This window comes from Stutzerimonas stutzeri (assembly GCF_000952685.1).
GTDB lineage: Bacteria > Pseudomonadota > Gammaproteobacteria > Pseudomonadales > Pseudomonadaceae > Stutzerimonas > Stutzerimonas stutzeri_E.
The window spans coordinates 57,672-115,342 of the sequence record NZ_JYHV01000016.1 but is presented as its reverse complement, the minus strand read 5'-3'; the positions used below and the strand labels follow the sequence as shown (position 1 = coordinate 115,342).

49 protein-coding genes (2 of these 49 cut by a window edge) are annotated in these 57,671 nt (G+C 62.5%); 13 read left to right on the top strand and 36 right to left on the bottom strand.

Translation table 11 applies throughout. The features are described 5' to 3' along the window. The 4 genes from UF78_RS10655 to UF78_RS10640 form a co-directional block, all read right to left on the bottom strand. Positions 1-7,672: part of a non-ribosomal peptide synthetase coding region (locus tag UF78_RS10655; protein WP_045162184.1), annotated on the bottom strand (this coding region is incomplete at its 3' end). Its footprint begins 3,413 nt before the window's first position; the window shows 7,672 of its 11,085 annotated nt. 62 nt (positions 7,673-7,734) lie between these two features. Next, entirely contained in the window at positions 7,735-8,712 is a 978-nt protein-coding gene (locus tag UF78_RS10650) for a TauD/TfdA family dioxygenase (protein WP_045162183.1), read from the bottom strand. Between the two features lie 12 nt (positions 8,713-8,724). Further along, positions 8,725-9,456, bottom strand: coding sequence for a thioesterase II family protein (locus UF78_RS10645; RefSeq protein WP_045162182.1), 732 nt, complete (start codon positions 9,454-9,456; stop codon positions 8,725-8,727). Positions 9,457-9,459: 3 nt separating this feature from the next. Then, positions 9,460-9,678: an MbtH family protein gene (locus tag UF78_RS10640; RefSeq protein ID WP_045162181.1), complete on the bottom strand. Its 219-nt coding sequence runs from the start codon at positions 9,676-9,678 to the stop codon at positions 9,460-9,462. 348 nt (positions 9,679-10,026) lie between these two features. Between UF78_RS10640 and UF78_RS10635 the strand changes: the two genes are divergently transcribed. Further along, positions 10,027-10,563, top strand: a complete 537-nt coding sequence (locus UF78_RS10635; protein WP_045162180.1) for an RNA polymerase factor sigma-70 — start codon at positions 10,027-10,029, stop codon at positions 10,561-10,563. A 138-nt stretch (positions 10,564-10,701) separates the two neighbouring features. Beyond that, entirely contained in the window at positions 10,702-11,469 is a 768-nt protein-coding gene (locus UF78_RS10630) for an ATP-binding cassette domain-containing protein (RefSeq protein WP_045162179.1), read from the top strand. Between the two features lie 48 nt (positions 11,470-11,517). Here UF78_RS10630 and fhuF read toward each other — a convergent pair whose 3' ends face one another. From fhuF to UF78_RS10610, 4 genes are all read right to left on the bottom strand, one after another. After that, positions 11,518-12,270 carry a siderophore-iron reductase FhuF gene (gene fhuF, locus UF78_RS10625; protein ID WP_045162178.1) on the bottom strand — a complete coding sequence of 251 codons (753 nt, stop codon included), beginning with the start codon at positions 12,268-12,270 and terminating at the stop codon, positions 11,518-11,520. A gap of 31 nt (positions 12,271-12,301) precedes the next feature. Continuing rightward, positions 12,302-13,282: a GNAT family N-acetyltransferase gene (locus tag UF78_RS10620; protein ID WP_045162177.1), complete on the bottom strand. Its 981-nt coding sequence runs from the start codon at positions 13,280-13,282 to the stop codon at positions 12,302-12,304. A 105-nt stretch (positions 13,283-13,387) separates the two neighbouring features. Further along, the gene (locus UF78_RS10615; protein WP_045162176.1) at positions 13,388-14,713 is read right to left on the bottom strand and encodes a lysine N(6)-hydroxylase/L-ornithine N(5)-oxygenase family protein; all 1,326 of its coding nucleotides are present in this window, start codon (positions 14,711-14,713) and stop codon (positions 13,388-13,390) included. Positions 14,714-14,892: 179 nt separating this feature from the next. Continuing rightward, positions 14,893-15,444: a sigma-70 family RNA polymerase sigma factor gene (locus tag UF78_RS10610; protein ID WP_080890592.1), complete on the bottom strand. Its 552-nt coding sequence runs from the start codon at positions 15,442-15,444 to the stop codon at positions 14,893-14,895. Positions 15,445-15,528: 84 nt separating this feature from the next. On the opposite strand from UF78_RS10610, the gene UF78_RS10605 reads away from it, so the two are divergent. From UF78_RS10605 to UF78_RS10580, 6 genes are all read left to right on the top strand, one after another. Further along, positions 15,529-16,536: a FecR family protein gene (locus UF78_RS10605; protein WP_045162174.1), complete on the top strand. Its 1,008-nt coding sequence runs from the start codon at positions 15,529-15,531 to the stop codon at positions 16,534-16,536. A 142-nt stretch (positions 16,537-16,678) separates the two neighbouring features. Further along, positions 16,679-18,361 (top strand): cyclic peptide export ABC transporter, encoded by a 1,683-nt coding sequence (locus UF78_RS10600; RefSeq protein WP_045162173.1) that lies wholly within the window; start codon positions 16,679-16,681, stop codon positions 18,359-18,361. Between the two features lie 88 nt (positions 18,362-18,449). Then, positions 18,450-20,840: a TonB-dependent siderophore receptor gene (locus UF78_RS10595; RefSeq protein WP_045162171.1), complete on the top strand. Its 2,391-nt coding sequence runs from the start codon at positions 18,450-18,452 to the stop codon at positions 20,838-20,840. 100 nt (positions 20,841-20,940) lie between these two features. Then, a complete protein-coding gene (locus UF78_RS10590; RefSeq protein WP_045162169.1) occupies positions 20,941-21,843 on the top strand; it encodes an ABC transporter substrate-binding protein in 903 nt (300 codons plus the stop codon). Next, positions 21,836-23,845, top strand: coding sequence for a Fe(3+)-hydroxamate ABC transporter permease FhuB (gene fhuB / locus UF78_RS10585; RefSeq protein WP_045162168.1), 2,010 nt, complete (start codon positions 21,836-21,838; stop codon positions 23,843-23,845). The genes UF78_RS10590 and fhuB overlap by 8 nt, the downstream gene beginning before the upstream one ends. An 81-nt stretch (positions 23,846-23,926) precedes the next feature. Continuing rightward, positions 23,927-24,361 (top strand): DUF6196 family protein, encoded by a 435-nt coding sequence (locus UF78_RS10580; protein WP_045162166.1) that lies wholly within the window; start codon positions 23,927-23,929, stop codon positions 24,359-24,361. On the opposite strand, the gene UF78_RS10575 is transcribed toward UF78_RS10580, so the two are convergent. Next, complete coding sequence (locus tag UF78_RS10575) at positions 24,327-25,592, bottom strand: MFS transporter (RefSeq protein WP_045162164.1); 1,266 nt, start codon at positions 25,590-25,592, stop codon at positions 24,327-24,329. The two genes, UF78_RS10580 and UF78_RS10575, sit on opposite strands and share 35 nt — an antisense overlap. A gap of 11 nt (positions 25,593-25,603) precedes the next feature. Beyond that, a complete protein-coding gene (locus UF78_RS10570; RefSeq protein ID WP_045162162.1) occupies positions 25,604-27,019 on the bottom strand; it encodes an amidase in 1,416 nt (471 codons plus the stop codon). 135 nt (positions 27,020-27,154) lie between these two features. Here UF78_RS10570 and gcvA point away from each other — a divergent pair, with 135 nt between their 5' ends. Continuing rightward, the gene (gene gcvA, locus UF78_RS10565) at positions 27,155-28,057 is read left to right on the top strand and encodes a transcriptional regulator GcvA (protein ID WP_045162161.1); all 903 of its coding nucleotides are present in this window, start codon (positions 27,155-27,157) and stop codon (positions 28,055-28,057) included. Between the two features lie 228 nt (positions 28,058-28,285). Continuing rightward, positions 28,286-29,269, top strand: a complete 984-nt coding sequence (locus UF78_RS10560) for a WecB/TagA/CpsF family glycosyltransferase (protein ID WP_080890591.1) — start codon at positions 28,286-28,288, stop codon at positions 29,267-29,269. A gap of 232 nt (positions 29,270-29,501) precedes the next feature. On the opposite strand, the gene UF78_RS10555 is transcribed toward UF78_RS10560, so the two are convergent. Continuing rightward, positions 29,502-30,554, bottom strand: coding sequence for an asparaginase (locus UF78_RS10555; protein ID WP_045162160.1), 1,053 nt, complete (start codon positions 30,552-30,554; stop codon positions 29,502-29,504). Between the two features lie 238 nt (positions 30,555-30,792). Between UF78_RS10555 and UF78_RS10550 the strand changes: the two genes are divergently transcribed. After that, complete coding sequence (locus UF78_RS10550) at positions 30,793-31,230, top strand: DUF6152 family protein (protein ID WP_230623616.1); 438 nt, start codon at positions 30,793-30,795, stop codon at positions 31,228-31,230. Positions 31,231-31,240: 10 nt separating this feature from the next. Then, on the top strand, positions 31,241-31,714 hold the full coding sequence (locus tag UF78_RS10545; protein WP_045162157.1) for a hypothetical protein: 474 nt from the start codon (positions 31,241-31,243) through the stop codon (positions 31,712-31,714). Positions 31,715-31,887: 173 nt separating this feature from the next. Here the strand turns inward: UF78_RS10545 and UF78_RS10540 are convergent, their stop codons facing one another. The 17 genes from UF78_RS10540 to UF78_RS10460 form a co-directional block, all read right to left on the bottom strand. Next, a complete protein-coding gene (locus UF78_RS10540) occupies positions 31,888-33,267 on the bottom strand; it encodes an efflux transporter outer membrane subunit (RefSeq protein ID WP_045162155.1) in 1,380 nt (459 codons plus the stop codon). Then, positions 33,264-36,362: an efflux RND transporter permease subunit gene (locus UF78_RS10535; RefSeq protein ID WP_045162153.1), complete on the bottom strand. Its 3,099-nt coding sequence runs from the start codon at positions 36,360-36,362 to the stop codon at positions 33,264-33,266. The genes UF78_RS10540 and UF78_RS10535 overlap by 4 nt, the downstream gene beginning before the upstream one ends. Further along, positions 36,362-37,525 carry an efflux RND transporter periplasmic adaptor subunit gene (locus UF78_RS10530; RefSeq protein ID WP_045162199.1) on the bottom strand — a complete coding sequence of 388 codons (1,164 nt, stop codon included), beginning with the start codon at positions 37,523-37,525 and terminating at the stop codon, positions 36,362-36,364. Before UF78_RS10530 ends, UF78_RS10535 begins: the two co-directional genes overlap by 1 nt. Positions 37,526-37,831: 306 nt before the next feature. Further along, positions 37,832-40,717 (bottom strand): LysM peptidoglycan-binding domain-containing protein, encoded by a 2,886-nt coding sequence (locus tag UF78_RS10525; RefSeq protein ID WP_045162152.1) that lies wholly within the window; start codon positions 40,715-40,717, stop codon positions 37,832-37,834. 73 nt (positions 40,718-40,790) lie between these two features. Continuing rightward, complete coding sequence (locus UF78_RS10520; protein ID WP_045162151.1) at positions 40,791-41,837, bottom strand: EscU/YscU/HrcU family type III secretion system export apparatus switch protein; 1,047 nt, start codon at positions 41,835-41,837, stop codon at positions 40,791-40,793. 240 nt (positions 41,838-42,077) lie between these two features. Beyond that, complete coding sequence (gene sctT, locus UF78_RS10515) at positions 42,078-42,896, bottom strand: type III secretion system export apparatus subunit SctT (RefSeq protein ID WP_230623614.1); 819 nt, start codon at positions 42,894-42,896, stop codon at positions 42,078-42,080. A 21-nt stretch (positions 42,897-42,917) separates the two neighbouring features. Next, entirely contained in the window at positions 42,918-43,160 is a 243-nt protein-coding gene (gene sctS / locus UF78_RS10510) for a type III secretion system export apparatus subunit SctS (protein WP_272892037.1), read from the bottom strand. 28 nt (positions 43,161-43,188) lie between these two features. Beyond that, a complete protein-coding gene (gene sctR, locus UF78_RS10505; protein ID WP_045162147.1) occupies positions 43,189-43,845 on the bottom strand; it encodes a type III secretion system export apparatus subunit SctR in 657 nt (218 codons plus the stop codon). After that, complete coding sequence (gene sctQ, locus UF78_RS10500; protein WP_052679310.1) at positions 43,838-44,860, bottom strand: type III secretion system cytoplasmic ring protein SctQ; 1,023 nt, start codon at positions 44,858-44,860, stop codon at positions 43,838-43,840. Before sctQ ends, sctR begins: the two co-directional genes overlap by 8 nt. 10 nt (positions 44,861-44,870) lie before the next feature. Next, positions 44,871-45,317 carry a hypothetical protein gene (locus UF78_RS22990; protein WP_196298656.1) on the bottom strand — a complete coding sequence of 149 codons (447 nt, stop codon included), beginning with the start codon at positions 45,315-45,317 and terminating at the stop codon, positions 44,871-44,873. 23 nt (positions 45,318-45,340) lie between these two features. Beyond that, positions 45,341-46,669, bottom strand: coding sequence for a FliI/YscN family ATPase (locus UF78_RS10490; RefSeq protein ID WP_045162197.1), 1,329 nt, complete (start codon positions 46,667-46,669; stop codon positions 45,341-45,343). A gap of 11 nt (positions 46,670-46,680) precedes the next feature. After that, positions 46,681-47,271 (bottom strand): type III secretion system stator protein SctL, encoded by a 591-nt coding sequence (gene sctL, locus UF78_RS10485; RefSeq protein WP_045162145.1) that lies wholly within the window; start codon positions 47,269-47,271, stop codon positions 46,681-46,683. After that, positions 47,268-47,873, bottom strand: a complete 606-nt coding sequence (locus UF78_RS22455; RefSeq protein WP_155397626.1) for a hypothetical protein — start codon at positions 47,871-47,873, stop codon at positions 47,268-47,270. Before UF78_RS22455 ends, sctL begins: the two co-directional genes overlap by 4 nt. Then, a complete protein-coding gene (gene sctJ / locus UF78_RS10475) occupies positions 47,870-48,631 on the bottom strand; it encodes a type III secretion system inner membrane ring lipoprotein SctJ (RefSeq protein ID WP_045162144.1) in 762 nt (253 codons plus the stop codon). The genes UF78_RS22455 and sctJ overlap by 4 nt, the downstream gene beginning before the upstream one ends. Before the next feature lies 1 nt (position 48,632). Then, positions 48,633-49,037 (bottom strand): hypothetical protein, encoded by a 405-nt coding sequence (locus UF78_RS10470; RefSeq protein ID WP_045162143.1) that lies wholly within the window; start codon positions 49,035-49,037, stop codon positions 48,633-48,635. A gap of 32 nt (positions 49,038-49,069) precedes the next feature. After that, positions 49,070-49,288 carry a hypothetical protein gene (locus UF78_RS10465; protein ID WP_045162142.1) on the bottom strand — a complete coding sequence of 73 codons (219 nt, stop codon included), beginning with the start codon at positions 49,286-49,288 and terminating at the stop codon, positions 49,070-49,072. A 44-nt stretch (positions 49,289-49,332) separates the two neighbouring features. Then, positions 49,333-49,950: a hypothetical protein gene (locus tag UF78_RS10460; RefSeq protein WP_052679308.1), complete on the bottom strand. Its 618-nt coding sequence runs from the start codon at positions 49,948-49,950 to the stop codon at positions 49,333-49,335. 77 nt (positions 49,951-50,027) lie between these two features. Here UF78_RS10460 and UF78_RS10455 point away from each other — a divergent pair, with 77 nt between their 5' ends. Beyond that, positions 50,028-51,011, top strand: coding sequence for a tetratricopeptide repeat protein (locus tag UF78_RS10455; RefSeq protein WP_052679307.1), 984 nt, complete (start codon positions 50,028-50,030; stop codon positions 51,009-51,011). A 4-nt stretch (positions 51,012-51,015) separates the two neighbouring features. Here UF78_RS10455 and UF78_RS10450 read toward each other — a convergent pair whose 3' ends face one another. The 8 genes from UF78_RS10450 to UF78_RS22980 form a co-directional block, all read right to left on the bottom strand. Then, positions 51,016-51,405, bottom strand: coding sequence for a hypothetical protein (locus UF78_RS10450; RefSeq protein ID WP_045162141.1), 390 nt, complete (start codon positions 51,403-51,405; stop codon positions 51,016-51,018). Continuing rightward, positions 51,395-52,690 carry a pilus assembly protein N-terminal domain-containing protein gene (locus UF78_RS10445; RefSeq protein WP_045162193.1) on the bottom strand — a complete coding sequence of 432 codons (1,296 nt, stop codon included), beginning with the start codon at positions 52,688-52,690 and terminating at the stop codon, positions 51,395-51,397. Before UF78_RS10445 ends, UF78_RS10450 begins: the two co-directional genes overlap by 11 nt. Before the next feature lie 50 nt (positions 52,691-52,740). Further along, complete coding sequence (sctV, locus tag UF78_RS10440) at positions 52,741-54,873, bottom strand: type III secretion system export apparatus subunit SctV (protein WP_045162140.1); 2,133 nt, start codon at positions 54,871-54,873, stop codon at positions 52,741-52,743. Beyond that, the gene (locus UF78_RS10435) at positions 54,870-55,199 is read right to left on the bottom strand and encodes a hypothetical protein (protein WP_045162139.1); all 330 of its coding nucleotides are present in this window, start codon (positions 55,197-55,199) and stop codon (positions 54,870-54,872) included. The genes sctV and UF78_RS10435 overlap by 4 nt, the downstream gene beginning before the upstream one ends. Beyond that, a complete protein-coding gene (locus UF78_RS10430; protein ID WP_045162138.1) occupies positions 55,196-55,579 on the bottom strand; it encodes a hypothetical protein in 384 nt (127 codons plus the stop codon). Before UF78_RS10430 ends, UF78_RS10435 begins: the two co-directional genes overlap by 4 nt. Positions 55,580-55,616: 37 nt before the next feature. Continuing rightward, the gene (locus UF78_RS22450) at positions 55,617-56,513 is read right to left on the bottom strand and encodes a SctD/MshK family protein (RefSeq protein WP_052679306.1); all 897 of its coding nucleotides are present in this window, start codon (positions 56,511-56,513) and stop codon (positions 55,617-55,619) included. A 107-nt stretch (positions 56,514-56,620) separates the two neighbouring features. After that, complete coding sequence (locus UF78_RS22985; RefSeq protein WP_177330795.1) at positions 56,621-56,782, bottom strand: hypothetical protein; 162 nt, start codon at positions 56,780-56,782, stop codon at positions 56,621-56,623. 362 nt (positions 56,783-57,144) lie between these two features. Next, a protein-coding gene (locus UF78_RS22980) for a hypothetical protein (RefSeq protein WP_052679305.1) crosses the window boundary here: on the bottom strand, positions 57,145-57,671 show its 3' portion. It continues 3,175 nt past the right edge of the window; only the last 527 of its 3,702 coding nucleotides appear in the window; the start codon falls outside the window, past its right edge; it ends in the stop codon at positions 57,145-57,147.

Sequence of the window (57,671 nt, the reverse complement as noted above, 5' to 3'; positions counted from 1 at the left end):
ATTCGATTTCGCCGTCGGCGCGCAGCCGGACGCGGTCACCGCTGCGGTAGTGGCGTTCGCCGTCCAGCTCGACGAAGCGCTCAGTCGTCAGCTCCGGCTGGCCGAGATAACCCTCGGCCAGCCCGGCACCGGCAATCAGCAGTTCACCAGGGACGCCCAGCGGGAGGCTGGCGAGCTGGGAATCGACGACTCGCACGTGGACATTCGGCAGCGGCCTACCGATGGCCAGGCTGCCGTCCGGTAGTGCATCACCTGCACGCCATTCATGCGTCAGCACACCGACCGTGGTTTCGGTCGGGCCATAGTGGTTGACCACCCGCAGCGCCGGCGTCAGCTCGCGCAGACGGGCCAACAGCGGCCCGCTGGTGGCCTCGCCACCGACCACCAGCAGGCGACGCGGCAGCACGCTGGCCGGTTGCGGCGCAGCAGCCAGCAGGCCGGCGAGATGGCTCGGGACAACCTTCAGCACATCCACGGCGCGCCCTTGCATGAAAGCCGCGAAACGCTCGGCATCCCCCACCTCATCAGCGCTCGCCAGGCACAGCCGCCCACCGCTGCACAGGGCACCGAACAGGCTGGTATGGCCGAGATCGGCCGCTACCGAAGACACCATCGCCCAGCCTTCACCGGGCTGGCCATCCAGGCGCGTCAGTACACCCTGGACGTAGTTGGCCAGGGCCGCATGGCTGACCACCACGCCCTTGGGCTGGCCGCTGGAGCCGGAAGTGAAGATGACGTAGGCCGGGCTGGCCGGGTCGATGACAAGGGACGGCGCCTGGGCCGGGAAGTTCTGTGGACCATCGGCATCCACCTGCAGCGCGGCATCACCGAAGATCGCGGCGATTTGGGCATCTCCCACCAGCACGCGCCGCGCCCCGCTCTCGACCAGCAGCCCCTGCAGGCGAGCGGCCGGCAGCGCCGGGTCCAGCGGTACGTAGGCGGCGCCGCTCTTGAGGACACCCAACAGCATCAACACCCAGCGCGCGCCTCGTGCCTCACACAACGCGACCCGCTCGCCAGGGCCGAGCCCCTCGGCTCGCAGCGCATGGGCCAGGCGGTTGGCAGCGGCGTCCAATTCGGCATAGCTGTAGCGACCATCCCAGGCCTCGACCGCGGCCTCGTCCGGGCGCGCATCGCGCTGGTGAGCAAACAGTCGTAGAACGTCGGCGGCTGGCCATGGGCGACGCTCTCCGGCCAGTTCCGAACGTGCCTCGGCCGGTGCCGGGGCCAGCCGTGCGAGCGGTTCGAACGGCCGGGCACAGAGCTGCTCGAGCTGCCAGACGAAGACGGCGGCGATGCGTGCCACGGTACTGGCGTCGAACAGATCCCGGGCAAACACGAAGCTACCGCGCAGACGGCCGTCATCACTGGCTTCGGCCATGTCCAGGGCCAGATCGAAGCGCGCGCCGTACTGCTCCTCACTAAACAGTTCCAGACGCAGCGGGCCGGCAGCAGGGAGCGCACTGACATCGAAACCGAAGTTGAACTTGACCTGCGCCAGCGGGTTCCAGGCCAGGCTGCGCTCGGGTTGCAGGGCCTCGACCAGTTGCTCGAACGGCAGGTCCTGGTGCGCCTGGGCACCGAGGGCCAGGGGTTTGAGGCTAGCCAGCAGATCGGCGAAGGATGCCTGCGGGTCGATCCGGCAGGGGAAAACCTGCGTGTTGACGAAGAAACCGATCAGCCCTTCGGTTTCCAGTTGCTGGCGATTGGCGACCGGCACGGCGACGCGCAGGTCGTCCTGCCCGCTCCAGCTGCGCAGCAGCACGCCATAGGCGCTCAGCAAGAGCATGAACAGGGTGACATCCTGGCTTCGCGCCAGGGCCTTGAGGCGCTCGCTGAGCTCGGCATCTAGTTCGAAGCCGAGACTGCCACCCCGGTAGCTCTGCTGGGCCGGACGCTGGCGATCAGTAGCCAGGGCGAGTATCGGGTTGTCGCGGCCGAGTTGCTCCACCCACCAGGCCAGTTGGCGCTCGCCTTCTCCGTCTGCGAGCAGGGTCCGCTGCCACTGTGCGTAGTCGGCGTACTGCACCGGCAGCACCGGCAACTGTGCTTCGATGCCATCGAGGGCAGCACGGTAGAGCGCCGCGAACTCGTCCATCAGCACGCGGATCGACCAGCCGTCGGAGACGATGTGGTGCAGGGTCAACAGCAGCACATGTTCCTCGTCGGCCAGGCGCAGCAACGTCAGGCGCAGCAGCGGACCGTCACGCAGGTCGAACGGGCGTGCGGCCTCCTCCTCTGCCAGACGGCGTGTCTGAACTTCTGCGTCTGGCTGGGTCGACAGGTCCAGGCGCGCCAGGGGCAGCTCCACATGGGGATGGATGATCTGGCACGGCTCGCCGTCGCGCTCGTCGAAGGTAGTGCGCAGGGTTTCATGGCGCGCCACCAGCGCAGCGAAGGTCTGCCGCAATGCAGCTTCATCCAGCGCGCCACGCAGGCGCAGTGCACCCGGCACGTTGTAGGCCGCACTTTGCGGCTCCATCTGCCAGAAGAACCACAGGCGGCTCTGCGCTGGCGACAGCGGCAAGGCGCCGTCGCGCGGCAGCGCACGCAGCGGCGGCCGACCTGCGCCGCTACCGAGCGCAGCGACACGGGTGGCGAAGGCATCCAGCCGTGACGCCTCGAAAATCACCTGCAGCGGGCAATCCAGTTTGAGGTCACGACGAATCCGCGACACCAACCGGGTGGCCAACAGCGAATGGCCGCCAAGTTCGAAGAAGTCGTCCTCGCGGCTGATCCGTGGTACCTCCAACAAACCGGCCCACAATTCGGCGAGCTGATGTTCCAGCCCGTCGCGCGGCGGGACATAGCAGTCGCGCCCTGTCTCCGCGACTTCAGGCAGCGCCTTGCGGTCGATCTTGCCGTTGGCGTTCAGCGGCAGGCGCTCCAGGCCAAGGATCTGTGCCGGCACCATGTACTCCGGCAGCTGCTCACGCAGTGCCGCCTTGAGCGCGTCCACCGGCAGCGCTGGCGCCACGTAGGCCACCAGCCGGCGGCCGCCCGCGCCTTCGCGGCAGACCACCGCCGCCTCGCGTACGCCGTCCAGCGCGCGCAGGCGCGCTTCGATCTCGCCCGGCTCGATACGAAAGCCACGAATCTTCACCTGCTGGTCTACCCGGCCGAGGTAGTCCATCACCCCGTCTTCACGCCAACGCACTCGATCGCCGGTGCGATAGAGACGGCCTCCAGCCGTGCCGAACGGATCGGCGACGAAGCGCTCGGCAGTCATCCCTGGGCGCCGGTGGTAACCGCGCGCCAGCATCTCACCGCCGATGTACAGCTCGCCGGCCACGCCGCGCGGCAGCGGCTGCATGTGTTCGTCGAGCACGTACAGCGCACGGGCACCGACTGCCTCGCCGATGGGTGCATAGGCTGCACCGCAGCGCGCGGTGGCATCGGCTTTCCACAGCAACGGCGTCACCACCGTTTCGGTCGGCCCGTAGCCGTTGATCAGGTGCTCGGCCTTAAGGCTGCGTCGTGCAAGCTCGAAAGCCGCTTCGGGCACTGCATCACCACCGAAGCAGTAGATGCGCATGCTCGGCGCATGGCCGAGGCGCGCCGCCTGCTCGGCCAGTTGCTGCAGATAGGCCGGTGGCAAGGCGGTGACCGTGACCTGATGGCGCTTGAGGCGTTCCAGGGTTTCTTCCGGCGTCCATAGCGCCTCGCCGCGCACCAGCAAGCTGGCGCCATGGGACAACGCAGTGAGCCAGCGCTCGTGAGCACCATCGAAGGCGAAGGACATGAAGGTCAGCTCGCGGTCGGCCGGGCTCATGGCATAGCGCTGACCGATGGCACGGCAGTGCGCGGCGATCTCGCCATGGGCTACCGCCACGCCCTTGGGCTGGCCGGTAGAGCCGGAGGTATAGATCAGGTACGCCAGATTGGCCGGATGGATCCGCGACGGCGGGCACTCGGCTGGCCAGCCGGCGTAGTCGAAGCGGTCGAGATCCAGGCGCTGCACGTTCTCTGTCGAGCGTAAACGCTCGGCCAGCGAGGCGTGGCTGATCAGCCAGCCGATGCCGGCGTCCTGCATCAGCCAGCTCAGGCGCTCGTGCGGGTAGTCCAGATCCAGTGGCACGTAGGCGCCGCCCGCCTTCATCACGGCCAGCAGTGCGAGCGGGATATCGAGCCCGCGCGGCAGGGCTACGCCGACTCGCGATTCCGGGCCGACACCGGCCGCCACGAGCGCCTGGGCGAGGCGGTTGGCGCGCGCGTCCAGCTCGGCGAAACTCATCTCGCATTCATCATCCAGCACCGCCACTGCCTGAGGACGCTCGGCAGCCTGGGTGGCGATGCGCGCGGCCAGGGGTTCGAAGGTGGCGTCCTGGACCGGCGCATCGGCGCGCCACAGCGCGGCATCGAGCCAGGCGCTGGCCTCCAGCGGCGACTCGGCTGGTTGGGTCGGCAAAACGCGCAGCAGCGCGAGGAACTGCTCGGCCATGCGCGCCATGCCCTCGGCGGCATACCGCTCGGCGGCGTAACAGAAGCTCAGCTCGACGCCATCACGGCTCTCACGAACGCGCAGGACCAGGTCGAAAGGGGTTTCCAGGTCGATCTGCCGCAGGCTTTCCGCGGCCAGGCCTGGCAGACTCGGATCGGTGCGCACCTGGTAGTCATAGGCCACTTGGCACAACGGATGTCGGCCATGACTACGTTCGGGTTGCAAGGCTTCGACCAGTTGCTCGAACGGCAGGCCCTGGTGCGCCTGGGCCTCCAGCAAGCCGTCACGTACCTGGCGCAGCAGCCCGGCCAGGGTCGGGTTGGCCGACAGGTCACAGCGCATCACCAGCAGGTTGACAAAGAAGCCCACCAGCCGCTCGCTGGCAAGCTGGTCGCGGCCGGCCTGGGTGAGCCCGACGCGCAAGTCGTGCTGGCCGCTGAAGCGCTGCAGCAGCAGGTTGAAGGCGGCCAGCAGGAGCATGGCCAGGGTGACGCCATGACGCTGGGCAAGGCCGCGCAGGTCGGCAGCGAGGCTGTCATCGAGGCGCTGTTCGACGAAACCGGCGCGGCGCCCCGCCTTGTGGGTACTGGCCAGGGCGTAAGGCAGCTCCAGCGGTGAATGCTCGTCGCCCAGATGCGCACGCCACCAATCCAGCAGACGTGCGCCCTCCCCGGCATCCAGGGCCTGCTGTTGAGCGGCGGCGATGTCGAGGTACTGGACCTCGAGCGCAGGCAGCGTGGCGGAACGGTCTTGCAGGCGCGCCGCATAGCAGGCGGCGAATTCCTCCAGCAGCAGATTCAGCGAGGCCCCGTCCGCGACGATGTGGTGCACGCATAGCAGCAGCGTCTGTCGGCCTTCACCCAGGCGTTGCAAACGCAGGCGCAGTAGCGGGCCGCTGGCCAGATCGAAGGGCTCGGCGGCGAAACAGGCCGCATCGGCCTCGGCGGTATCCGGCTGGGCGCTCAGGTCGATCTCGCTGAAGGGCACCGCGCCGGGCTCGGCGAGTCGCAGCTGGACCTCACCGTCGGCGCCTTCGATGAATCGGCTGCGCAGGGTTTCGTGGCGCACGAGCAGATCGGCGAATGCCTGTCGCAACGCGGGGCGATCCAGCTCGCCAAGCAGGGTCAGGCTGCCGGCGATGTGATAGAGCGCGCTGTGCGGCTCCAGCTTCCAGAGGAACCACAGACGGCGCTGGGCCGGTGACAGGGGCAACAGATCCGCCCGCGCCAGGCGCGACACGTTGCGCGGTGCTTCAGCGGATGCCGCGTGGCTGGCCAGGGCCGCGACGAACGCGCCCAGTTCGGGCGCTTCGAACAACAGCCGCATGTCCACGGCGCGACCGTGGCGTTCCCGTAGGCGAGCCAGCAGTTGGGTGGCGCGGATCGAGTCACCGCCGAGCGTGAAGAAGTGGTCGTCGCGAGCGACCTGCGGCACCTGCAGCACCTCGCACCAGAGCGCGGCCATGGCCTGCTCGGCCTCATTCAGCGATGCCAGGGTGACAGTCGCCGGATCAGCGACCGACGACTCCCCGGCACGCTGTACGGCATAGGTACCGAGGGTACCGTCAGCCAATTTGTGCCGGCAGGCGGAGCGCTGCAACTTGCCGCTTGAGGTCTTCGGCAATGCGCCCGGCTCCAGCAACGCCACCACTAGCGGCGCTTCTTGGAAGGTCTCCGCCAGGGCGGCGCTGATCGCCTTGATCAGCGTGGCGGCTGGCACCAGCTTGCGCACGCTGCGACCGACCTCGGCGGCGATGCCGATGCCTTCACGACCATTGTGCTCAACGGCGAACGCGGACACCCGACCCTTGCGCACCACGTCCACCTCCTCTTCTACGCAGCGCTCAATATCCTGCGGGTAAAGGTTCTGGCCGCGAACGATGATCATGTCCTTGAGCCGGCCGGTCACGTACAGCTCATCGTTGTGCAGGAAGCCCAGATCGCCAGTGCGCAGCCAGGTGCGGCCGTCGCGTTCGATGAACACCTGTGCACTGGCCTCGGGGTTGCGCCAGTAGCCCAGCGCCACACTCGGACCGCTGCTCCAGATTTCACCGATGCCACCCGGCGCCACCGTCTCACCGCTGACCGGGTCGACCAGTTGCACGTCGTGGCCCGGTTGCGGACGCCCGCAACTGACCAGGGTGATGCCCTGGCCGGGACGGCCTTGATTGGCGGCCAGTGCCGTCGGATCCACGGCCATCAGACCGATGCCCTTGCCGCGCTGTCCGCCGGCGACGAACAGGGTCGCTTCGGCGAGGCCGTAGGACGCGTAGAGTGCGTTCGGATCGAACCCCACCGGGGCGAAGGTGCTGGCGAAACGCTCAAGGGTATCGGGGCGGATCGGTTCGGAACCGGAGAACGCCAGCCGCCAACTGCTCAGGTCGAGGCCGTCCATCGCCGACTCACGGATGCGCTCGCAGCACAGCCGGAAGGCGAAGTCCGGGCCGCCGCTCACCGTGCCGCCATAGCGCGAGATCGCTTCCAGCCAGCGCCGCGGACGCTCGAGGAAGTAGCGTGGCGACATCAGCACGCAGGGAATACCGCTGTAGATCGGCTGCAGCAGGCCGCCGATCAGGCCCATGTCATGGAACAGCGGCAGCCAGCTGACCATCACGTCGTCGGCCCGCATGTCCAGCCCATGGCGGATCAGCCGCTCGTTGGCCAGCAGGTTGCCATGGCTGACCTGTACGCCCTTGGGCGTCGAGGTCGAGCCGGAGGTGTATTGCAGGAAGGCAATGTGCGTATCGCTCAGTTCCGGCATCCCCCATCCCGACGCAAGGCCGGTGGGCGTCTGGTCGACCGCGAGCAGCTGCGGCGAGGTACCGCCGGTCCGCTGGCAGGCCGGACGCAGGGCGTCGATAAGGCTGGAGTCGGTGAGTACCAGGCTGGGCTCGGCGTCGTCGAGGATCGCCCGCAAACGCGCCAGGTGCTGGGGGCGCACCGATTCCGGCGGATAGGCCGGCACCGCGATGATGCCGGCATAGAGGCAGGCGAAGAAGGCCGTCACGTATTCCGGGCTGCTGTGCAACAGCAACACGGCGCGGTCGCCGGGCTGGCCATGCTGTAGCAACCAGACGGCCAGATCCCGGGCGCGCTCGTCCAGCGCGCGATACGTCAGCGGTTCGTCGACCCCTTCGGCAATGAAGCGCAGGGCGATATCGTGTGGCGTTTCGGCGGCGCGCTGGCACAGCACCTCGAGCAGGTTGGCGGCAGCGTCGTAACGATCATTCATGGCATCACCTTGAAACGCGGCGAGTGTCTGGCACCCGCCGAGGAATTGGAAAATCGCAGCCCTCAGGCCTTGGGATGGTCAAGACCGTGGCCTTGCGCCATGGCGACGATGACCTTGCGCGGGCCGCTGAACGGCGCACGGGCATGGGCGGTGAGCATGTTGTCGAGCATCAGCACGTCGCCGCTGTACCAGGGAAAGCTCACCGTGGCCTCGGCCAGCACACCGCGGATGTCGTCGAGCAGGGATTCCTCGATGGGGCTGCCGTCGCCGTAGTAGACGTTGCGCGGCAGGTCTTCCTCGTCGACGATCTCCAGCAGACTCTCGCGCACCTCCTCCGGCAGGTTGGAGACATGAAACAGGTGCGCCTGGTTGAACCACACCCACTCACCGGTGCGCGGATGGCGGGCCACCGCCTGACAGCGTTGGCGGGTACGCAGCTCGCCGTCGTCCTTCCACTGGCACTCGATGCGATGGGCGCGGCAATAGGCCTCGACCACGGCGCGGTCGTCGCTGTTGAATACCTGTTCCCAGGCCACATCAAGGCCATTGCCGAAGTTGCGCACGTACATCAACCCGCGCTCGGCGAAGCGCTGGCGGATCGCCTCGCCGACCTGGCGGTAGATCACCCGGCTGTCGGCGATGGGCGTCTCGCCACCGCTCTGCGCGGCCTGCACGCAATAGAACCAAATGCGCATCGGCCATTCGCGGGTATAGGCCTGCTCGTTGTGCAGCGGAATGTGCTGGTGCGGCGGGTATTCGGTGGACGTATAGACGCCGGCGGTAACGTTGCTGCGCGGCGTCGAGCCGAATTCGTAATTGAGCAGCGGATCGCCGAAGCCAGCGGCGAATGCGCGGAAGCGCTCCGCCTCGCCAACACGAAAACCGCGCAGCAGCACCCCGCCGCAGCGTTCGAGGTGCTCATCGATCAGCCCGCGCAGTTCAGCCTGGGCCTCTAACAGGTCGACTTCGTCCTCGGCCTGCACCAGCAGCGGCAGCCCGCCACGTGCTTCAGCCAGAGGTTGAATGGAAAACAGTGCCATCGAGCTCTCCGTTCAGGCCCAGATGGCCTGGATATCACGCCCGCCCTGGCGCAGCTTGCCGAGCATCAGCTCGAGCAGGCGCGCCTCGCAGGCATTGATGAAGAAGTGATCCCCCTCGAGCATCTCCAGCGAGAAGCCTTCGGCGGTTTCGTCCTGCCAGGCAGCCAGCGCGTCCACCGAGACCCGATCGGCCTTGCCACCGAATACATGGATCGGGCAAGCAAGCAGTGCACGGCGGTAATAGCGGTAACGGCCGCATAGCAGGAAGTCGGCGCGCAGCACCGGCAGGGTCAGACGCAGCATCTCCTCGTCAGCGAACACCGCCTCGGGAGTACCTCCAAGACGGTGTAAACGCTGCAGCAGCTGAGCATCGCTCTGCTCCACCGCCAGCTCGAGATGGTTTTCGCGGCGCGATGGCGCGGGCGCAGCCGATACGAACAGCGCTCGCGGCGCAGGAAGGCCGCGTTGGCGGATTGCGTGCGCCAATTCGAAAACAAGCAGGCCACCAAGGCTATGGCCAAACAGCCCATAGGGCAGGTCCAGGCGCTCTTCCAGTTCAGCAGCAAGTTGGTCGGCCAGGCCGAGCAGGTCGGTCTGCAGCGGCTCGTTGAAACGCCGGCCACGGCCGGGCAGCTCCAGCGGAACCACCTCGATCCACTCAGGCAGAGAGCGGCGCCAACGTGCATAGACCATTGCGCTGGCCCCGGAATACGGCAGGCAGAACAGACGCAAGCGAGCGGCCATCGTTTACTGCCCCGCCGCTTGTGCATCCATGGCCTGGCGCAGGCTCAGCGGCCGCATGTCGGTCCACTCACGCTCGACGTAGGCCAAGCACTCAGCCTTGCTACCGCGTTGACCGGTCTCTTGCCAGCCGGCCGGCGCCGCCTTGTAGTCCGGCCAGAGGGAATACTGCGCTTCGTGGTTGACCAGAACCTTGAACAACGCGTCTTCGCGATCGAATGCCATCTGTACTCTCCTTCTCCCCGTACGGGGCGGTTGATCGGGCGGCACGGTGGCAGAGCACCTGTTGGCCGCTTTCCGATGAAGACGAAGGAGCGAGCGGAATAGTTAGCCTTCGCGTATGAGATTTATTCTCAACACAATGGAACATGCAGCACGAGCGAGAGTCCGACGAACGCTGCCATTCAGCAGAAAGCAACTAAGATCTGAATTGATAAGTATTATCATTTGGACTAGATTGCTCGCCTTCAAGCCAGTACAGGTGGGCCAGGCTGAGCGGGCGGTTCGCTCAACTGCCCAGGACAAGTCCAACCGATATGGACGTCCGCCTTCGCGTCGTACAGGAAATTTCACATGCCAAAAACAATTTCAGCAGAGCAGCATCCGGCCCTGAATGACATGTTCGTCACGAACAGGCAGACCTTCATCAACGCGGCGGCGCGCATTCTCGGGTGTCGCAGCCACGCCGAAGACGTGGTGCATGATGCCTATTTGAAGCTGCGCGGTGCGGCCGCGGTTCCCAGCCCCCACTCCCAGATCAGTTACCTGCTGCGCGTAGTACGCAACCTGGCCATTGACCGCTATCGACGTCAGGCCCTGGAAAAGCGCTATTGCGGCAGTGAGGAAGAAGGTCTCTATGTCTGCGCCTCAGGGGCATCGCCGGAAGGCCTTCACGAAAGCCGGCAGACACTGGAAGCACTCTCCGACGCCCTCGCACAACTACCGGAACGCACCCGGTACGCCTTCGAGATGTACCGATTGCAGGGCAAAACGCAGAGCGCGATCGCTGCTGAGCTGGGGGTCTCGCCAACGCTGGTGAACTTCATGGTGCGCGACACGCTGATCCATTGCCGGCATGCCCTCAAGAAGATGGAGCGAAAGGAATCCTGAGCATCGCCAAGCGGATGGGCCCTAGACGGTACTCACGGAGCTCGGGAAAACGATGTAGGCATCTTTCGCCAAAATTGATAACCATTAGCATTTGAATTAGGCTATCCGGCTTCCCGAAAATATCCGGTGGATGGACCCATGTTCGAACTGGAAAGCGTCAGCTTCAGTATTCCTGAACGCACCCTCTTGTACCCTCTGAGCCTAGGCATCCCCTCCGGACGCATGGTCGGTCTGATCGGCCACAACGGCTCCGGCAAGTCCACGCTGATCAAGCTGCTGGCCCGACAGCAATTGCCCAGCAGCGGACATATCCGTCTCGACGGCAAGGCCCTATCGGACTGGAGCCAGCGCGAGTTCGCCCAACAGGTCGCTTACCTGCCGCAGCAGCTGCCACAAACCGATGGGCTGACCGTTCGGGAACTGGTGGGTTTCGGTCGCTACCCCTGGCATGGCGCGCTCGGACGCTTCACCAGCGAAGATCGCGCCCAAGTGGAACGTGCGCTCGAACTGACCGACACCAGCGCCTTCGCCGAGCGCCTGGTGGATCAATTGTCCGGTGGCGAGCGTCAACGTGTCTGGCTGGCCATGTTGCTGGCCCAGAACACCCGCTATCTGCTACTGGACGAGCCCACTTCAGCGCTGGATATCGCCCACCAGGTGGAAGTCCTGTCGCGCGTTCAGGATCTCAGCCGCCAGCTCGGTCTCGGCGTGCTGGTGGTGTTGCACGATATCAATATGGCGGCGCGCTACTGCGACGACCTGCTGGCGTTGCACGGCGGTCGACTGCTGGCCCAAGGGAGCCCGACCAAGCTCATGCACGGCGAAACCCTGGAGCGCATCTACGGCATTTCCATGGGTGTGCTGGCCAATCCAGCGGACGGCTCGCCGATCTGCTACGTGCATTGAGCAGCGGCCCGCCACCAGACTGCGCCCTGCCCCGCCAGCGCTGAGTGGCTACAGATCGCTCACATAGGCTGGCGGCTGGTCCAGTAGTGGACAGTTGTCACAATGCTCGAAATGTTCCAGCCGATACCGAATGCAACAGACCCGACGTTGACGCCAGAGACCATCCGGGCGCAACGCCGGGCTGACCTCCACGTAACGAACAGGCCGGAACAGCGGATTGCGGCGGCCATCGGGGCGGCGCTCGCTCGACAGCAGCTCATGACCATGGGTCAGCACCGCCCCCGGTAGCGCCTTGGCCATCTCACCAATAAACCACTCCAGATAATTGCCCGCGCTGCTCCACAGCACCTTGGGCGACAGACGCACCTCCGATGCCAACCCCTGAATGAAGGGCTGCAGATTCGCGTCGATCAGCTCGCCGAAACGCTGGAACGGATCGTTTGGCGGCGTGCTGAAAGGGCCGCCCTCAGCGGGCAGTTTGAACGCGTGCGGCAGACCTTGTTCGTCCAGCACCACCTCGACGTCATCGAAAGCCAACGGCAGACGCCAACCGAGCACCAGGGCGGCGGCCACAACCGGCGGAATCAAGCGAACCAAGTAGTATTTGGACCACTGCGAGGCCAGCGCACGACGGTCTTGCCCGGTATGCAGCGGGTCGAAACGCTGGAAGATCGCATCGAGCCGAGCCGGTTGCAGCAACAGGGGCGCGGGTATCGACGCGCGCGCGTCGTCCCGGGTCGTCAGGACGTCGCGGTAGCTGGCGAACTCGCCGATATACAGGGGCGCGAGCGCGGCGATCATTGCCGCTCCCGGTAAACGCAGAGCGTGCGACTCAGCACAAGCGGCATCGCTCGAAGAAACGTTCACGACTCTGCACCATCAGCGCGGCGCGCTTGTGCGGAAAATCGAACTCTTTCTCCTGCCAAAAACCCAGACGCTGCATGTGCTCGATCATCCGGGCGTTGTCGGCCCGCGGCTCGGCAACGATGCGTTGGGTACGGGGATCATCCAGCAGCAGGTAATGAATCAGAGACGGCAGCCAGCTTTCAACCTTGTGCGGGCCACGGTGCGCGTCTTCCCCCACCAGCATATGAATGCCCCGGTCGTAGTCGTCGGCCGAGTAGAACGGCGCGATGCGGTCCTCCTTGGCCCAGTAGGCCTCGAAGTAGCCGAACGGCTGGCCGTCGAAGCAGCCTATAAGGGCCAGCGTATGGGGATCGGCCGCGACCTTTTCCAGGTACTGCCGATGCTGCTCGAGGCTACCTTCCTCCTGCCAGAACGCCGCGACGCGTGGCTGGTTCTGCCAGCGGCTAAAGCGTTCCAGGTCGGTGTCGATATCCAGCGCACGAAACGAAATCCAACTGCCTAGACGTACATCGAAACGCCGGTACAGTTCACCGCCAGGCTTTGGCGGACGCAGCGGATGACGCTTGCCGTCGGTTATGCGCAAGCGTTGCGGATAGCCTTCGCTGGCCGGACCGAGGCGCCAGGGTGCCGGTAACTGCCAGAACGTCGCCCGCTCCACTTGCCAGGTACCGCTCGAGTCCCGGTTGAGCAGGCCGCTGTGCAGCAGTTCCGCCGGACACTCATCCATTCTCAGCACCAGTCGTTGGCACAGCGGATCGCTGGCGAACGCCTGGTAGGCCAGCGCCCAGACCGCCGGCGGCATATTGATAGCCGATAGTCGCCAGGAATCGTTCTGACGCTCGGCTCGACCCAGCGTTTGATCGTCGACCAGCAGGCTGAGCGCGTGTTCGCCGCCATCGACGAGCAACCGTCGGCCATCAGGCAATGGAATGGAGCAACTGGTCATGTGTATTACCTCGAAAAACTCAAGACGAACGAGCGCCTGAAAAAATTAGTCGCTCGATGACAGTCGTCACCGAACGACTCGAATAGCAGACGCGCCGAGCAATCCTCAGGCGCTTTCCGCGGCTCGGGCATGCGGTACCGCCGCGACCGCCGGAAGGCTGTCGAACAGCGAAACGGCGATTTCCTCGGCGCGCATCGGTAATACCGACAGCAGGGTATCGCTGAGACCGTGGCTGTCCTGACTGAACCCTTGCAGATAGATCCCGGCCCGCAAGCGTGCGTCGGCACGCATCCGGTAGTCGCGCCCGACGCTGAAGTCGCCCAGATACTCCTGCAGCGGCGCGAGCAGTTCGCGATGTGAGGTGCGTTCGTAACCGGTGGCAAGAATCACCGCATCGTAGCGACGGTTCTCCACCATACCGGTGGCGCTGTCGCAGAGGGTCAGCTCGACGCCGTTCGCATCGGCGCGGGCCGCTTCCACCGAGCGGCGGCATAGGAAGCCATGGCGTGCGTCATTGGCGACTTTCTGGCGATAGAAGATGCCGTAGATGCGCTCGATCAAATCCAGATCGACGACCGAATAGTTGGTGTTGTGATACTCCTGAATCAGCTTCTCGCGTTCGCTTTCCGGCTCGTTGAATACCAGATCGGTGTAGTTCGGCGCGAATATCTCGTTGACGAAGGGACTGTCGTCAGCCGGTTTCAGGACCGCGGCGCGAAGAATCATATCCACCTGCACGGACGGGAAGCTGTCGTTCAGATCGATGAACGCCTCGGCCGCGCTCTGACCGCCACCGACCACCGCGATGCGCATCGGCTCATGGCGCGTGCAGCGTTGCTGCGCCATGCACTCCAGATAACGGGCGTGATGAAAGACGCGGGCATCGTTGCGCAGGTGGACAAAGGCTTCGGGGATACGCGGCGTGCCGCCGGTACTAAGGACGATGGAGCGCGCCAGACGAAAATGCTCACGCCCCTGAGTATCGGTGGACATCACCTTGAGCCGATCGATGCCCTGAGCGCCGGAGACCGGCTCGACACGTGTCACCGTCTCGCCATAGGCGCACTGGTCGGCGAACTGGCGCCCCACCCAGCGCAAGTAGTCGTTGTACTCCAGACGGCATGGATAAAAGGTGCCAAGGTTGATGAAATCGATCAGCCTGCCCTGCTCGTGCAGGTAGTTGACGAAGCTGTAGGGGCTGGTGGGATTGCGCAGGGTCACCAAGTCCTTGAGAAAGGAAATCTGCAATTCGCTTTGCGCCACCAGCGTATTGCCATGCCAGCGATAGTCCTGCTGCCTGTCAAGAAACAACATGTGGCAATCGCGCTTCTGGCGCTGGGTCTGCTCCTGCAGGGCGATGGCCAGCGCCAGGTTGGAAGGGCCGAAGCCGATGCCCAGCACGTCATACGTTGGAGCGATCAATTGAGTCATGGTGCCTGTGTCCTCTAGCCGTTTACCACGGGCCGACGCGTACGCGGCGACCACCGGAAGCGCGCCTCCGCCGTGATGTCGACGGGGTGAAAGCGGCTTTGAAGAAAAGACGAGGCAGAAGGCGAGAAATTTAAATCATTCTCATTACGAACAGGGATAGCGGTCAGAACGAGCAGAAATTATCGCGTCCAGCTGAGCAGTCGGACACGACAGTGCTTCATCGCATTGACGATGTGCTTTTCCACCATGTCGCGCGAAAGGGAAAGGCGTTCGGCGATTTCCATGTGAGAGCAACCCTCCACCTTGCGCAACAAGAAGGCCTCCCGGCAAGGGGCCGGCAGTTCCTCCAGCGCCCGCCGCAACAGCTTCAATTGCTGGGCCTGGATGGCGTTCCCCTCCGGGTCGCGCTCATCCAGCCATTCTTCGTGATCGAGGCTGTCGAGCGGTTCGTTGCGTCGCACGCGGGTGCGGCGATGCATATCAATGCTGAGATTGGTAGCGGTCTTGAAAAGGAAGGCACGAGGCTGCTCGATGTCGCTCCCGGCCTTACGATCGAGCAGACGCACAAAAGCGTCATGAGCCAGGTCAGTGGCGACCTGGCGATCGCCGAGCAGGCGACTGAGGTAATGGACGAGTTCCTGATAATGACGGATCACAACGGCTTCCCTTCGGCGTTCCCGCCCGAAACCGCCCCATGCAGGTTTCGGGCGTGACGCATCTTGCGGATGCATGCTGGCAGTCCATGTCACCCCGTACTTATAATCACTCGCATTTTTCTGAAATGAAAGCGTGTTAGCGCTTCCGGAACTTCTCGAATGATTGGCAACCCGCTCCCTTCTGACGATGACCGCCTGAGCGCCGAGGCCGCGCTCTGGTGCACACGTCTGCACGATAAGGATTGCACTGACGAAGAGCGTCGGGACTTTGCTCGCTGGGTCGCAGAAGATCCGCGTCACCGCGCCGAGTACGATGCGATGCTGGCCATCTGGCAGTTGGCAGAAGGTTTGAAACCGGCCGGCGCTTCCGCCCTTGCGCATCCAACCACGCCGCCGGTTCGTCCACGTCGACGGCGCGATCCGGGGCGTATCGCCGCGGCCGCAGCGGTACTGGTGCTAACGGTCGCCACACTGTGGTCGGCTGGCTGGTCGGCAAGCCTCCTTCCTTCTCGGGTCGGCTATTACACAGCCGAAGACGCACCGCGCCAGGTCATCCTCGCCGATAACTCGCACGTTCAGCTCAACAGCCATACTCGGCTGTTTTTCGCCAGCTACCGCGACCGCCGCAGTGTCTGGCTGAACGGTGGTGGTGAAGCGTTCTTCGAAGTCCGTCACGACCGAGCGCAACCCTTCACCGTGCATACCGACAACGGCCAGGTGCGCGTCACCGGCACCCGTTTCAACGTCTGGACCAATCCCCAGCAATTGCTCGTCACGCTGCTGGACGGCTCGGTGACGCTGCACCCACCCGAAGGCGTGAGCGGCAACAGCGCACAGCTCATGCCAGGCATGCAAGCGCGCTACACCCAGGCCAGCCGGCGAATCGAGGTGAATCAGGTGGCCCCAGCCGGCGCGATAGCCTGGATCGAAGGCAAACTGGTGCTGGACGATCTGCCTTTGAGCAGCGCGCTGCCGCTGATCAATCGCTATCTGGATAAGCCTGCCAGCCTCGGCGACGACGAAGCAGCCGGCATGCGGATCGGAGGGGTTTACCAGACCAACGACCTGCGCGCGCTGATCGACTCGCTACCCGTAGTCCTGCCGGTTGAGCTCACACGACGAGACGATGGCAGCACAGTCCTGGTAAGCCGAAACAAGCGGCCCTGAGCCGCCCTTCCCTTATTGGCGTCGGGCTGACGAACAAACCCAATCTTTTTTATTCAGTTTTTTATCGCTTCATACGTCTTAACAGGAACGATTCGGATTTACCGCCACCTGGCTGGTGACGATCCCCTGTTAGGACCCAACGATGCAGACATCCACGAACAGCACGCTCCGCGAACTCTTCAGGCTCCTTCGTCCGTTCGGACCGCAACTGCTTGGCGCCACGCTGCTCGGCATGCTCGGTGGCGCCAGCATCACCGCACTGCTGGCCACCATCAATTACAGCCTGCATTCCGATGAAGGTCTGCAGAGCGGCCTGTTGCTGGGTTTTGCCGGCCTGTGCCTGATGGCCCTACTGGGCTCGGTCGTATCTGACATCGGCACCAACTATGTCGGGCAACACGTCATCGCCCGTTTGCGTAAGGATCTGGGTAGCAAGATCATTTCGGCCCCCATCGATCAGATCGAGCGCTACCGCAGCCACCGCTTGATTCCGGTGTTAACCCATGACATCGACACCATCAGCGACTTCGCCTTTGCCTTCGCGCCGCTGGCCGTTTCCTTCACCGTCAGCATCGGCTGCTTGGGGTACCTCGCATCATTGTCGTTGCCGATGTTTCTGGCTACCGCGCTGGCCATCGTGATCGGTAGCGCTGTGCAATATGTCGCGCGTAGCAAGGGCATTCGTGGCTTCTTCGAGGCGCGTGACGAAGAGGATGAGTTGCAGAAGCACTACCGGGCCATGGCCGAAGGCGCCAAGGAGCTGCGGATCAGCCGCCCACGGCGCTTCCAGCATTACAGTGAGCGCTTGCAGGGCACTGCCGACCGCATCTGCGACATCCAGGTCAGCTCGATCAACCTGTTCGTAATTGCAAAGGGCTTCGGTTCGACGCTGTTCTTCATCGTCATCGGCGTGGCCCTGGCCTACCAGACGATCTGGCCAAGCACCGACAAGGCCACTCTGAGCGGATTCATCCTCGTGCTGCTGTATATGAAAGGCCCGTTGGAACACCTGATCGGCCAACTGCCCATCGTCAGCCGCGCGCAAGTCGCTTTCCGTCGCATCGCCGAGCTTTCGGTACGTTTCTCGTCTCCGGAGCCCAACCTGCTGCTGCGTGACGACGGTCGTCCAGCGATGCCCATGCAAGGTATAGAGCTACGCGGTTTGCACTACCACTACCCCACCGAGGACGGTAGCCAGGGCTTTGGTGTCGGCCCGTTGGACCTGACCGTGCGTCCCGGCGAGATCCTTTTCATCGCCGGCGAGAACGGCTGCGGAAAAACCACCATGATCAAGCTTCTGCTTGGCCTTTACGTGCCTCAGGCCGGCGAGCTACGGGTCAACGGTGAGGCGGTGACGGACAGCAACCGCGATGACTATCGTCAGCTGTTCACCACGATTTTTGCCGACTATTTCCTTTTCGAAGATCTGCTCAAAGAAAGCGAAGACATCCCCGTCGAAGCCAGTCGCTATCTGGAGCGTCTGGAAATCGCCCACAAGGTCACGCTGGATGGGCACAACTACTCCACCATCGATCTCTCCACAGGCCAGCGCAAGCGTCTGGCCCTGGTCCAGGCTTGGCTGGAAAAGCGCCCAGTGCTGGTGTTCGACGAATGGGCGGCCGACCAGGACCCGGAGTTCCGCCGGATTTTCTACACCGAGCTGCTGCCGGAACTGCGCGCGCAAGGCCGTACCCTGATCGTGATTTCTCACGACGATCGCTACTTCGATGTGGCCGATCGCCTGCTACGGATGAGCGCAGGGCGTATCACGGAAATCAGCGATAACCCACGCCGCACGCAGCAGCAGGATGCCGCTGTGCATTAAGACAATTATTTTTTCCGGTTTTTGGTCACTGACGCGTCATATAAATCTAAATAGTTCTTAACAACACTTCGATCTAAGGAGCTACACAGTGAAACGGTTTCTCAGCGCTTCGCATCGCAAAAAGCCCCTGGCGGCGATCATCCGTGCCGCCGCGATTGGGCTGACATTGAGCGCCACCGGCGCAATCGCAGCGCCGGTCAGCATCGATGTTCCCGCCCAACCGTTGGCCTCTGCACTGACGAACCTTGGCGCGCAGACCGACCTGCAGATTCTCTTCAGCCAAGCACAGGTACAGAATCTGCGCACCCCCGGCGTACGCGGCGAGATGGAGCCGACCGAGGCACTTGAAACGCTGCTCCGTAACACCGGCATTCGCTACCGGATCGAAGGTAATCGCGTGTCCCTGGTGGGCGACGAAACCAGCGCAGCTGCCCCTCTAGTCATGCCCGAGACGGTGGTCGAAGGCGTCATCGAAGGCCACGACAGCTTCGTGCCGAAGATGTCCAACAGCGGTAGCAAGACCGACACACCGATTCTCGAAATCCCCCAGTCGGTCTCGGTAATCACCCGTGCCCAACTCGAAACCCAAGGCGCACAGACCGTGACCGAGGCGCTGCGCTACGTGCCTGGGGTCAAGGTGGAAACCTATGGTCTGGATCCCAAAGGTTTCGACTGGTTGTTCCTGCGCGGCTTCAACGGCATGACCACCAGCGACTACCTCAATGGCCTGCGCCAGCAGAACAACAACTATGCCTTCTTTCGCAGCGAGCCCTATTCGCTGGAACGCATTGACGTTGTACGCGGCCCCGCCTCTACCCTGTTCGGTCAAGGTGATGCCGGCGGTATCGTCAACCGAGTGAGCAAGAGACCGACCGCCAACCAAACCAACGAAATACAGATCACTGGCGGTAGCCATAACCGTAAGCAGGGGCAGTTCGACGTTGGCGGCGCGCTCGATGAGCAGAACCAATTCCTTTATCGCGTGGTCGGCCTGGCCCGCGAAAGCGATACTCAGATCGAATACGACGACGGCCATGAAATAGAAGACGATCGCCTGTATATCGCTCCGTCATTCACCTGGGCGCCCGATGCGGACACCAGCCTGACCGTGCTCACCGATTTCCTTCGTGATCGCAACGGCGGCAGCGTGTTCGTCTATACCCCGCCGAACGGTCATCCGACCGACACCCTGCTGGGCGACCACAGCTTCAACCATTTCGACCAGGACCAGTACACCCTCGGCTACGAATTCCGGCATCGGCTCAGTGACACCTTCGAATTCCGCCAGAACCTTCGCTATGGTCAGGTTGATCTGATTTTCAATAATTTGCTGCCCTACCTTCCGGTTGGAAATGGCCTGACGCGTATTGCAGACCGGCGCGACCAGCACATGAACACCTTCAACATCGACAACCAATTGCAAGCCGATTTCATGACTGGCTCAATACGTCATACGCTGTTATCCGGCATCGATTACAGCTGGCAGGACGCGGACGTCGTCTGGTATCGCAATTTGGGACCGACCCTTAATTTGCTCGATCCCACCTATGGGCAGCCGGTACCCCGCCCCTCGCGCAGCCTGGGTCAGGTCGCCGCCGACTACGACCAGACCATTGAGCAACTCGGCGTGTACGTACAGGACCAGATCCATTTCGACGATAACTGGCTGCTGACGCTGGGTGGCCGTCACGACAGAGTAGATAACGACCTGGACAACAACATCAGCGGCGCCAGTTCGTCCCACCAGAAAGATGACGCCTTCACCGGGCGCATCGGCCTGACCTACCTGACCAGCTTCGGCCTGGCACCTTATGTCAGCTATTCCGAGTCGTTCAGTCCCAATAGCGGCCAAGCGCAAGGTGGTGGCACCTTCGATCCTAGCGAGGCCGAGCAGTGGGAGGTGGGCGTTAAGTACCAGCCACACGACGATCTATTGTTGACCCTCGCCGCCTACGACCTGACCAAGACCAACATACTCACGCCCGAACGTAACAGCAGCGGTGGCACAACCGGGTTCGACGTCGCCGAAGGCGAGCAGCGCTCGCGTGGCATCGAGGCCGAGGCCCGAGCCAAACTCGGCGAGCATTGGGACGTGCTGGGTTCCTACACCTACACCAAGGCAGAGGTCACCCGAAGCAACAACGGTAACCAAGGTAATCGTCCTGCCAACGTGCCGGAGCATATGGCCTCCGCCTGGGTTAACTACAGCTTCACCGACGGCACGCTGCGCGGCCTGACCCTTGGCGGCGGCGCCCGCTATGTCGGCTCGATGTACGGCGACAACAACAACACATTCGCCATCGACAGCTACACCCTGTTCGATGCCTCGGCCAGCTATGCGCTAACTCCGCAGGTCACCCTGGGGCTGTACGCACAGAACCTGCTAAACGAGGACTACACCGCCACCTGCGATTCGGCTACCAGCTGCTACCCGGGTCTGGAGCGCAACCTCATGGCTAGCGTGAAGTACGCCTGGTAACCCCGCGTACTACCGATTGCCCACCATCCCGGGCCCCTCAGCGAGGGGCCCGACGCATTTCCGGAGCCGTCATGCTGCTTTCGAAACACTGGAGTCCCGCATGCCACTGAGTCGCCGCCTACTGCTCCGCCAGCTTGGCATGGGAGGGTTGGCGCTGGCGGCCGGGCTGCCGCTGCGCATCAGGGCCGAACCCTTGCGGCGCGTCGTGGCGATCAACTGGGCCGCGGCGGAAACCTTGCTCACCCTCGGTGTTGCCCCGCTGGCCATCTCCGATGTCGGCTACTACAACCGGCGAATGCCGACCTGGCCGGTGAAGCCGCCGGTGCTGGATATCGGCCCCTACTGGGAGCCGAACCTGGAGCTGCTCCAGCAATTGAAGCCAGAACTGATTCTCTGCGATCCGCTTCCCCCTACGGTCGACCGTGCCCTACGCAGCATCGCGCCAACCGAGGTGGTGGACATATACCCCACCGAACAAGGCGTCTGGCGCAGCGCCAGCGCCTTCACCTTGCGACTCGCCGCGCGCCTGGAGCTGGAGTCACGTGCCGTCGCCTATCTCCAGGCAGCCAATGAGCGTCTCGAGATCTTGGCCGAACGACTGGCAAGCCGTCCCCAGCCGCCGTTGTGTATCGCGGTGCTCAACCAGGACGGCCGCCACGCGACGGTCTATGGCCGGCACAGCATGGCCCAGGATGTGCTCGATCGGCTCGGCCTGGTCAATGCCTGGCAAGGGCCGAGCAATGCCATGGGTTTCAGCTTGACCGGGGTCGAGCGACTCGCAGAAACGCCTGACACTCACTTGCTCTATATCGAAATCCCGACCACGTCGGCGCGTCTGCAGAGCCTGCGCCAGCCCAACGCGCTGTGGGACAACCTGCCGTCCGTACGTAACGGTCAGAGCCAGCCTCTCGGCAAATTCTACCCCTACGGTGGCGTTGCCTCCGCCCTGAGCCTGGCGGAACGCATTGCCGGCTACCTTCTGAAGAGCCAACCGCATGTCTGATTCCCTCACCGCTCTGCCCGCCGGACGCGGCGAGCCCTACCGCAACCCGCTGCCCTGGGTCCTGGCGCTCGGGTTGGTCGCCCTGTCCCTGGCGGTCCATGGCCTGCAAGGACTGCTTCCCCGCGAGGTCTGGTGGCAGGCGCTGTGGAGCCCTGATCTCGACGATGCGCGTCAGGTCATGCTGCACTACAGCTTCGCGCCTCGGCTGCTGGTCAGTCTGCTGGCCGGCGCCGCCCTTGGACTGGCCGGCACATTGTTTCAGCAGGTGCTGCGCAACCCACTGGCCGAACCAGTAACCCTGGGCGTAGCGGGTGGTGCCAACTTGGCGTTGTCGGTGTTCACCATCGGCGCGCCTGGGCTGTTGGCACGTTTCGGTGTCGAATGGGCCACGCTGCTAGGTGCCGGGCTGGCAACCCTGGCGCTGTTCGCCATTGCCTGGGGGCGGACGCTTTCACCATTGCGTTTCATCCTTGCCGGCATGGTCATCAGCCTCTACTGCAATGCCATCAATGCATTGTTGGTGCTTTTCAACCACGACTATTTGATCGACTTGCTGCTCTGGCAAGCCGGATCGCTGAACCAGAGCGGCTGGGACGGCGTCACCTACCTGCTGCCCCGCCTGCTCGGCGCGGCACTGCTCGCAAGCCTCCTGCTGCGCCCACTGGCAGCGCTTGGCCTGGAGGACGAAAGCGCCTCCAGCCTCGGCGTATCGCTGCGCACCACGCGCAGCCTGGCACTGCTCAGCGCGGTGGCGTTGAGCGCCTTCGTCACCAGTTGCGTTGGCATTATCGGGTTCATCGGCCTCGCCGCGCCGGCCATCGCTCGTCTGACCGGGGCCCGCACGCTGCGCCAGCGACTGATCTGGGCGCCGATATTGGGCGCCGTACTGCTCTGTCTGGTAGATCAGTGCGCCCGTGAAATTTCGCGCTTCGTGGGAGAAGTCCCAGCCGGCATCCTCACTTCGGTGTTCAGCGTGCCGCTGTTGCTTTGGCTGCTGAGCCGTCAACGTGCCGGTGGTATTCGTCCGGCACGCGCCGGCATCGGTCGCCGAAAAGTGTCCACCGCTCGTTTGATTGTCGGTGTCGGTCTGCTGTTGCTTGTGCTGCTGCCCGTCGCACTGCTCCTGGCGCCCGTGGCGGACGGCTGGCACTGGAGTTCTTTCGGTCAGCTGCAGCCGGTGCTGCAATGGCGGCTGCCGCGCGCTGTGGCGGCGATCGCTGCCGGTGCCATGCTTGCGGCTGCCGGTCTGTTGATTCAACGCCTCACCGGCAATCCCATGGCCAGTCCGGAGGTGCTTGGCGCCAGTTCCGGCGCCGCGCTTGCCGTGCTGATCCTGTTTCTTGTCGTCAGCCGTCCCGAACCGCTGATGCTGCCAGCTGCCAGCGTTGGCGCCCTGCTCACGCTCGGCCTGCTGCTCTGGCTCGGCTGGCGCAGCGCCTTCAGCGCTGAGCGCATGCTGCTCACGGGGGTCTGTCTGACCACCCTGCTCGGCTCGCTGAGTACCTTGATGATGGCCAGCGGCGATCCACGTATGACCATGCTGATGAGCTGGATGACTGGCTCCACCTACCATGTCGATGACACCCGAGCGTTGGTCGCACTGGGCGTTGCCGGTCTGCTGTTGCCGCTATGCTTGCTGTTGGCGCGCCCGCTCGAGCTGCTCACGCTAGGGACGGGACCCGCCTCTGCATTGGGGCTGCGCCTGCGTCTGAGCCAGCTGACGATCCTGATGCTCGCGGCGCTGCTTACGGCGGCCGGGACGCTGGTGGTCGGCCCGCTCAGCTTCGTCGGGCTGATTGCGCCTCACATCGTTCGCCAGCTCGGTGTACGTCATGCCGTGCCGCAACTTGTGCTCGCCGCGCTCATCGGGGCCTTGATCATGCTTGTCGCCGACTGGATGGGGCGCAGCATCGCCTATCCTTGGCCGGTCTCCGCGGGTTTGCTGGCCGCATTTATCGGCTGCCCCTATTTTCTTTGGCTGATGCATCGCGAACGGGGTTGAACCCAGAGCCGGCTGCCAAGCTAAGATCGCGTCCGCATACACCGGCAGGCGTGATCCGCCCGCATACTCCTGAGGTGAACGATGGTCAGTATCTCGCATGAAACACCGGAGAAAACGGCTAGCCGCCTCGAGTCGATCATCCAAAGAAGCCGTCTTACGCTTTTTGACGAGCCGTATGCTTTTGAGGAATTTCCGCTGGCACATTTCCCCAATCGGGCAAATGTGGAAGCACTGGCGATGGTGCGCGATGAGCACGTTTGGAGCCAGTTGGTGAAAAGCAACGACGCCAGCATGGAGCTCTTTGCAGTCTGGCGGTTTCACTTCCCAGCAGACGCTGATAATTCGGGTTTCGTGGGATGGTTAGCCGCGCGACTTAAAGCGAGTTTTGGCACCGGCGTGTTTGTGGTTTGCGGGCAAAACAGTGCGGATGGTGGCATCTACGATTACTGGGGATGCCCATGGGCGCTGCGTGACGACGTTTTCAGTGAAGTGAAGCGTCTGGTGTCCCCTCGCTAGTGGAAAACCGAGCGCGTCTGATCGATGTACCCGCCGCGATTACCGTGGCAACCAGGTTCGCGCAGAGGCTTGCCAGGATTGGTGTCGTGTAGCTCTGGGTCAGATCGAAGGCGTATCCCGCCAGGCTAGGCCCTATCAACGTACCGAACGCCACACTGGTGTACAGAATACCGATGAGGCTGCCGACTTTGGCTTCGCCGAAGTAGTCCATGACGAGGGCTGGGAGGACTGCGACCCACCCACCGTAAAAAATGCCATAGACAAGCGCGAAGATGACTAACGACCAGAATTCCGTCGCGATCAGCCAGATCAGCATGGCGAGCGCCATGCCGACGAACATGATCAAAAGGGAAAAGCGCCGCCCGTACCGATCGGCAAAGCCGCCAAGCAAAAAACGCCCAGCCGTGCTTCCTAACCCGATTACAGCCAGAAGGTAGACGGCCTGTGCGGGCGCGATGCCGAGATCCATAGCGTAAGGAGCGAGATGGGCGAACGGCACGAAGACGCCGAATGAGCAGAGTAAGCAGGCGGCATAAAGGCCGATGAAGCGCGGTGACTTGACGGCTGTGGCTACAGCGAAGCCTTTGCGTGGTTCGTCTCGTGCGCCCACCTGCACGGGGTCGCCGTCGGGCGCAGCGCCTCGATCCCTGGGGTTGTTGACGATCAGCAGCGCCATGCCCGCACCAACGACCGCGGCGAGCCCGCCGAGCACGAGGTAGGCATCGCGCCACCCGATGGACTCGATTAGCAGAGCGGAAAATGGCGGCATCACAAGCGTGCCGACGCCAATCCCACTGACCGCGACGCCGGATGCGAACCCGCGACGGCGAACGAACCATCGCTGGATGGTGCTCAGCACAGGTACATAAGAGAGACCTACACCGAGCCCTACCCCAAGCCCGTAGGCGATATAGACTTCCGTCAGAGTGCGGGCCATACCGGCTAACGCCAAACCGAGCCCCACCAGGATCATGCCGGCGACCGCCAGCGTCCGGGAACCCCAGCGATCGGCGAGCGGCCCGCTCAGAACTCCCAGGCCGAAATACAGAAAGCCCGCCAGTGAGAACACCAGGGAAACCGAGCCACGCGAGGCTGAAAACTCGTTCTGAAGAGGGATGACGAAAGCGCTGAAGGTATAGGCGCTTCCGAATCCGACGAAGGTAACGGCGAAAGCGGCCGCCACCACAAACCAGCCGTAGAAAACACGAGACGGCATCGAATTGTTTGTCATGGAAATGCCCGTTAGGCCAATGGATGGCAACGATGCCAGGATGTAGCGCTTTGAAAGGCGGCGCCGGCTCGAAGGAGCATTGCCTCGTCAAGATGCGCAGAGACGAGCTGGAACCCTATGGGTAAACCCGATTCGGTGAAGCCACCGGGCAAGGTGATGGTGGGATTGCCGGTCAGATTGAATGGGCAGGTGTAGCGTTGCAGCCTGGCGATCAGTTCGGGCTGTTCACCCAATGTCTGTATCGCGTCGAGGCTCAGTGGTGCGAAGGGGTGTACCGGCGTAAGCAGCAAATCAACGGTGTTGAAAAAGGTGCAAACGCTGCCACGGAAAGTCAGTCGCCGCAGCAGTAGCTTCTGATAATCGATGCCGGACAGAGCGCTACCTGCTTCGATAACGGACGCCAGCACCGGGCCGTATTCGCTCTTGTGCGCAGGATAGGTTGCCTGGTGCGCGACGGCCGCCTCCACCGCGCATATCGGGTACCAGTCCGCAACCGCCTGCTGGACGTCCGGAAAGGCAACTTCGGCGATCTGCGCGCCGAGCGAGCGAAACACCTCCAGCGCGTCCAATAGCGCCCGTTGAATAGCGGGGTCAACATCGGCGCTGTTCCACTCGGGGTCCACGCCTATCCGTACGCCCCGGATGCCCTGGCCTACAGCCGCCACGTAATCTGGGACCGGATCGGTTATCGCAGTGGGGTCCTTCGGATCACCGCCAGCGATGGCTGCGAGCAGCGTGGCGATGTCCTCGGCACTCCGGGCCATGGGGCCCACATGATCGAGGCTTGCAGCAAGCTCGAACACGCCGTGACGGCTGACGCGCCCCCAGCTGGGTTTCAGGCCTGTCACACCATTGGCGGCAGAGGGCCAACGAATCGAGCCCCCCGTATCGGAGGCAAGCGCGCCGTAGCACAGCCCCGCCGCCGTCGCAGAGCCCGGACCGCTGGAAGAAATACCAGGCCAGAAGTCAGTATTCCAAGGATTCTTGGGGGCGGTAATCAAGGGATGGTGATCGGAGTAAGCGCCTTCGGTGAGTTGCAGTTTGCCCAGCAAGACGGCCCCGCCCTCCTTGAGACGCCGCACGACAGTGGCATCCTCGGTTGGGTGATTGTCCTGATGAATCGGCATGCCTGCTGCGGTCGGTATGCCTTTGGTCCAGAACAGGTCCTTCACCGCGATCGGTATGCCATGCAGGGGTCCTCGGTATCGGCCCGTCGCGATCTCCGCCTCGGCCGCTTCAGCTTGGGACAAAGCAATATCCGCCGTCACAAGCGCGTAGCTACCGAGGCTACCGTCCATGGTTGCAATCCGGTCCAGCTGCGCCTGCACGACCTCGACTGGTGATATCTGGCGCGTTCTTATGTGAGCCGCGAGCTGAGTCAATTCAAGGTAATGCAGAGCTGTCGGTTGGGTGGTCACGTGATCCATCTCCACGAAAGGTATAGATAAGCTTGATCACGCATGCATGATTCGCATCAAGGTGACTAAGCTGAAAGAATAGTGACCCTGCACAAACGCTCGCGCAAACGAGTATTTCTGTCGGTTTCGAGTTAGGTGAGCTAAATGATCGAGCGCAAGATGCCCCCACTGAATGCACTCCGTGCGTTCGAAGCTACGGCAAGACACCTGTCGGTGAAGAACGCCGCTGAAGAACTATGCGTGACACCTGGCGCAGTAAGTCAGTTGCTCAAAACGCTCGAGTTCCATCTGGGCGTCAAGCTATTCCACCGGGTGAACCGGGGCATCTTCCTGACCGATATCGGGCAGACTTACCTGCCGCCGGTACGCAACGCCTTCAGGCAAATAACCGAAGCCTCCAGTCGCATTGCCAGCGCCATGGAGACAGGAATGCTGACTGTGAGCGTGACTTCGTTCTTCGCGTCAGCCTGGCTCGTACCGCGTCTGACGCAATTCCAGAACGACAATCCGGAGATCGATCTGCGGGTGGTAACCAGCAATCAATTGGTGGACTTCTCCCGCGATAGCGTTGATGTCGCCATCCGGCACGGACTTGGCGTTTATCCGGGGCTGGCGAGTCACCGCGTGTTGGCGGCGGAGATCGTTCCGGTGGCAGCCCCGCAACTCGTTGAACGATTGGGTCAGCCAGCAACGCCATCCGACCTGACGCACTGGCCGCACGTACATGATGCGGAGCGCAAGGCCTGGCATCGCTGGTTCCAGTCGCAAGGAATAGAAGATGTGGGTCCGCCCCGGGGGCCATCCTTCGATGACTCGGGATTGCTGGTCAAGGCCGTACTGGCGGGCCAGGGTGTGGGGCTGCTGCCGGCCGCCATGGTGGCTCCTGAACTCGCGCAGGGGCAGCTCGTTAAGGTTGCGGGGGTCACGCTGCTAGAGGACTTTGCCTACTATCTGGTCTACCCAGAAGCCCGACACGAACGACCAAAGGTCGCCGCGTTCCGTCGTTGGATACTCGATTCGGCGGCCGAAGCCGGTCTCTCGGGTTGAGAAGCCCCCACTCGGCTTGCGCTGTTCATGCCGTGTCGATGTACTTTTACCGGAACGTCCACGCAAATGCGTGCGAGACGCGGTAACACCCCGCATATCGAAATGCTCGACATTTTGGGCACCCCGCCACACCCAGGCTTTCACCGCAAGCCATTGCCGGTGTGGTGTTTCCCGACGCACATCGAGCGGGTCTAGTGCCGAGGAAGTTCGCACTCATGGCCGGACGGCATGCACCGGGCGACCGACAGCATTCTCGGCGCTGGCCATCGATGCGGGTTCAGCTGCTGCGTCTGGCCTCTCGGCACCTCGCTCGAACCTCTTCGTTCGACTGGGTTCAGTTTAAGAGCAACGAAAGAACTGCAGCGACACAGCAGTTCTTGGCTTGAACGCATCCCAAACGCCGAACGAGGAGGCAGAGTTTTGCATAAGCAACCGCGATGGAGTGAGCCTCGTGCAGACGAAGGACCGTCCTGTTGCAATGACAGACAAAACACGCTCAGGGTATTCGATATCGACCTCTACAATGGATCAAATGCTGAACTCATCTCGCACATCATCGAGGCGAGCGATACCGAGTTCAGTTATATCGTGACGCCCAACGTCAATCATGTGGTACGGCTCGAAGACGATCCCGAGCTACGTCGCGCCTATGCCAACGCCAGCCACCGGATATGCGATAGCCAGGTCTTGAAAGGCTTGATGAAGCTCATGCGTATCCAGGTGCGCGAGGTCATCCCTGGCAGCAATCTGACCGAGGAACTCATGCGCATCGCGGACGCGAGGAAATGGCGAGTAGCGGTGATTGGCAGTGACGCCTCGGAAATACAGACGATGCGTCAGCTATACCGAAATGTGACTTTCATCCATCACAACCCACCCATGGGTTTCTTCGATCGCCCAGAGGAGATCCAAGCGTGCCTGGATTTCGTTACCGACCACCCGGCACAACTGGTCGTGCTGGCCGTCGGGTGTCCGCGTCAGGAACTTCTGGGCCAGCTGATCCATGCGAACGGAGGGGCTCAGGGCGTCGGGCTTTGTGTGGGCGCGTCAATCAATTTTTTGTCCGGCAAGGTCAAGCGCGCGCCCAGATGGATGCAACGTATGTCACTTGAATGGCTGCATCGTATGTGCACGGAGCCGCGGCGCCTGGTGAAGCGCTACGTGACGGATGCGATTCGCATCATCCCGATCGTATTCCGTCAGCTTCGCTAACGATTGATCATTCGCGCTCGGTGGGGCCACCCGGTATCCCGGCGCCAATCCCAACATTGCCGCCATTGCAAACCGTAAAGTCTCATGAGGGCCTCCATGAGGAAGCCCAACATATCGGCACTCAGGTGCATGGCTTTAAGACCACGATCAGTGACCGAGGCTGCGCGACTCAAGCGCCGCCGCTACATTGCTTCGCGGCCTGCATGCGCCGACTGTTGCATGTCCAGGGTGTTCACATCTCGTCGAATGCGGCCTGTAGGTCTTGTTGTCCCGATTTACCGCTTTGTAAAAGCAGCATCAGCAGAATGCGCGCCTTCTGTGGACTCAGATTTCCTGCCATGACGGCGCCTGCATCGGCGGTCGTTTTACCGCCACCCTCGAAGCCGTAATTGGCCATGACTCGCCCGTTATAGACACGCGTCGAGATGACTACCGGTACCTCCTTGCCCAGCGCATATTTCACCGCCTCGAACATCGGCCGGTTCATGTTTCCCATGCCCAGCGCCTGCACCACGATTCCTTCAGCGCCTTGGTCGACAGCGCTGCGCAGCAGGCTGCCATCGGCGCCTCCATACATGGCAACGATCTCCACTTTTGGCATGGTGTCGGCGCTGATCTCGATATGCTGTCGGCGTAGTGGCTCCCTGGCGAAAATCACGCGGTCGGGATACACCTCCCCTAGAAAACCGTAATCGCCAGATTGAAAGGTCTCTACGTTGGCCGTATGGGTTTTGGTCACATGGCGCGCAGCATTGATCTGGTTATTCATGGCCAGCATGGTGCCTTTGCCCTTTGCTTGCTCATCAACCGCAATCCGCACAGCGTTGAGCAGGTTGCGGGGGCCGTCGAAGTCGGAAGAGGACGCGTTGCGCTGTGCCCCAATAACGACGACGGGCTTTTCCGATTTTACGGTCAGGTCAAGCCAGAAGGCGGTTTCCTCCAGGGTGTCAGTGCCGTGCGACACGATCACACCCGAAACTTCCGGATTCTGAAGTGCAGTGTTTACTGCCTTGGAAAGCTCCACCCACCGCGGGGGATCCATGTAGTCCGAAGGCACGTTCGATAGATTATTGACTTCGATCTTGGCGAGCTTTGCCACTTCAGGCACGGTGGCCAGCAAATCATCGCCAGAAATGGCAGGTACGGGTGCGTTTTTGACCGGGTCGATTTTCATGGCAATCGTGCCACCGGTGGCAATGAACTGAACGGTTGGCTTCTCCTGGGCATGGGCACCGCCAGTTAGCGCCGCGCAAAGCCCGGCCAACAGCAATAAGCTCTTTTTCATGTCAGTTCCTTATCTGGTTATTCGTGCGCGGTAATGAAACTGACAAGCGATCTGACGTTTGGTTGGGTCTTCGTCCGGTGTTGCGTCCAGCTCGTAGCGTTTGAACATGACGTTGAAAGCGAAAGTCCCCAGAACCTGCTACACATCATTTAGGACGGTAGGCACTGGCAGTTCTTGTTTTACCGGAAGCCGCGTTCAATGTGTCCAACACCTACTTATTCGCCTCAAGAGCATCATCATGTCGATATCAAGCGAAAGCCGAACCGCCATCCGAGCAGCCTCCATCACGGCGAACAAATTTGCCCGTCGTATGGCCTCAGTCCTTTGTGTCACAGCGATAGTGTTGGCTACAACACAAGTCTTCGCTCACCACGGTTGGGCCTGGGCAGAAGAAGAGCTCTCGGAATTGAAGGGCACAATTGATGAAATTTCGATGGCTCCACCTCATCCGGTCTTACGCGTAAAGGCTCAAGACGGCCGCGTATGGCGAGTTGATCTGGGGAATCCGAACCAGACACAACGTTCCGGTTTTACTGGCGATACTGCCAAAGTGGGCGATGACATCACGGTACTCGGCAACCGTACCAAAGAGCCGAACGAAGCGCATATGAAAGCCGTGCGGGTTACGGTCGGCGGCAAGCAATACGACATGTATCCGGAACGCATCAAGGAATGACGCCGCGGCGATGACAGTTTTTCTGCAATCAATCGCCGCCTGGCCCGGCGCCGTCTTCCTGCAGGAATCCTGGATCGCCTATCTCGTCGTCAATGCAGCTCACATCCTTGGCATAGGGCTACTGCTAGGCGCGATCTTGCCCCTCGATTGGCTCGTTTTACGGTCACGGCACGCGCGGGCTCTGCCAATCCTTGGACCCTTTCTTGTACGCGCGGCAGCGACGGGCTTCACGCTCGCGGTGATTACCGGCCTTTGGTTGTTCTCCGTGAAACCGGTCGAATACGCAGAGAACCCAGCGTTTCGCTACAAAGCGGCACTGCTAGTGGTGGCAATCTGTAACATCACTCTCCAGCATCGCGGCGGCCACTTTAATACCGCCCTGTGCAGCAACCAGCTAACTGTTCGAGTTCGTACCCTCGCCGCCGCCTCCGCCATGCTTTGGCTTTCGATCCTCATCGCTGGCCGCTGGATCGGATTTGTCTGAATGGGAAGCGATCGCCTGGACGTTGAAGGCGCCGCCGATCAACTCCGCTAGCGTTGACGACTAAACAGGTCGAGCAGCACCCAAGATTCCAAGCGTTGTTCACCTCTTTCAATGGCGCTTCGATCGCTCCCGAGCTTCGAGCGCTCCGGCGCAGTGAATAGCGATCGCATGGGTCAGTTACCGTTCGCGGCAAGCGGCGTGGAAGGAAGGGCGGGCGCGACGCCGATCGTCCGGTGCAGCTCGACCCAGCGCAGCGAGATGTCGGCGCTCGCTTGCACCTGATTGCGCTGGATATCGAACAGGCTGCGTTCGGCATCCAGGACCTCCAACAGCGACACGGTGCCGATCTGGTATTGGTTACGCGCCAGCGCGACCGCACGCGTGGCGGACGTAGCCGCCTGGTCGAAGCGCTGCTGGCGTTGCCAGCCCTGACCGTAGGCATGAATGGCGCTCTGGGTTTCCCGCATCGCCTGGCGTAGCGACGCTTCGTAGGCCAGCAGCGCCTGTGCCTGGCGTGCATCGCTGGCCTCGATGCCAGCGCGAATGCGGCCGAAGTCGAACAGCGGCTGCAGCAGCCCTGCGGTCAGCGACCAGGCGGGGACGCTGGTGCCACGTTCGAATCCGCCCAAGGCACCCAGCGTCAGTTGCGGATAGCGCGCGGCCCGGCTGGCAGCCAGCCCCGCTCCCGCCGCCGTGAGGCGCTCACTGGCTGCGCGTACATCGGGGCGTTCTCGCAGGATCTCCACCGGCACCTCGAGCAACGCCGCCAACGCATCCTCATTCGGCAGGCTTGTCGTTTCTGGCCCATCCGCAAGAATCGCGTCAACCTGTTGATATTCAGTGGCCAGCAGATAGGCCAGCGCGTAACGTGCATCGACTTGTTGCTGACGTGCGACGGGGATTTCCGCTTCGGTGATCTGCACCTGGGCTTCGATCCGCTCGAGATCCAGGCGACTCACGGTCCCCTGGGCAAAGCGTTCACGGGTCACCCGGGCGATTTCACGCTGCGTCTCGCCAGTGCGGGTGGCGATCGCCAACTGCTGTTGCGCCAGACGATAGCTCAGGTAGGTGTTGGCAACCTCGGCCATCAACCCGATGCGCAAGCTCCGGTAGTCCTCCCAAGAGGCACGTAGCTCGGCGTCGCTGGCATCGCGCAGGGCACGCAACCGACCGGATACATCCAGCTCCCAAGCCAGATCCAACCCGTAGAAGTGGTCGTTCGTTCGGCCGTCCTGCGCGTTGCGGGCACGTCCGTATTGACCGCTGATGGCGATATCAGGCCCCAGAGCAGCCGCAGCCAGACGTCGTTGCGCACGTTGCTCGCGTACCCGCTCATTGGCGCTCAACAGGTCGAGGTTGTCGCGCAGTGCCAGGCGAATCAGACGCTCGAGCGATGGATCCTCGAAGCTCTCCCACCAGCGCGGAGACAGAACAGCCAGTGCTGACGGCAGTGCGGATGCTGGCTGCTCGAGCGGTTCGTCCCTGCCCGCCTGGCCCGCGCATCCAGCCAAGCCGAGCATGACCACCAGTACCCATAATGCTCGCGCGTTCATGCCACCTCTCCTGTCGGTTGAGCGGTGGCCGGTGCGCGATCGCGCCGGGACAAGCGATCCAGTGCCAGGTACACGACGGGGGTGGTGAGCAGCGTCAGCACCTGACTGAGCATCAGCCCGCCGACGATGGCCACGCCCAGCGGTTCACGCAGCTCCGCCCCGGTTCCGAACGCCAGCATTAGCGGCACCGCCCCGAGCAGCGCGGCCAGGGTAGTCATCACGATCGGACGGAAGCGCGTCAGACAAGCCTGGTGGATCGCCTCGCGTGGCGACAACCCGCCTACCCGCTGGGCATGCAGAGCGAAGTCGATCAGCAGGATGCCGTTCTTCTTGACGATGCCGATCAGCAGAATCAGCCCGATCAACGCCATGATCGAGAAATCCAGTTGCCAAGCCCACAGCAACAGAATGGCGCCAACGCCGGCCGACGGTAGCGTCGACAAGATGGTCAGCGGATGGACGAAGCTCTCATAGAGCACGCCAAGGATGATGTAAACCGCCAGCAATGCAGTGAGGATCAGCAGCGGCTGGCTGGCCAGCGAAGCCTGAAACGCTTCAGCGGCGCCCTGAAAGGTGCCGGTCACCGAAGCCGGCATGCCGATCTCTAACTGCAGCGCATTGAGTTGCGCCACTGCGTCGCCCAGGGCGACACCGGCACGCAGGTTGAACGAGATATTGGCGGCCGGCAGCATGCCGTTATGGGAAATGACCTGAGGGCCGCTTTCCTGGTCCTCGAGGCGGGCGAAGGTACGCAGCGGCACCATCTCGCCCGTGGTGGGCGAACGCAGATGAAAGAAGGCCAGGCTCTCGGCGTTGCCCCGCTGCGCCGTGCTCAGCTCGAGCACAACCTGATACTGGTTGGTCTCAGTCTGGTATTCGTTGATCTGGCGCTGGCCGAAGGCGTCGTACAGGGCGTTATCGACGTCAACGGCGGAGAAACCGTAGCGGGCGGCCTCATCCCGGTCGATGCTCAGGCGGGTGATATTGGCGTCCAGTTGCAGGTCATGGGACACGTCCTGGAACTCGGGCATCTGCCGCAGTCGATCGGTCAACGTCCGGGTCCACTGCGCCAGCTCCGCACTGCTCTGTGCGCGCAGGACATATTGATACTGGGCACGGGGCACCCCAGCGCCGATGTTGATGTCCTGGGCCGCACGCAGAAAGACTTGGATTCCCGGCACCTGCGCCAGCTGTGGGCGCAGTCGGTCGATGACTTCGCTGACGTTCTCGTCACGCTCCCCGGGATCATTGAGCACCAGCCACATGCGGCCGTTGCCTATCGAGTCGCTGGCAACACCGCCGACGCCATGGTTGTAGCTGATGATGGCTGGATCCTGGCTGATAACCGCCTGCAGTGCCTGGTGCTTGGCGACCATCTCGTCATAGGAGATGTCTGGTGCGGCTTGGGTGAAGCCGACGATGAAAGCCGTGTCCTGCAGCGGGAAGAACCCCTTGGGAATCATCACGAAGCTCGCCACGCTCAGCATCACGCTCAACCCGAAGATGCCGAGCATGGTGCGCTGGTGATCCAGCGCCCAACGCAATACCCGGTCATAGCCGCTGACCAGCCGCCCGGTTATGCCCGTCGTGCTGGACTGACGGTGTTTCGGTGCCCGCATGAACAACGCCGCCAGCGTTGGCACCAGGGTCAGACAGACCACCACCGAGATCAGGATGGCGGCGGTCGCCGTCAAGGCGAACTCACGGAACAGGCGTCCAATCACACCGCCCATGAATAACAGCGGAATGAACGCCGCGATCAGCGACACACTGATCGACACCACGGTGAAGCCGATTTCCTGTACACCCTTGAGCGCCGCGTCGTAGCGAGTGTCCCCGGCCTCCAGATGCCGGTGGATGTTCTCGACCACCACAATGGCATCGTCAACGATGAACCCTACCGCTATCACGATAGCGACCAGGGTGAGGTTGTTCAGGCTGAAGCCGGCCAGATACATCACCGCACAGGTCGCAACCAGCGAAACCCCCAGCACGGTTGCGACGATCAGCGTTGCCGACCACTGGCGCAGGAACAGCGCCATCACCCCTACGACCAGCACAATCGCGATGACCAGCGTCAGCATGACTTCGTGCAGCGAGGAACGAATCGTGCGCGTACGGTCGTTTAGCACTTCGACTTCCATCGCCGCCGGCAGCGCTTCGCGCAACCCCGGCAGGGCTGCCTGAATACGCTCGGCAGTGGCCACGATATTGGCGCCCGGTTGACGCCGAATCACCAGAACCACGCCGGGTCGACCATTGGGCCAGTGCTGGGTATAGTCGTTTTCCGCGCCAACCCGGACCGTCGCCAGGTCCTTGATCCGCACCGCCGATCCGTTGCGGTAGGTGACGATTATGTCCTCGTATTCGTGCGCCTCGAACAGCTGGTCGTTGACCGCCAAGGTGGAGATGCGGTTGTTGCCGTACAGCGCCCCCTTCGGCAGGTTGACGCTGGAGCGCTGTACGGCTTCGCGTATGTCGCCCAGTGTCACCCCGGCGCCGGCAAGCACTTCCGGGCGGGCCTGGATGCGTATGGCCGGCCGGTGCTGACCGACCACATCGATCAAGCCGACGCCTTGAATCTGGCTGAGCTGCCGCGCCAGAACGGTTTCGGCGTGGTCGCTAAGCTCGATCAGGGACAGGTGGTCGGAGTTGACGCGCAGGATCAGGATCGGGCTGTCGGCCGGGTTGACCTTACGCCACGTCGGCAGGCTCGGCATGTCCTCCGGCAACCGCGCCGAGGCTGTATTGATCGCGGCCTGGACTTCCTGGGCGGCGCTGTCGATGTCTTTTTCCAGATTGAACTGCAGGTTGAGCGTGACCATGCCCAGGGAACTGGACGAGGTCATCTCGGTGATGCCCGAGATCGTGCTGAGCTGAACTTCCAGGGGCGTCGCCACCGACGAGGCCATGGTTTCGGCACTGGCTCCGGGCAGGTTGGCGGTTATCTGCAGGGTCGGAAATTCTGCCTCGGGCAACGGCGCGATGGATAAGCGCGGGAATGCCAGCGCGCCAAGCAGCACCAGGGCGACGGTCAGCAGAATCGTGCCGACCGGGTGATCCATGAACCAGGCGTAGAGGCTGCGCGGGGCCATCAGAATCCCCTCCGGGTGGCCATCGCAGGTTCCGGTTGCTGGGCCTCATCGAGCGTACGGACGGCCACGCCCGGCCGCAGCCGCGAATGCCCATCGACCACCACGGTGTCCCCAACGGCCAGGCCACTGATCACAGCAATCTCGTTATCAGAATGGAGCACCTGTACCGCTTGGGGCGCGGCGCTGCCGTCCACGACACGCCAGACCAGGACCTGATCGACACCCTGGCGCAGTGCTCGATGTGGCACCACCAACGCGTTCGGCAAGGTCTGCACCGGAAGGCTCACGGTCACTGACTGATCCGGCCATAGGCGTCCGTCTGGGTTGGCGAAGTCGCCCTTGATCCGGATGGTTCCAGTCTGCGTCGACACTCGGTTGTCTATCAGCGTCAGGAGCCCTTCGCCGAGCAGCAAACCACCGTCGCCCGAGTACGCCTGCAGCAGCACCGGGTCGCTCTCGCTGCCAGGCCGCAGCGCCTGCAATTGCGGCAACATCCGCTGGGGTAACGACACCTCGACGCTGATCGGGTCCAGCTGCACCACGGAGAACAGCCCCTGTGCATCGCTGGCCCTTAGAAAATTGCCTTCATGTACGTTGTGAATCCCTACCCGACCATCGCTCGGCGCACGGATTTGAGTATGTGAGAGCTGTACCTGACTGGCTGCCACGCTGGCTTCGTGGGTGCGTAAAGTGGCTTCCAGCTGGGCCACCAGCGCACGTTGCTGATCCAGCGTCTGGGTAGCAATGGCCTGGGTTTTGGCCAACGATTGATAGCGGCGCAGATCCAGCCGGGCGGACACCAACTGAGCCTCGGTCACCGCTGCCTGTGCCTTGGCCTGCTCTACCGCAGCCACAATCGATCGATCATCGATACGAGCGAGCAGGTCTCCGCGTCGGACAAGCTGCCCTTCCTTGACCGGCAATTCGACGAGCACACCGTCGACCTGCGCGCGAATCTCAACGCTGCGCTGGGAGCGCACATTGCCTAGGGCGCGGATCAGTACCGGTACAGAGCGTTGCTCAACGATCCCGATCCTGACAGGCACCGCCGGCGCTGTCGCAGCGACTGTGGCACCAGACGTCGAATCCCCGTAAAAGACGGCAGTAGCAACGGCCGCACAGCCTATGACCAAGGCCGAAGCCAGCGCTTTCCTGAACGTAATGAGCGTCGCCACAACACTCTCCTTAACCCTAGAGGTTCCACCACTCTAGGGAGAGCAGACTGACGTCAATGTGACGGGTGGCTAACAGGAAGATATCAACGGGTCATTGGGCGAATGCGCGGGCAGGTTTTGGCAAATCGGCGGGTTTGCTCCGCTTGATGTAGGTATTTATGCACCTAAATGTCGACGTTGGTGCTAGGCGTTGTGAGGCCAGCCGAGAGTCTTCCTGGCACAAAAAAGCTACGCTCGCTTCACTGAGCGCCAGTCGGCCGGCCGCCTGGACGCCTCGTGCGTCCTATGTGCCGACTAGCTAGCAAGTGTTTGCAGGTCCAGGATCTGCAGAACCGTGTCCATCTGATTCATCGACAGGGGCGTGGCGTAGCCGCTGTAGGTGAAGTGTGGACGATCGGTGTTGTTGAATTCAAAGAAGTCATCGTCGTCGCTGGCGTCCGGAATTTGCTCGAGATCATTGTCCACCTCATCCAGGGACCGGTGAAGATTGTCTCGCAGCACACCAAGACGATCCGCGGGCATCGCATTGATCCAGGAGACGAATCCCTGCTGATTAGCTGCATCATTGAGGTCGAATCCCCGGCTATTGGCGTAGCGTTCGAGCAGGGGCAACACGCTATACCCTTCCCCACTCTGATCCGAGAGTATTTGGGCAGCACTGTTGCTGAAGCCGGCCTGTGTCAGGAACGTCACCGTGGTTTCAGTCTGGTACTGGTTGGCCTGCTTGACCTGGTCGTACTTCATATGGATTCCGGTACCCAGCAACACCACGCCGATACCGATCGGTCCCCACATACTGCCGGTGCCGACCGCCGCCATCACCCCGCCCACGCCGGTGCTGGCATACAGCGCCGCTGCCCCCGCATCCCCTTGATTACCAGCCTGCCAGGCATTGCGGAAGTCGTAGAGCGAGGTCAGCACACCGAGTACCTTCACCGGCATGCGATTGCTGCCGCCGACCAGTTTGTCGAGCGTACCGCCCTTTTCGAACATGCCGACACCGATCATCAACTCCGTGGTTTTCTGCGCCACGCCGGCGGTATCCAGGGAGAATTTCAGTGCCGTCCAGACATTCGGGTCGTTCACCAGGTTCGTCTGTGAATTGAACATAACCGCTGTATTGCCGACCACACCCAACAGTCGCAGAACCTGCCCAGGCGCGGTGTCGCGGTTGAAGGCACGCACGCCGGAACGGGACGAACTCAGTCGATCGAAATCGTCGTTCATCGCCTGCAACCGAGCACGCGCATCGACGGTGCTCTCACCCGGCTGCGGCATTGCACGCTCGATCACCTTCATCGCCTCGTCCAGGTCGGCTTCGGTCACCCCAAGCAAACGAGCGGTCGACTTGCTGTTGAAATTGTCCAGCGCGTTCTGCGCGTACTGGTAGCTCTTCGGGTTGGCGGGATCGAGCGAGGCAAGCTCCGGTAACACGGTACGGCGAATGATCTGCGTAGCCGTTTCCTCGACGAACTTGCGCCCCCGGTCGGTCAAACGACCGTACTGGCCGAGCAGCTGCATGCTTTGCGGGTCGGACAGTAGCGACGGATCACGATCAAGTGCCATGCCCAGCGCGGTAAAGGTGTCGGGGTTATCGAAGGATGCTATCAGTTCCCTTGCGAAGGCGCGCTCTTCGGGGTTCTCGATGCGGCTCAGCCGAGCATCCAGTTCAGCGCTGCCCATGTTCTGCAGTTCGGTCGCGAATTCTTCCTCACCTTCAAATAGCTGCGGGTAGTGCGCGTCGATGGTCGCGAGGTTTTCCAGCACCTGCTCACCATCATCGGCAAGCTGATCGCGCAAGCCGGTGGCCTTTTTCTGCCAGTCCTCGTTGCCCTCGACGTACTGGTCTACCGCATCGGCGAGTTGGTCATTGGTCATCACCGATCCGCCGTTTTCCTCCAGCCAAGTCAGCTCCAGCAGATGGTTCTGGTAGGCATCGACGTGCTCGCCGATGCGCTGTGTGTTCTGTGTCAAGCCGGGAAGGATGTCGCCTTCAGTGAGCGTGGTCGGGAAGTCACCCTCGTAGTGCCCGACAAGCGCGAGGGGATAGTTCAGGCTGCCACCTCCGCCGAGATGCTGACTGATGCCATGCATGTGGTAAAAGCCCATCGCGCTTAACCGCTCCAACGAACGCTGATCGGCCTGGGGGTCGAGCCGGCCGGTCAGATTGAGCAGATGGTCCATGCCCTGAGTCCCCATGCGCAGCGCGCCAAAATCGCTACTGAGCGACTCGGCGAATGCCTCCTCCAATCCGGGCAGCGCCGCCTCGACCAGTTCGCTGGTGAGCGCGGGTTCCAGATCGGCGCTCATTTCATCAAGGCGACGGAACAGCTCCAAGGTCTTGAATACGTGTGGGTCCACCGCATCCTTGTGCTCTTCGGTCAGCGCGGCCAATGCCTGATCGGCAGCTCCCTCAATGATGTCCCGCGCGTCCGACGACCGCAGGAGCGCCTGCTGTACCTCGGGTGATGCTTGTTTGAAACCTGTGTTCAGGCTCTCGAGACGTTCGAGCGGATCGGTCTTCGCTTGCGCGTCGGCAACGAGCTGGCGGGCCTTCGTCTCGATGGCGCTACCGCTATGCGAGGACGCCGCAAGGGTAATGCCTTCGGCGCTGGCGGCCTGTTCTATCGCCATTTGTGCCGGCCCGGCATCGGTCCAGTTCTCATCGAACAGGCGCTGCGCGGCATCTTTGCGCTCGCCGTCAGGCAGCGCGCCGAGGTATTCACGGACGTCGGCCACCAGCGTGTCGACCTCGGCCTGGTGGTCGATCTCACTGGCGTCCGCGTATTCGATGGCGTTGCCGCGGGTATAGAGATCATTCAGGAACAAGGCTTCGCCGTTGGGTCGCTGAGCCAGCTCCACAGGTGATGGTGGCGGCAGGAACAGCACCTCTCCGGTGTCGATGTGATCGAGACTTTCCAGCTGCGGATTGAGTTGTTCGACCTCCGGCAGCTCGACGTCGTACGCCTCGACGATGTCATTCAAGGTATCGCCGCGCTCGACGACCACCAGTCGCTCCTGTGGTTGCTGCTGGTCCAGACGCGCATCGTCAGACGCCCTGGCGCGATCGCCTACAGCCTTCTGCACGGCCTGGCGGAAACGCTCGCGCTCTTCCTGTGCCTGGGTCTGAAGGTTGCGCACTAGACGGCGCGCGCCCGAATCGTCGATCAGCAGAGCCATGTGATGTTCTCCGAAGGTTCGTTGAAAGGCAGGCCCATACGGGCAGAGCAATGAACGAGCACGTCGTGCACGCTTATATCAACCGTGCGGAGACCAGCAGGTCCGCCACACGCTGGAAATAACGATCAGGCACCGGAGCGCCAGGCGGCGTGCGCTTGCCGATGGCCTCGGCCAGCTCGCTGTCGGTGGCCAGGGGCAGGCCGAGCTGCGCGGCGCGTGCCAGCACGGCCGAGGATTGTTCGGGTGCCGCGCGGAACACCACGACCGGTACAGGCGTCTGCCCACGGACATAGCGCAGCCCGACGAGCCAACCACCGGCCTGGCCCACTATCAGCGTCGTCTGCTCAAGACCGAGGCGCGCGCCTGGTGTTTGGAAATCCTGCCGCAGACGCCGCCGCTCACGCTTGATCAGGGGGTCACCTTCCATGTCCTTGTGCTCACGCTTCTGCTCGCTCTTGGTCATGCGCATTTCGCGACTGAACAACCAGCGCTGGATCAGCAGGTCCACTGCCCCCACGACCAGAAAAGCGATGAGGGCGGTCACTACCAACGGCGTCAGGAGTGAAAGGAAGGAGGAATAGACGCAGGCGGCGCCGCAGCGGGACGACTCCATCAAGGCCTGCAAGCCGAGGCGATAGACGATCACCAGAGCCACCGCTACCACCAGCAGCTTGAACAGCGTTTTGAGAAATTCGGTGATGCTGCGCATCGAGAACAGGCGTTTGAAGCCCGCAACCGGATTGATGTGCTGGACGTCGGGTTTGATCGGCTCTGCGGTGAATACCATGCCGCGCATGGCTGCGACGTTGGTGACGATTACCGTTGCGACGGTCGCCACCAAGATCGGCAGCGTTGCTGCGATCAGCAGGCTGAACGCCTCGGATTGCACGCGTGGCCAGACCGTGGCGAATGGCTCTACATAGACGCGTGCCACAGTGCCGAGAAATTGCTGCACGCGGGCATGGATGCCGTCGATCAGCACGACCACACACAGAGTGCAGACGAGCATGACCATGCCGGTCACAAGATCCTGACTCTTTGAGAGCTGTCCCTTCTGCCGTGCATCACGCAGCTTCTTGTCGGATGCAGGCTGGGATTTCTCTTCGCTCTTGTCACTCACCGCAGCCGTGCCTCGCGTTCAGGCACCAGTGCTCGCGCCCACGCGGAATTCAGCGAGCAGCCGTTCATACTCAGGCCACCGGACACGATGGACATGCGTTGTCTCCTTCGGGATTTCGACGCCAGACGACACGACTTCCATCCCGAAGCCAAACAAGCTAATGCGAGGCGGCTATCCAGCCGCTTTGGTATGACTCTGCCGCGACACGATGACAGAGGTATTGCAGTAGGCGGCCCGTCGTCAGTCGAACGCAGCCGCCCCCATGGCGAGGCTCGAATCCAGGAAGCGTTGGAAAAGCGTCGGCAGCGCCTCCAGTTCCGTCAGCATGAACGGCACCAGAAACGCGGCATACAGCGTTAGCAGAAAGGCGAACAGGAGATTCTTGACCGGCAGCGAAAGGTCGAACACATGGAGCTGCGGTGCCATCCTTGAGAGGTACGCCAGCAGCAGATCCGCCACCAGCAGAGCGATGACCACGGGCGCGATCATCAGCACGCCGATGCTCATCAGCCGGTCGAGCACGTGCAGCAACTGCAACGCGGTGCTCTCGACCAACACCGGCGTCAAAGCCTGCGCTGGCCATAGGGTGTAACTACGATAGAAGCCATCGAGCATGGCAATGAACCCGCCAGTCATGAAGAACAACGCGATCAGCGCTACCGTGAGAAAGGTCGAGGTCACACTCGCCTCGCCAATACCCAGCGGATCGAGCAATTGCGCCATGGTCGATCCCCGTTGCAGGTCGATCAGCTCACCGGCGACCTCGGCCGCCCAGAACGGGATACCGAACAACAGCCCGATCGCAAGTCCGATCACCAGTTCCTTGACCAACAGCCCCGACAGCATCAGTGGCGACGGCGCGTCCAGGCTCGAAAATGCCAAGAACACCGAAGGCGCCACAGGGAGCGCAAGGACCACCGCCACCGCCGAACGCAGCAGACCGGTCAGCCCGAGCCGGTTGAACGCAGGCGTGATCATCACCAGGCCCAGTGCGCGTGCGACTGCCAAGCCGAATGCGCTGAGTAACGGATAGGCCAGATCGAAGAATGCTGAGGCCAATTCACCGCCGACAAACACGGCCTAGCGGGTCCAGGCAGGAAAACGGTCGAGCATCTGTCCCGCCAGGTCAGCCACTTCACCGCCCAAGAGCGGCCCGGTGACGATCAACACCAGCAACACGGCAACCAACTTGACCGCCTGCGGCAGGGTCTGATCCTGGATCTGCGTCAGCGCCTGCAAGAGTCCGACGCCAAAGCCGACCAGGATGGCGACGCCAAGCGCCGGTGCGGACAGCAGCAGCACCAACAGCGCAGCGTCCTTCATCAACGCCACGAAAGCGGCTTCGCCCACGTCAGCCTCCGTAACTCATGATCAGACCATGCATCAGCCGCGACCAGCCATCGACCGCCACGAACAGGAAGATCTTCAGGGGGATCGAAATCAGCGTCGGCGAAACCATCATCATGCCCATCGCCATCAGCACGTTGGAGACGATCAGATCGATTACGAGGAAGGGTATGTACAGCAGGAAGCCGATCTCGAACGCGCGGGTCAGCTCCGAGCTGACGAACGCCGGGATCAGGACGACCAGATCATCATCGCGCAGGTCAGCCCGCGCTTCTTCCGACCATAGGTCCTCGGTGGCATCAAGAAAGAATGCCCGCTCGCTCGGCTCAGCGTAGCGCGACAGATGCGCCTGCAACGGCGCGCGAAGCACACCGGCGGTGGCTTTCACCTCCTCGACGCTGTCGAGCGCCAAGGGTCGGTTCTCCAATTGACGAAACAATTCTCCCGCCAGCGGCGTGGTGACATACACGGCCAGAATCAGCGCAATGCCGTAGAGGACCAGGTTCGGTGGCGTCTGCTGAACGCCCAGCGCGTTGCGGATAAGGAACAGCACCACGGAGATCTTCAGAAAACCGGTCATGGTGACCACCGCCAGCGGAAGCAGGCCAATGGTGGCCACCAGCAGAATGATGCCGAACAGGTTCGGCTCGAACTCATTCATCGGCGGCGAAGCTCGTCAGCCGAACACCCAGCCCCGTGCCAAGCGTTACCAACTCGCCGCGGCCGATACACCGGCCGTTGACGGTGAGCTGCACCGGTTCGGTGAGGTTGCATCCAAGCTCCAGCACACTGCCCTCGCCCAACTCACGGACGTCACCCAGCGGCAACTCCAACCGGCCTACCTCGCAAACCAGGCGTACCGGCAGGCGGTCCAATGCATCGTTAGGCGATGCATGTGAAGTCGTGGAATCAAGCGAGGCTTCCATGGGGTTAGGCTCCATCAGACGAAGGGAAGATAGGGGCGCAAGCAGCCGAACCGCGGCGGGCCCGGCGGACTCACACGAGGTTTCAAACGCCTCGGCCAAACACAGTCGATAGCGGGCAGCGGGACGATCGAGCATCACGACATCACCAGGACGCAGACTGCGCAGGTCACCGAGCGTGAGCGACTGCCATCCGCATTCAACCACCGCATGCAGTGGTATGACGGGTAGCCGATGCGGCGCGATGGGAAGTTGTTCGAGCAGATCGGCCAGCAGATGCGCGGCTCCGTCATCCAGATCGATCCAGCCATGTGCTTCGGCTGACGGCAATCCGAAGGTGACCCCCAGACGCAACCGGCAGGCATCAACGGGACCGTCGATATCGAACCGAACTGGCCGCTGAAGGCGCTCTTCCAGCTGGGTGATCGGCCCGAGCAGTGCCTGTTCCACGTACAGGGCTCGCCAGGGCGACGGCAACTGCGGCCAGTTTTCGATCCCCATCAGTGCAGCCGCTTGGACGCCCAGATGAAGACAGGCGCGCGCAGAGCCAATGCTCAGCGGCAGGCCGGTCAGCGCCTGGTGTGCCGTCTTGGGCGCCGTCAGTTTCGCCAGCCGCTCACCCGCCACCGTACTGATGGGCACCGGCAGCCGTCGCCGATGCAGGCGCGCAATCAGAGGCAGGAGATCGGGAGGAACGGCGGGCAAGCTGTCACGCAGAGGCCGGTAATCAGATGAACGCTCGGGTGTCGTCACTCGGTCTTCCTTAGGGCCAGTCGGGGCGCGTGAGGCGTTCAGCCTCGTCTTCGTCGTGCAGATCGGCGTCCACCCGGGCCTTGTTTGCTTGACGTTGACGATGAAGCTCCATCGCCTCGCGTCGTTTGCGCTGATGCGAATGGGTACGGGCAAGCGCATCCCTTTGCGTCTCGGCGTCGTCCTGTGCCACGCGCGCCTGTTCGATCGTTCGCTGGTGGCCGGCCTCTTCGCTGGCAACGCTGATTCGCCGGGCGTGCTCCTGCTGCAGCGCGTCGAGATCAAGCCGATCGCCGTTCAGGTACAGGAGTGTCGATGCGTCTTCGGCCTCGAGTTCGTCGAGAAAACGCTGATAGTCCTGCTGCGCATCGTTTGCACGCTGCGCCGCTTCCCTTGCGGTCTGGGTCTGTCGGGCCAGCGCAGCAGCAGCCTGACGTTCTCGCAGCTGACGCAAGCTCATCAGGCGATCAAGGGTTGGGCCGGTCATCGGGCCAGCTCCGTCATGGCCCGCAGGGTGTCGCCGAACGTCGAATGTTCGTCCGTAGCCTGGCGTAGAAAGCGGTCGATGACCGGCTTCCGGGCGATTGCAGCGTCTATTTCCGGGTCGTTCCCTGCCTTGTATTCGCCAACCTGCAACAGCAGTTCGATATCCCGGTAGCGCGACAGCGACTCACGAATGCGCGCAGCGGTTTGCCGTTGCAGTGGCCGGGTCACTGCATCCATCAGACGGCTGCGGCTGCGCAGCACATCGATGGCGGGGAAATGGTTGCGCTGGGCGAGCGATTGACTCAGGTGGATGTGCCCATCAAGGATCGACATCACCTCCTCGGCCACCGGATCCTGACTGCCCTCGCCTTCGGTTAGCACCGTGTAAAGACCTGTGATACTGCCGTTAGCCCCGGGGCCCGCGCGTTCGAGCAAGCGAGGCAGCGCCGCGAACAGCGAGGGCGGATAGCCGCGACGGGTCGGCGGCTCGCCAGCGGCCAGGCCTATTTCACGCTGGGCGCGGGCGAAGCGCGTCACGCTGTCCATCAACAACAGAACATGGCGGCCCTGGTCCCTGAAATGCTCGGCGAGAGCTGTCGCGACATAGGCCGCTTTCACCCGCTCCATTGCCGGGCGATCTGAGGTAGCGACAACGGCAACGGTGCGAGCCCGAGCCGTCGGATCGAGATGACGGTCCAGCAGCTCCCGCACTTCCCGGCCACGCTCACCGATCAGCGCGAGCACCACCACGTCCGCCTCGGTGCCTCGCACCATCGAGGCCAGCAGTGACGACTTGCCCACCCCCGCCTCGCCGAACAAGCCCATCCGCTGGCCGCGCGCGAGTGTCAGCAGGCCGTCGATTGCGCGAATACCCAGCTGCAAAGGCTGCTCGATCAGCTGACGATCAAACGGCGCCGGTGGCTCGGCCTGTACTGAACAACGCCCCATCGGCGGCAGGCTCTCGCCTTCCGGCCCATCGAGCCATTCGCCAAGTGCGTTGATCGCCTTGCCGAGAAGCCCGTCACCCGCTGGCACCTGCAAAACCGAGCCGGTCGAAATGACTTCGGCACGGGTGGACATCCCGTCGAGATCGCCAATTGGGGTAAGAATCGCTTCTTCGTCGGCGAAGCCCACGACCTCAGCGGGAATCTGCCGTCCGGTCAGTGGATCACGCAGATAACAGAGTTCACCAATTCGCGCCATCGCCAGGCTGGCATAGACCATCACACCGCGAACGCGACGTACACGGCCACGCGGCAGACGCGGATCGGCCTGTAGGGCGCGCTCCTGCAAGCGTGGCAACAGGTCGCTCAGGCGCTGGTCCAGCGGTAGTTCGCTCACGCCGATAGCTCCCGACTGGACGGATGGAGCGCCTTCGACAGTCCTTCGAGCTGCGCATCGAGGCCTAGGTCCACCACTGCCGAACGGCTGGCGAGCATGGCCTGAGCACCCACCAGCTGCGGATCCGCGGTTACGGTCGGCGACCGGCTGCCCACCAGCGCGTCAAGGTTGGCCTGCACCGCTGCAACCTGCTCAGGAGCGACGTGTAGCGTCAGCACCTGTTGATCACGGAACGCTTTCAGTGCTTTCGCAGTGAGACGGGCGATGCGTTCAGCATCGTCCAAACCTTCGATCAGCTGACGAACAACAGAGAGAGCGAGCTTCGCCAGATCACCTTCCAGACCGGCGAGGTAGCGTTCGACGTCCGCATGGGTCTGAGTCAAGAGCTCTGCCGCCGCATCGGCTCCCTGCCGGTGCCCATCGGCGTAACCCTGCTCGCAAAGTTGATCGGCCTCCTGCAGCGCACGTTCGCGTAAGGCTTCGGCCTGCTCACGCGCCGCCTGAAGAAAAGCAAAGCCGTCGGCCCAGGCCTGCGCCTCGTCAGCGCGAAGGATGATGCGGTTCGGCTGTGTCGGCAGATCACTCATGGCTTGTCAGTTGCCTCAGCGAAGTAATCGACGGCGACGACGCGCACGATCTCGAGTCGACGTGCGTCATGCTCATCACCCACAGGCGCACCCTCATCAAATCCGCGCAGACGCATCCAGTCCCGTGACGACAGCGATAGTTGGACGTACCAGGCGGCCATGCAGGCTTCGCCTGTGGCACAGACGGCAGCTTCCAGTCCCGCCGGATCATCCGAAACCGCCGGCAACCATGCGAGCGCTCGGTGTCGCAGTGCCAATTCATACAGCGGCCGGCCAAAGCGCTCGGTTAGCGTCTGCACCTGTGCCGCCTGAATGGCACACGCGAAGGTTTGCGCATGGCAAACAGCGCCACAGGCTCGACTCAGCTCGGACCACTGGCTGGCACTGGCACGCAACAGATGACGATCACCTGCATCAAGGACCGGATCGAGGGGGACGGCATTGCCTGCGAGCAACTGAAGTAGCCGGTCATGGAAACGCGGCTCGGCGAGCAGCACATCGACACTGGCGACACCTATCTGTTGACGAGCCAGCGCAGACACGTCGAGCAGGCTGAGCAGCTCGGTGCTCGACGGCGGCCAATCCATAGCGTCCGCACTCATGTGCGCGGCACCAATGGGTAGACGCGCGCCCCGCCAGCGGGACGACGCAACAGCCAAATGCAGACGCCGGCGAGTGCCAGCACCGCCAGCAGAAGGCTGCCGAAAACCCAGCGTGCCTGATCGAGGCTAGCCTGTTGCAGGGTTATGCCGAAGAATCTCACCAGCGGCTCGGTCGCACGCTCGACGGGCGCCGGCGCTTCGACGGGAATCACCGAGACGCCTTCGTAGCTCAGCCCGGAGATGCCGTTGGCCACCAAGGTTTTCACCTGAGGCAACAAGCGATTGATATCCAGCCCGGGTTCATGGCGGATGAACACCGAGGCCGAAGATGGCACCGTGTTGCGCTTGAGCAGATCGTTATCTGGCAATACCACGTGCACGCGCGCCGATAGCACGCCATCGACCTGGGAAACGGTATGTGACAGCTCCTCACTGAGCGCATAGATCATCTGTGCGCGTTCCTGCACAGGCGACGACACCAGGCCATTGTTCTGGAACACCTCGCCTAGATTGGTGAAGCTCTGCTCCGGCAAACCGGCATCCTCAAGCAACGACACGGCGTCGGCGAAGCGGCGCTTGTCCACTGTCACGGTCAACCGTCCATCCTTCTGCATGACTCGATCAGCCGCGATACCCCGCTCCAGCAGCACTGCCACCATACGGTTCGCTTCGCGTTGCTCGAGGTCGCTGTAGAGTTCGGTGTCGCAGGCCTGCAGCAGTAGCATCAGCGCAAACAACGGGATCAACCTGAGCCGCATGTCATTGGCCTCGCAGCAGCGTATTGGCCGCACCAGATATCTGCGTCGCACCGCGCACCACCATTTGCGTCTCGATGGCATGATCGAACATCCGGCTCAACGACTCGGCAACCTTTTCGAGCTGAGCGTCGGCCATGCGCGTCGGTGCGCCAGGCTGATCAACCACGCTGACCTGCGCGTCGACGGCAGTTGGCCCGCTGCCGGATAGGCTGTCAGCGCGAGCAGCAAATGCTTGGGACCGCTCCAGAAACCCGTCGAGTCCATTGACCAGCCCTTCACCCAACTGCGCGGGGCTGGCTCCCTGTCCCGCGCTTTGGGCCTGGCTAGCCAGGTGTTCGAAAAGGTTCTGCGATGCCAACTCCTGCCCCCCGCTGGCGAGGTTGGTGGTGGAAATTGCTGGCGTCATCGCGTCTCCCCTTCTGTCTGTGGTGCAGACGTTTACTCGTCCGACATGGCTTCGTTGAGAATCTCAGTGGCGCGCGGCATAAGGATCATCTGCCCACCGACCTGTATGGCCCCGATGATCAATTGCTCGTTGAAGTCGGCCTCCGACAGCTCGTTTTGGGCGTTCTCGATGGCCTCGTCGAAGGTCCGCTCGTTGGAAGCGGCACTCGAGCCGTCGGTGATGACGCTGGTATCTACGGGATTGATCGACATGGAACCCTCCTGCATGGATGTGCCCAGGGCACGGTCAGTGGCTGTCAGCTGCGATTGCTGACGACCTCGGTGTCGGCGCCGCCCCGGAATACGCGGACGCCGATACTCGGAGCTCGACCCGGACTGCCACGCAGGCTATCCAGGCGTTGCTGAACATGAGCGATGTAGCCCGGCGGGCCTGAGACGTTCAGTGTCGCGCGGCGCTCGTCCAGACGCGCCCCGACGCCTGTTCCGTGGCGAAACGTGGCAAGCAGATGATCAAGCGCATCGCTGTCGAACGGGCCGACGTTGAAGCTGCGGCTAGCGAGTTCGGTGGCTGAATCGACCACGACCGCGTCGCCCTTGAGGTACCAGGTAAGCCCGGCAGCGGTTGAAATACGCTTCAGAAAGGCTCCGGCGTCCGGCGCCTGGATGTCCCCTCGCACTCTGCCCTTCACGCGTGCAGATAGAACGACCGGCACGTTCAGGTTACGGCCGAACTCAGCCAGCACGTTGCGCACGTCCTGATCAATCACGCGATAGCGATAGGGTTGAGCGAACCAGTCGGGGTCAGACGTGGCCTGCGCAGGTTGTGCGAGGGCAAGCCAAGCGAAAAACCAGATCGCGGCATGACGGAATGGCCGCAGGATGTTGAAGGCGTCATCGTGGCGATACGAGGTCATGTTCGTTCCATCCATACCATCACCTTGAAAGGCGACAGTCGGGCGCGGGCCCGCTAGGAAAAACAGCCATCCTGGTATTGCGCGACTACAACGACCACGTCCAGCAGCCGAAACGCGGAAGTCGCGTCAGCGACCTCTCGAATGGCAAAAGTATTGCGGCCCCAGATGACAACATGATTGCAGCGGCCCTGATGGCGTCGGCGGAATGTCATGGCATTGTCATGCCGCTCTGGCCCAATCGCTTGCTGCACCCACGCAGGAGCTATCCGTTGCCAGAGTTTGTCCGCCCCCGCCTGTCGGCTGTCTTCGTCTGCATGGCGCTAAGCGCCTGCGCCAGCAATCCCACCCCCCCTGTCAGTGATCGCGACCGTCTCCTATCGCTGGCCGAACAGGTGCGACGTGGCGGGGACCCAGCCTCGGCTGTCGCGCTGTATGAACGAGCCGCCGAGCTGAGCGATCAGGCACCGGAGGTCATGCTCGCACTCGGCGATACGAAGCTGGTTACAGGTGATGCAAGCGGGGCAGCACAAGCGTTTCGCGCGGTATTGACCCGCAATCCGGACGACCCACAGGCGCTACTCGGGCTGGGCACCGCGGACCTGCAGCAGGGTCGCATCGAGCGCGCCGTACGGTCTCTCCAAGCCGCCGCGCCGCAGATCGACACGGCGGTAGCTTATAACCGTCTCGGAACCGCGTACGTGCTGTCCGGCGCGTTCACTGAAGCCCAAGCCGCCTACGGAACCGCACTGGCGCATGCGGGCGGCGACCTGGACATTCGCAGCAACCTGGCGTTGGCATTCGCACTTGACGGTCAAGCCCAGCGAGCACGAGCAGAGGCTACGGCGATTACCGAATCCCCATTATCCGAACCGCATCACGTGCGCCAGCAAATGCTGGTATTGACCCTGCTTGGTGATGATCAATCCGCAGCTGATGCGCTGGCTGGTTTACCCAAGGCAGAGCGCGGCGAGTTGCTCGCTCAAGCTCGGGCGATCCGTTCTATCAAAGATCCCGCGGCCCGCGCGCGTGCCGTCGGCTTGTTGACCTCTACCCAACTCTGACCTGTCAGGGTGCGCCTGTGCTGCTCTCCTGCTCCAGACGCCGGCTGCGCTCGCGCTCATCTTCGTTATCGCCACGCAAGTAGCGCTCCGCGGCCTGGGCAACTGGCGCCGCGAAGGACGGTCCGGTATCGCGACCGCGACGCAGGTCATCAGGCCGCTCGACCATCCGCTGCAAATTGAGCGCATTGGCGCAACCGACCGGCAGGCGGGGCGAATTCGTTCCATTAGCAATGGCCAGACAAGCCTCCGGAAAAGGCCGCGAGTCGCCGGGCAGGTCCACATCGAACCCTGCCGAATAGTGCGGTGAGTCCAGCTCAGTGGCGCAGCCGCCAAGCATCGCAACCAGCCCCACCCAAACGACCGTTGCAGAAAAAAAGCGGATCTCATTCAACATGGAAGCCGAACTCCGTACGACGCGTGAACGCTGACGCGCCAGCCAGTTGCCAGGCGGGATTGGTGCCCGCCGGGTCCAGCGGTGTCGCCAAGTCGCGCTCGCCGCTCGGCTCGACCAGATACGGCGTGATCAGGATGACCAGCTCCGTCTCGTTCTGCTGAAAGCGCCGGGAACGAAACAAGCTGCCCAGCACCGGCATATCTCCCAGTAGCGGCAGGCGATCCATGTCTTGCGAGTTATTGCGTTGGAACAACCCGGCAATGGCGAAGGTCTGTCCGCTGCCTACCTCTACCCGCGTATCGGCGCGGCGGATACGGAACGTCGGCACCGTCAGCCCGGCGATTTCAACCGTGCTGCTGCCATCCAGGCTGCTGACTTCAGGTCGCACCCGCAGACCGATCCGCTCGCCGGGTAGCAGCGTCGGGGTGAACATTAGCGAGACGCCATAAGGTTTGTATTCGATACCCACCAGCTCGTTGCTGACGGGGACCGGCACCGGGATCTCCCCGCCCGCCAAAAAGCTTGCAGTCTGCCCGGTCATGGCCGTGATATTCGGCTCGGCAAGAATCTCGAGAATACCGTTACTCTGCAGCGCGTCGAGCAGCACGTCGACACTGCCGCTGCCGGAGCTGAAACCGCCACCGATCAGGTTGGTCGCCCCGTTGGCTGCCGCGCTGGCCAACGGGCCACCGGTCACCAGGCCGAACGAGAAGTTGCCGGCGTTGACCAAGGCGTTCCAGTTAACGCCATAACTGAGCAGTTGCTGACGTGAAACCTCGGCGAACCGAACTCGGATGTTGACCTGTGGCGAGCCGGCATAAGTGGTCGCATTGATGGCCGGTTGGCCTTCTATAGCCTGGCTGTCCAACGAAGCCTGGGTAGCCAGCGCAGACTGCACCGTATCCGCTTCTCCGGATGCGAACGCGCGGCGCCCGGCAAGATCGACACGCACCTTGCCACCACCGTCGGGCCGAACGTCCAGGCTGACCGTGCCGCGTGTTTGTTGTTCTGGCCCCAGAGCGATCAGATCGGTATTGCCAACCGCCTTGGCGTAGACATAAGCGACGCCGTCGGAGACGACGCGTACGTCAGCGATCGTCGGATCGGCGACAAACAGTGACTCAACGGCCGCAGGAAAGCGCAGCACCCTCCCTTCCCCCGGCGTCAGGCCGATCTGCTGGGCACTGCCAGGATCGATCGTGACCGGGCGGGCCTGAGCCATGACCGGCATCAATCCGAAGGCAAGCACCAACCAGCACAGCGGCCGGTACGTGGCCGCAGTCAGCCAATGGATAGCGTTCAGAAAACGTTCGGGCATGGGCGCTCCTTGCCGGCTCAAGAGGCTGCCATTGACGCAGGGGCGCGTTCTGGCGACGGTTTATAGCCCCGCGGCAGCTCCACAGGCGCGAGTGGCTGCACGGAAAATTCGCGGGTCAGGTCCTGGAAGCTCAGTACGGCGATATCGAGCCCTTGCCGGACAACCAATTGGCGCAGATAGCGGCGCAGGTCTGGTGATGTCATCAGCACCGGTTCCAGGTTGCCGCTCAGTCCGTCGTAATGCCCCTGGAGCTGGGACAACACGCCACGAGAGAGGGCTTCGGGCAATGCCTGGGCGCGATCGCTACGACGTAGCGCCTGTCTGATCGCCTCTTCCAGCGGACGGGTGAAGGTAAAGGCTGCGATGACGCGGTTGCCGTCGGCGTGGCGGTGGCAGATCTGACGCGACAGTGCCGCACGGACATGCTCGCTCAACACATGAATTTCAAGATCGCGCCCGCCCCACTCCACCAGCGCTTCGAGCACGCCGCGCAAGTTGCGCAGTGCAATGCCTTCGTCCAGCAGCCGCCGAAATACTTCGGACGTGCGCTGCAACGACACGACGCGCTGGGCTTCCTTGACCAGCTCAGGATACTCAGCTTCCATTCGCGACAGCAGTTGGCGAGTTTCCTGGATACCGAGAAACTCCGCGGCGTACCGCCGTAGCGTATGCGCCAGATAGGCGCCGAGCGCTTCGTCGATTCCCCGACAGGCCACTCCTGCCTCATTCAGCGCAGTGCGTGCGCCTCGTTCGACCCATAAAGTTTCCCGCCGCCCGATCAAAGGTGGCAGGTACTGTGCGTCGAAGCCGGCCAGTGACAGCGTCACCGTGTCGTCAAGTACCTGCAGACAGCCCGGCGCGACGCTCGCCTCGGCGATCGGCACCCCATCAATATCGACACCGATGCGGCCCTGCGCTGCGCTCGGATCGCATCGCACACCGACACGCGGCAGCTCGATGCCCAGTTCATCCATGACCTGCTGGCGCGCTTCGCCCGCCTGAGCTCTTACAGCGTCGAGGACCAGATCACGCTCCAGCGCAGCCCCCAGCCACAGCGTAACGCGGCAGTTCCGGTCATCGCTTTCCACCAAGGCCGGTCCAACCTGCGGCTCAGCCGGCGGCGTCGCAATCAGGCTCTCGAGCACCGGGTCGGCACCGGCCGCCTGTACTGGCCGCTCGCGACGCGCCAGACGGTAGGCGAAGGCGCCAAGAATCGCAGACAGGGCCAGAAACACAGGGGCGGGGAAGCCCGGCACGATCGCCATGCCGCCAAGAATGACGGCCGTCAGCCCCAGCGCCCGCGAGTTGGCACCCAACTGACCGACGATTTCCGTACCCAGGTCGCGCTCGTCTTCAGACGCGACGCGGGTCACTACCGTGCCCGCCGCAACGGCAATCAACAGCGCGGGAATCTGGGCGATCAGACCATCACCTACGGTCAGCAGTGAATAGGTATGAAGGGCCTCGTCAAACGGCATTCCACGCTTGAGCATACCGATCATCCAACCGCCGAACAGGTTGACGAAGAGGATCACGAGGCCGGCGATCGCGTCGCCTTTGACAAACTTCATCGCGCCATCCATCGCTCCGTAGAGCTGGCTCTCGCGCTCCAGACGGGAGCGCCGCGTGCGCGCCTCCTGCTGATCGATGTCGCCGTTGCGCAGATCGTTGTCGATACTCATCTGCTTGCCCGGCATCGCGTCGAGCGTAAAGCGGGCGGCTACTTCGGCCACGCGTTCCGAACCCTTGGTAATCACCAGAAACTGCGCAACCGTGATGATCAGGAACACCACAAGGCCGATCAGCACTTCACCGGCAATGACGAATTCGCCAAAGGCTTGCACGATCTCGCCAGCGTCACCTTCCAACAGGATCAGGCGAGTGGTCGTGATCGACAACGCTAACCGAAATAAGGTGCTCAGCAGGATCACTGGCGGCAAGGCGGAAAAGTCCACTGCTCGGGTCAGGTAAAACGCAACAACCAGGATCAACAGACTGAACGCGATGTTGATGCCAATGAGCAGATCTACCAGCCAGGTCGGCAGCGGCATGATCATCATCGCCACAGCGAGGAGCATGAACGCGGCGATCACCACGTCGCTGCGACCAGCAGCCAGTTGCGCCAGGCGATTCAACGGAGCCAGGGTCATTCGGTTCTCCAGGCCAGATAGCGGTGAAAACACTCGCGCGCATCGTCACGCCGGTTGAGTATCCATAAGGCCCGGCTGCGCAATAACTGGTGGTCGGCCTTTTCGCCTTCGAGCAAGGCCAGCTGATCGATCGCTAGCAGCGCGCGGCGGCCATCACCCGCAGCAAGGAAGCCACCAATCAGCGTCCGAAGAATGGAAGGCTGCGTGGGGGCAAGGCGCACGGCGAGCAATAGCATCGCCAGCCCGCGCTGGGGCTGTCCGGCGCGCGAGTAAAGATCGCCACGCACTTGTAGCCATTGCGCGGCCTCGTGGTGGTGAATGCTCATGAAATCGGATCCGGCGATAACCATTCGAGAAGCGCCATCTGCTGATCGCACTCTTCCAGCAGCATGCACTCGAGGGTTTCCAAGGTTTCAGCGTCGCCTTCCAACGATGGCAGCACCTGGTCCAGCAGGTACTGAAGAACTTCCAGCGAACGGCTTTCGCCGAGCAGCGCCGGATCGTCAATGATGGGCATCGTTGCCCGCTCCAACGCGCTGATCAGGGACCGAGTCTGAGCGCCGCGCCTTGTACGCAGCAAGCGCTCGAAGGTGTCACCAGCGGTACCGTTGACGACCGGATTGAAACGCCGCACCGCATCGGCAGTGGTTGCTGCCGACACGTCCGGGCCCGCTGAACGACCAAGTCGATGGGGATCGATTCTCATCGCCATGAGCTCCGGTGGATGTCTAGCGTTTGTCGGCTCATAGGGTCAGCACGAACTCGGCGCCATCGCGACGCAGCAGCAGGCGCTCGGCTTCGATGCTCGCCAGCACCCAACCACCGTCCACTGCTGCACCCGGGTATAAGCGTTGTCCGTTTTCGCCGATCACGTAGGGGTTTTCCCCTGTCCAGATCGCTTGCACCCGCACGCGAGGCGGTTCGATCGGCGCGACCGGGCTGACCGCACCGTGCAGCAGATGGCTGTGCCCGTAGGTTTGGTCGAACCAACGCTGGACATCGCGCCACCGTTGCATCCTGTCGGCATCGAGCGCGCCGGTCACCTGCAGGTAGCTGCCCTGAACATCCAGGCGTAGCGCTTGAAGATTCGCGTCTGCCAACCGGGCGCGCAGTTCTTCGGTAGGGTCAGCAGACGCTGGGGCAACGCTTATGGATGTTTGGGCGGGCTGCTCTGGCTCTACACGCGACGAAGCGCCACTCATGGCCAGAAAAGGAAACAGGCACAACCCGAGACCCGCGACACTTCCGGCTAACACCGCAGCGCGACGATCCAGCCAGCTCTGCAGCGGCGTCGCGATCGCACCAGTGGTACCCGCGCAAATGTGCATCTCCACCTCACCGATCCTGAGCGTGACAGGTAGCCGACCAAGGTACCCGCAGCCCTGCGCGACATGGGTGCCGTCGACATGCAGATCGGCACCAACGGCTTCGACGCGCAACCCCTTGCGCTTGACCAGTTGCAGCGCGAAGTGCTCGGGCGCGATCACGGCGTCACTGAGCACGACATCGCAGGTCAGGTCGCTGCCGATCCGACAGCGCTCATCGGTAAGCAGAAATGAGGCACCAGCATGCGCGCCGGCCGAGACCACGAATCGCGGTGGCGTCGGCGCCGAGTGGGTGGTGAGGGTCTGGGCAGTCATTGGATTCGAGCCCCGGAGCGGTGTTCATGGGGCGTTCTACTCGCCACATGATGAAGAAATCGATGCTTGGACGGCCGGGCGACGACAGTTCGCCGCCCGGTCGCGAATCAGTTCTGAGGACGCTGTTTGGTGGCGTCGAGCTCAGTCTTCTTCTCGGTGGTGATCTCGGTGATCTTGGCCGATTTTTCGATAGCGGCGTCGAACGCTGCTTCCATTTTGGCGATTGCGGCGTCTGCGCTGGTGGTGCTGGAAGGGGCAACAGTACTCATATCGATGTCTCCTTGAAGGGATAGAAGGACATGCGCAAACCGCGACTGCTCGGCTGCAACCTGCACACTGCTTACGAACAAAACACCCCGTTGGGCTGCGCTGTCCGTTGCATTTTCAGGATGAAGGCCAAAGGTGACGGTAATATGGCGAGACGGTTGATGCAGAGCAGTTTATTGACACGCACCTGACAGACGGTAGAGCCGTTTACGCCCCTTCTGGCCAAGCGCCTCCCAGAACTGACGACCGTCATCATGCACGCGAGCAATCGGCCGTCAGTGCAAAAAAAAGCCCGAACGGCCAGAGGCCACTCGGGCAAGCTTGGTGCTTCGGTTTCCTTGATCGAGGGAGCCGAACAAATAGATCAACTCGCTACGGTACTTCCCTCATCCATCTGGGTTTGCAAGTTACTTCCGTCCCCGTCGTAATCCACGTGTGTGATGTAGTCAAAGCCTGGCGATGGCAGATTTCCATCCTCAACGAAGAACTCGTACTCCTCTTCGCGGTACTCGAAGATGCTCTGGTCGTCCGGCGCGTCACGCTGGCCATAGCTGTACATGTACTGGTCAAGAAACTCGAAGCGCTGCAACCCGTCTTCGGTCAACAGACCCTGCTCGTCCAGATCAGCGAACAATTGCTGCAGGTCGTCGCGATGGGCGTCCATGCGATTGTTGTGCTTGATGTCCTCGACGATCAGGAACGGTGTCAACGCCACGGTCAGTGCGGCGCCTACCCACAGTAGCGGCGCGGCAATGGCCCGGGCGGCATTGGAGCCCAGAAGCGCCGCCATCTGTGCGCCACCGCCAGCAAAGTTGAATGCTCCGGCGGCCACGGTGATAGCCCCTTGCGCCACTGCAACCTTGTCGTTGCTGGCTAGTCCTGACTTGATCT

Bases quoted from the DNA above. Each gene is read 5' to 3' on its own strand.
- UF78_RS10650 (WP_045162183.1), bottom strand. From the start codon at position 8,712: ATGGCACTGTTTTCCATTCAACCTCTGGCTGAAGCACGTGGCGGGCTG.
- UF78_RS10645 (WP_045162182.1), bottom strand. From the start codon at position 9,456: ATGGCCGCTCGCTTGCGTCTGTTCTGCCTGCCGTATTCCGGGGCCAGC.
- UF78_RS10640 (WP_045162181.1), bottom strand. From the start codon at position 9,678: ATGGCATTCGATCGCGAAGACGCGTTGTTCAAGGTTCTGGTCAACCAC.
- UF78_RS10635 (WP_045162180.1), top strand. From the start codon at position 10,027: ATGCCAAAAACAATTTCAGCAGAGCAGCATCCGGCCCTGAATGACATG.
- UF78_RS10630 (WP_045162179.1), top strand. From the start codon at position 10,702: ATGTTCGAACTGGAAAGCGTCAGCTTCAGTATTCCTGAACGCACCCTC.
- fhuF (WP_045162178.1), bottom strand. From the start codon at position 12,270: ATGATCGCCGCGCTCGCGCCCCTGTATATCGGCGAGTTCGCCAGCTAC.
- UF78_RS10620 (WP_045162177.1), bottom strand. From the start codon at position 13,282: ATGACCAGTTGCTCCATTCCATTGCCTGATGGCCGACGGTTGCTCGTC.
- UF78_RS10615 (WP_045162176.1), bottom strand. From the start codon at position 14,713: ATGACTCAATTGATCGCTCCAACGTATGACGTGCTGGGCATCGGCTTC.
- UF78_RS10610 (WP_080890592.1), bottom strand. From the start codon at position 15,444: ATGCATCCGCAAGATGCGTCACGCCCGAAACCTGCATGGGGCGGTTTC.
- UF78_RS10605 (WP_045162174.1), top strand. From the start codon at position 15,529: ATGATTGGCAACCCGCTCCCTTCTGACGATGACCGCCTGAGCGCCGAG.
- UF78_RS10600 (WP_045162173.1), top strand. From the start codon at position 16,679: ATGCAGACATCCACGAACAGCACGCTCCGCGAACTCTTCAGGCTCCTT.
- UF78_RS10590 (WP_045162169.1), top strand. From the start codon at position 20,941: ATGCCACTGAGTCGCCGCCTACTGCTCCGCCAGCTTGGCATGGGAGGG.
- fhuB (WP_045162168.1), top strand. From the start codon at position 21,836: ATGTCTGATTCCCTCACCGCTCTGCCCGCCGGACGCGGCGAGCCCTAC.
- UF78_RS10580 (WP_045162166.1), top strand. From the start codon at position 23,927: ATGGTCAGTATCTCGCATGAAACACCGGAGAAAACGGCTAGCCGCCTC.
- UF78_RS10575 (WP_045162164.1), bottom strand. From the start codon at position 25,592: ATGACAAACAATTCGATGCCGTCTCGTGTTTTCTACGGCTGGTTTGTG.
- UF78_RS10570 (WP_045162162.1), bottom strand. From the start codon at position 27,019: ATGGATCACGTGACCACCCAACCGACAGCTCTGCATTACCTTGAATTG.
- gcvA (WP_045162161.1), top strand. From the start codon at position 27,155: ATGATCGAGCGCAAGATGCCCCCACTGAATGCACTCCGTGCGTTCGAA.
- UF78_RS10560 (WP_080890591.1), top strand. From the start codon at position 28,286: ATGCACCGGGCGACCGACAGCATTCTCGGCGCTGGCCATCGATGCGGG.
- UF78_RS10555 (WP_045162160.1), bottom strand. From the start codon at position 30,554: ATGAAAAAGAGCTTATTGCTGTTGGCCGGGCTTTGCGCGGCGCTAACT.
- UF78_RS10550 (WP_230623616.1), top strand. From the start codon at position 30,793: ATGTCGATATCAAGCGAAAGCCGAACCGCCATCCGAGCAGCCTCCATC.
- UF78_RS10545 (WP_045162157.1), top strand. From the start codon at position 31,241: ATGACAGTTTTTCTGCAATCAATCGCCGCCTGGCCCGGCGCCGTCTTC.
- UF78_RS10540 (WP_045162155.1), bottom strand. From the start codon at position 33,267: ATGAACGCGCGAGCATTATGGGTACTGGTGGTCATGCTCGGCTTGGCT.
- UF78_RS10535 (WP_045162153.1), bottom strand. From the start codon at position 36,362: ATGGCCCCGCGCAGCCTCTACGCCTGGTTCATGGATCACCCGGTCGGC.
- UF78_RS10525 (WP_045162152.1), bottom strand. From the start codon at position 40,717: ATGGCTCTGCTGATCGACGATTCGGGCGCGCGCCGTCTAGTGCGCAAC.
- sctS (WP_272892037.1), bottom strand. From the start codon at position 43,160: ATGAAGGACGCTGCGCTGTTGGTGCTGCTGCTGTCCGCACCGGCGCTT.
- sctR (WP_045162147.1), bottom strand. From the start codon at position 43,845: ATGAATGAGTTCGAGCCGAACCTGTTCGGCATCATTCTGCTGGTGGCC.
- UF78_RS22990 (WP_196298656.1), bottom strand. From the start codon at position 45,317: ATGAGCTTGCGTCAGCTGCGAGAACGTCAGGCTGCTGCTGCGCTGGCC.
- sctL (WP_045162145.1), bottom strand. From the start codon at position 47,271: ATGAGTGATCTGCCGACACAGCCGAACCGCATCATCCTTCGCGCTGAC.
- UF78_RS22455 (WP_155397626.1), bottom strand. From the start codon at position 47,873: ATGAGTGCGGACGCTATGGATTGGCCGCCGTCGAGCACCGAGCTGCTC.
- sctJ (WP_045162144.1), bottom strand. From the start codon at position 48,631: ATGCGGCTCAGGTTGATCCCGTTGTTTGCGCTGATGCTACTGCTGCAG.
- UF78_RS10470 (WP_045162143.1), bottom strand. From the start codon at position 49,037: ATGACGCCAGCAATTTCCACCACCAACCTCGCCAGCGGGGGGCAGGAG.
- UF78_RS10465 (WP_045162142.1), bottom strand. From the start codon at position 49,288: ATGTCGATCAATCCCGTAGATACCAGCGTCATCACCGACGGCTCGAGT.
- UF78_RS10460 (WP_052679308.1), bottom strand. From the start codon at position 49,950: ATGACCTCGTATCGCCACGATGACGCCTTCAACATCCTGCGGCCATTC.
- UF78_RS10450 (WP_045162141.1), bottom strand. From the start codon at position 51,405: ATGTTGAATGAGATCCGCTTTTTTTCTGCAACGGTCGTTTGGGTGGGG.
- sctV (WP_045162140.1), bottom strand. From the start codon at position 54,873: ATGACCCTGGCTCCGTTGAATCGCCTGGCGCAACTGGCTGCTGGTCGC.
- UF78_RS10435 (WP_045162139.1), bottom strand. From the start codon at position 55,199: ATGAGCATTCACCACCACGAGGCCGCGCAATGGCTACAAGTGCGTGGC.
- UF78_RS10430 (WP_045162138.1), bottom strand. From the start codon at position 55,579: ATGAGAATCGATCCCCATCGACTTGGTCGTTCAGCGGGCCCGGACGTG.
- UF78_RS22450 (WP_052679306.1), bottom strand. From the start codon at position 56,513: ATGACTGCCCAGACCCTCACCACCCACTCGGCGCCGACGCCACCGCGA.
- UF78_RS22985 (WP_177330795.1), bottom strand. From the start codon at position 56,782: ATGAGTACTGTTGCCCCTTCCAGCACCACCAGCGCAGACGCCGCAATC.